At 71.0% G+C, this 56,804-nt stretch carries 52 protein-coding genes and 1 pseudogene (1 of these 53 only partly in view); 36 read left to right on the top strand and 17 right to left on the bottom strand.

Annotated elements, in window-relative coordinates; all coding sequences use genetic code 11:
• The 3 genes in view from ACWD3I_RS36445 to ACWD3I_RS36435 are tightly spaced (each overlapping or abutting the next) and all read right to left on the bottom strand, a layout consistent with a single transcriptional unit that may run on beyond the window.
• Window positions 1-2,352, bottom strand: partial view of a 5-oxoprolinase/urea amidolyase family protein gene (locus tag ACWD3I_RS36445; protein WP_365395644.1) — the 5' portion only. The gene continues 1,152 nt to the left of window position 1, outside the view; only the first 2,352 of its 3,504 coding nucleotides appear in the window; its start codon is at window positions 2,350-2,352; its stop codon lies off the left edge, out of view.
• A complete protein-coding gene (locus ACWD3I_RS36440; protein WP_365395641.1) occupies window positions 2,349-2,948 on the bottom strand; it encodes an urea amidolyase associated protein UAAP2 in 600 nt (199 codons plus the stop codon). Before ACWD3I_RS36440 ends, ACWD3I_RS36445 begins: the two co-directional genes overlap by 4 nt.
• On the bottom strand, window positions 2,945-3,769 hold the full coding sequence (locus ACWD3I_RS36435) for an urea amidolyase associated protein UAAP1 (protein ID WP_365395639.1): 825 nt from the start codon (window positions 3,767-3,769) through the stop codon (window positions 2,945-2,947). The genes ACWD3I_RS36440 and ACWD3I_RS36435 overlap by 4 nt, the downstream gene beginning before the upstream one ends.
• Window positions 3,770-3,935: 166 nt before the next feature.
• On the opposite strand from ACWD3I_RS36435, the gene ACWD3I_RS36430 reads away from it, so the two are divergent.
• The 6 genes from ACWD3I_RS36430 to ACWD3I_RS36405 all read left to right on the top strand — a co-directional run bounded on the left by ACWD3I_RS36430 (window position 3,936) and on the right by ACWD3I_RS36405 (window position 9,362).
• Entirely contained in the window at window positions 3,936-4,562 is a 627-nt protein-coding gene (locus ACWD3I_RS36430; protein WP_267018014.1) for a TetR/AcrR family transcriptional regulator, read from the top strand.
• A 251-nt stretch (window positions 4,563-4,813) separates the two neighbouring features.
• Complete coding sequence (locus ACWD3I_RS36425) at window positions 4,814-6,397, top strand: sensor histidine kinase (RefSeq protein WP_365395635.1); 1,584 nt, start codon at window positions 4,814-4,816, stop codon at window positions 6,395-6,397.
• A complete protein-coding gene (locus tag ACWD3I_RS36420; RefSeq protein WP_046261836.1) occupies window positions 6,394-6,801 on the top strand; it encodes a roadblock/LC7 domain-containing protein in 408 nt (135 codons plus the stop codon). The genes ACWD3I_RS36425 and ACWD3I_RS36420 overlap by 4 nt, the downstream gene beginning before the upstream one ends.
• Complete coding sequence (locus ACWD3I_RS36415) at window positions 6,798-7,205, top strand: DUF742 domain-containing protein (RefSeq protein WP_365395632.1); 408 nt, start codon at window positions 6,798-6,800, stop codon at window positions 7,203-7,205. Before ACWD3I_RS36420 ends, ACWD3I_RS36415 begins: the two co-directional genes overlap by 4 nt.
• Window positions 7,186-7,806 carry a GTP-binding protein gene (locus ACWD3I_RS36410; protein WP_266894751.1) on the top strand — a complete coding sequence of 207 codons (621 nt, stop codon included), beginning with the start codon at window positions 7,186-7,188 and terminating at the stop codon, window positions 7,804-7,806. Before ACWD3I_RS36415 ends, ACWD3I_RS36410 begins: the two co-directional genes overlap by 20 nt.
• 62 nt (window positions 7,807-7,868) lie before the next feature.
• Complete coding sequence (locus ACWD3I_RS36405; RefSeq protein ID WP_365395627.1) at window positions 7,869-9,362, top strand: cytochrome P450; 1,494 nt, start codon at window positions 7,869-7,871, stop codon at window positions 9,360-9,362.
• Here the strand turns inward: ACWD3I_RS36405 and ACWD3I_RS36400 are convergent.
• Window positions 9,356-10,303: an RluA family pseudouridine synthase gene (locus ACWD3I_RS36400; RefSeq protein ID WP_365395624.1), complete on the bottom strand. Its 948-nt coding sequence runs from the start codon at window positions 10,301-10,303 to the stop codon at window positions 9,356-9,358. The two genes, ACWD3I_RS36405 and ACWD3I_RS36400, sit on opposite strands and share 7 nt — an antisense overlap.
• 119 nt (window positions 10,304-10,422) lie before the next feature.
• On the bottom strand, window positions 10,423-11,949 hold the full coding sequence (locus ACWD3I_RS36395) for an amino acid permease (RefSeq protein ID WP_365395621.1): 1,527 nt from the start codon (window positions 11,947-11,949) through the stop codon (window positions 10,423-10,425).
• A 254-nt stretch (window positions 11,950-12,203) separates the two neighbouring features.
• Between ACWD3I_RS36395 and ACWD3I_RS36390 the strand changes: the two genes are divergently transcribed.
• From ACWD3I_RS36390 to ACWD3I_RS36380, 3 genes are all read left to right on the top strand, one after another.
• Complete coding sequence (locus ACWD3I_RS36390) at window positions 12,204-12,794, top strand: PadR family transcriptional regulator (protein WP_365395618.1); 591 nt, start codon at window positions 12,204-12,206, stop codon at window positions 12,792-12,794.
• A 174-nt stretch (window positions 12,795-12,968) separates the two neighbouring features.
• Window positions 12,969-14,006, top strand: a complete 1,038-nt coding sequence (locus ACWD3I_RS36385) for an ATP-binding cassette domain-containing protein (protein WP_365395615.1) — start codon at window positions 12,969-12,971, stop codon at window positions 14,004-14,006.
• Complete coding sequence (locus ACWD3I_RS36380) at window positions 14,003-14,779, top strand: ABC transporter permease (RefSeq protein ID WP_365395612.1); 777 nt, start codon at window positions 14,003-14,005, stop codon at window positions 14,777-14,779. Before ACWD3I_RS36385 ends, ACWD3I_RS36380 begins: the two co-directional genes overlap by 4 nt.
• A 54-nt stretch (window positions 14,780-14,833) precedes the next feature.
• Here the strand turns inward: ACWD3I_RS36380 and ACWD3I_RS36375 are convergent, their stop codons facing one another.
• Entirely contained in the window at window positions 14,834-15,673 is an 840-nt protein-coding gene (locus ACWD3I_RS36375; RefSeq protein WP_365395609.1) for a siderophore-interacting protein, read from the bottom strand.
• A 148-nt stretch (window positions 15,674-15,821) separates the two neighbouring features.
• Complete coding sequence (locus ACWD3I_RS36370; protein WP_365395606.1) at window positions 15,822-16,751, bottom strand: 5'-3' exonuclease; 930 nt, start codon at window positions 16,749-16,751, stop codon at window positions 15,822-15,824.
• Between the two features lie 157 nt (window positions 16,752-16,908).
• Here ACWD3I_RS36370 and ACWD3I_RS36365 point away from each other — a divergent pair, with 157 nt between their 5' ends.
• The 4 genes from ACWD3I_RS36365 to ACWD3I_RS36350 all read left to right on the top strand — a co-directional run bounded on the left by ACWD3I_RS36365 (window position 16,909) and on the right by ACWD3I_RS36350 (window position 22,255).
• Entirely contained in the window at window positions 16,909-17,997 is a 1,089-nt protein-coding gene (locus tag ACWD3I_RS36365; RefSeq protein WP_365395603.1) for a quaternary amine ABC transporter ATP-binding protein, read from the top strand.
• Window positions 17,990-20,596, top strand: a complete 2,607-nt coding sequence (locus ACWD3I_RS36360) for an ABC transporter permease/substrate binding protein (RefSeq protein WP_365395600.1) — start codon at window positions 17,990-17,992, stop codon at window positions 20,594-20,596. The genes ACWD3I_RS36365 and ACWD3I_RS36360 overlap by 8 nt, the downstream gene beginning before the upstream one ends.
• A 373-nt stretch (window positions 20,597-20,969) precedes the next feature.
• Complete coding sequence (locus ACWD3I_RS36355; protein WP_365395597.1) at window positions 20,970-21,539, top strand: helix-turn-helix domain-containing protein; 570 nt, start codon at window positions 20,970-20,972, stop codon at window positions 21,537-21,539.
• On the top strand, window positions 21,536-22,255 hold the full coding sequence (locus tag ACWD3I_RS36350; protein WP_365395594.1) for a helical backbone metal receptor: 720 nt from the start codon (window positions 21,536-21,538) through the stop codon (window positions 22,253-22,255). Before ACWD3I_RS36355 ends, ACWD3I_RS36350 begins: the two co-directional genes overlap by 4 nt.
• Here ACWD3I_RS36350 and ACWD3I_RS36345 read toward each other — a convergent pair.
• Window positions 22,203-23,342: a TDT family transporter gene (locus ACWD3I_RS36345; protein WP_365395591.1), complete on the bottom strand. Its 1,140-nt coding sequence runs from the start codon at window positions 23,340-23,342 to the stop codon at window positions 22,203-22,205. The two genes, ACWD3I_RS36350 and ACWD3I_RS36345, sit on opposite strands and share 53 nt — an antisense overlap.
• Window positions 23,343-23,412: 70 nt before the next feature.
• Between ACWD3I_RS36345 and ACWD3I_RS36340 the strand changes: the two genes are divergently transcribed.
• Entirely contained in the window at window positions 23,413-24,342 is a 930-nt protein-coding gene (locus ACWD3I_RS36340; protein WP_365395588.1) for a LysR family transcriptional regulator, read from the top strand.
• 60 nt (window positions 24,343-24,402) lie between these two features.
• Window positions 24,403-25,350 carry a phosphotransferase gene (locus ACWD3I_RS36335; protein WP_365395585.1) on the top strand — a complete coding sequence of 316 codons (948 nt, stop codon included), beginning with the start codon at window positions 24,403-24,405 and terminating at the stop codon, window positions 25,348-25,350.
• A gap of 8 nt (window positions 25,351-25,358) precedes the next feature.
• Here the strand turns inward: ACWD3I_RS36335 and ACWD3I_RS36330 are convergent, their stop codons facing one another.
• A complete protein-coding gene (locus ACWD3I_RS36330; RefSeq protein ID WP_365395582.1) occupies window positions 25,359-26,045 on the bottom strand; it encodes a gamma-glutamyl-gamma-aminobutyrate hydrolase family protein in 687 nt (228 codons plus the stop codon).
• A 91-nt stretch (window positions 26,046-26,136) separates the two neighbouring features.
• Entirely contained in the window at window positions 26,137-26,871 is a 735-nt protein-coding gene (locus tag ACWD3I_RS36325) for a FadR/GntR family transcriptional regulator (protein ID WP_046261854.1), read from the bottom strand.
• Window positions 26,872-26,966: 95 nt separating this feature from the next.
• On the opposite strand from ACWD3I_RS36325, the gene ACWD3I_RS36320 reads away from it, so the two are divergent.
• Genes ACWD3I_RS36320 through ACWD3I_RS36305 form a run of 4 tightly spaced genes read left to right on the top strand, consistent with a single transcriptional unit; the run spans window position 26,967 to window position 31,469 of the window.
• Entirely contained in the window at window positions 26,967-28,325 is a 1,359-nt protein-coding gene (locus tag ACWD3I_RS36320; protein WP_365395578.1) for a glutamine synthetase family protein, read from the top strand.
• Between the two features lie 8 nt (window positions 28,326-28,333).
• Window positions 28,334-29,707, top strand: a complete 1,374-nt coding sequence (locus ACWD3I_RS36315; protein ID WP_365395575.1) for an aldehyde dehydrogenase family protein — start codon at window positions 28,334-28,336, stop codon at window positions 29,705-29,707.
• On the top strand, window positions 29,704-30,495 hold the full coding sequence (locus ACWD3I_RS36310; protein WP_365395572.1) for a 3-oxoacyl-ACP reductase: 792 nt from the start codon (window positions 29,704-29,706) through the stop codon (window positions 30,493-30,495). The genes ACWD3I_RS36315 and ACWD3I_RS36310 overlap by 4 nt, the downstream gene beginning before the upstream one ends.
• A 44-nt stretch (window positions 30,496-30,539) precedes the next feature.
• Window positions 30,540-31,469, top strand: coding sequence for a DUF2510 domain-containing protein (locus ACWD3I_RS36305; protein WP_365395699.1), 930 nt, complete (start codon window positions 30,540-30,542; stop codon window positions 31,467-31,469).
• Between the two features lies 1 nt (window position 31,470).
• Here ACWD3I_RS36305 and ACWD3I_RS36300 read toward each other — a convergent pair whose 3' ends face one another.
• Complete coding sequence (locus tag ACWD3I_RS36300; protein ID WP_365395569.1) at window positions 31,471-32,673, bottom strand: amino acid deaminase/aldolase; 1,203 nt, start codon at window positions 32,671-32,673, stop codon at window positions 31,471-31,473.
• Between the two features lie 1,331 nt (window positions 32,674-34,004).
• Between ACWD3I_RS36300 and ACWD3I_RS36295 the strand changes: the two genes are divergently transcribed.
• Together ACWD3I_RS36295 and mycP are read left to right on the top strand one after the other, a co-directional pair.
• On the top strand, window positions 34,005-34,817 hold the full coding sequence (locus ACWD3I_RS36295; RefSeq protein ID WP_365395566.1) for a hypothetical protein: 813 nt from the start codon (window positions 34,005-34,007) through the stop codon (window positions 34,815-34,817).
• Between the two features lie 5 nt (window positions 34,818-34,822).
• Window positions 34,823-35,989, top strand: coding sequence for a type VII secretion-associated serine protease mycosin (mycP, locus tag ACWD3I_RS36290; RefSeq protein WP_365395696.1), 1,167 nt, complete (start codon window positions 34,823-34,825; stop codon window positions 35,987-35,989).
• Between the two features lie 117 nt (window positions 35,990-36,106).
• Here the strand turns inward: mycP and ACWD3I_RS36285 are convergent, their stop codons facing one another.
• Window positions 36,107-37,054, bottom strand: coding sequence for a serine hydrolase (locus ACWD3I_RS36285; RefSeq protein WP_365395563.1), 948 nt, complete (start codon window positions 37,052-37,054; stop codon window positions 36,107-36,109).
• 150 nt (window positions 37,055-37,204) lie between these two features.
• Between ACWD3I_RS36285 and ACWD3I_RS36280 the strand changes: the two genes are divergently transcribed.
• A complete protein-coding gene (locus tag ACWD3I_RS36280) occupies window positions 37,205-37,933 on the top strand; it encodes an SseB family protein (protein WP_365395560.1) in 729 nt (242 codons plus the stop codon).
• Between the two features lie 4 nt (window positions 37,934-37,937).
• Here ACWD3I_RS36280 and ACWD3I_RS36275 read toward each other — a convergent pair whose 3' ends face one another.
• Entirely contained in the window at window positions 37,938-38,297 is a 360-nt protein-coding gene (locus ACWD3I_RS36275) for a DUF1844 domain-containing protein (protein ID WP_171142661.1), read from the bottom strand.
• 346 nt (window positions 38,298-38,643) lie between these two features.
• On the opposite strand from ACWD3I_RS36275, the pseudogene infC reads away from it, so the two are divergent.
• The 10 genes and pseudogenes from infC (at window position 38,644) to ACWD3I_RS36225 (ending at window position 49,546) form a co-directional block, all read left to right on the top strand.
• Window positions 38,644-39,370, top strand: a pseudogene (gene infC, locus ACWD3I_RS36270) (translation initiation factor IF-3).
• A 112-nt stretch (window positions 39,371-39,482) separates the two neighbouring features.
• Window positions 39,483-39,677 (top strand): 50S ribosomal protein L35, encoded by a 195-nt coding sequence (gene rpmI, locus ACWD3I_RS36265; protein WP_003977225.1) that lies wholly within the window; start codon window positions 39,483-39,485, stop codon window positions 39,675-39,677.
• Between the two features lie 100 nt (window positions 39,678-39,777).
• Complete coding sequence (gene rplT, locus ACWD3I_RS36260) at window positions 39,778-40,161, top strand: 50S ribosomal protein L20 (protein ID WP_171142660.1); 384 nt, start codon at window positions 39,778-39,780, stop codon at window positions 40,159-40,161.
• Between the two features lie 91 nt (window positions 40,162-40,252).
• Window positions 40,253-41,095 carry a TrmH family RNA methyltransferase gene (locus tag ACWD3I_RS36255; protein WP_365395555.1) on the top strand — a complete coding sequence of 281 codons (843 nt, stop codon included), beginning with the start codon at window positions 40,253-40,255 and terminating at the stop codon, window positions 41,093-41,095.
• A gap of 50 nt (window positions 41,096-41,145) precedes the next feature.
• Window positions 41,146-42,282 (top strand): sensor histidine kinase, encoded by a 1,137-nt coding sequence (locus ACWD3I_RS36250; protein ID WP_365395552.1) that lies wholly within the window; start codon window positions 41,146-41,148, stop codon window positions 42,280-42,282.
• Window positions 42,283-42,421: 139 nt separating this feature from the next.
• On the top strand, window positions 42,422-43,543 hold the full coding sequence (gene pheS / locus ACWD3I_RS36245) for a phenylalanine--tRNA ligase subunit alpha (protein ID WP_171142657.1): 1,122 nt from the start codon (window positions 42,422-42,424) through the stop codon (window positions 43,541-43,543).
• The gene (gene pheT / locus ACWD3I_RS36240) at window positions 43,543-46,056 is read left to right on the top strand and encodes a phenylalanine--tRNA ligase subunit beta (RefSeq protein WP_365395547.1); all 2,514 of its coding nucleotides are present in this window, start codon (window positions 43,543-43,545) and stop codon (window positions 46,054-46,056) included. Before pheS ends, pheT begins: the two co-directional genes overlap by 1 nt.
• Before the next feature lie 189 nt (window positions 46,057-46,245).
• Window positions 46,246-47,277: a PP2C family protein-serine/threonine phosphatase gene (locus tag ACWD3I_RS36235; RefSeq protein ID WP_365395544.1), complete on the top strand. Its 1,032-nt coding sequence runs from the start codon at window positions 46,246-46,248 to the stop codon at window positions 47,275-47,277.
• A gap of 275 nt (window positions 47,278-47,552) precedes the next feature.
• Window positions 47,553-48,893: a hypothetical protein gene (locus tag ACWD3I_RS36230; RefSeq protein ID WP_046261484.1), complete on the top strand. Its 1,341-nt coding sequence runs from the start codon at window positions 47,553-47,555 to the stop codon at window positions 48,891-48,893.
• A gap of 107 nt (window positions 48,894-49,000) precedes the next feature.
• Complete coding sequence (locus ACWD3I_RS36225) at window positions 49,001-49,546, top strand: NUDIX hydrolase (RefSeq protein ID WP_365395539.1); 546 nt, start codon at window positions 49,001-49,003, stop codon at window positions 49,544-49,546.
• Window positions 49,547-49,569: 23 nt separating this feature from the next.
• On the opposite strand, the gene ACWD3I_RS36220 is transcribed toward ACWD3I_RS36225, so the two are convergent.
• Window positions 49,570-49,827 (bottom strand): hypothetical protein, encoded by a 258-nt coding sequence (locus tag ACWD3I_RS36220; protein ID WP_266894800.1) that lies wholly within the window; start codon window positions 49,825-49,827, stop codon window positions 49,570-49,572.
• 237 nt (window positions 49,828-50,064) lie between these two features.
• Window positions 50,065-50,925 carry a 3-hydroxybutyryl-CoA dehydrogenase gene (locus ACWD3I_RS36215; RefSeq protein ID WP_365395536.1) on the bottom strand — a complete coding sequence of 287 codons (861 nt, stop codon included), beginning with the start codon at window positions 50,923-50,925 and terminating at the stop codon, window positions 50,065-50,067.
• A 168-nt stretch (window positions 50,926-51,093) separates the two neighbouring features.
• Between ACWD3I_RS36215 and ACWD3I_RS36210 the strand changes: the two genes are divergently transcribed.
• A complete protein-coding gene (locus tag ACWD3I_RS36210) occupies window positions 51,094-52,323 on the top strand; it encodes a glycoside hydrolase family 10 protein (RefSeq protein ID WP_365395533.1) in 1,230 nt (409 codons plus the stop codon).
• Between the two features lies 1 nt (window position 52,324).
• Here the strand turns inward: ACWD3I_RS36210 and ACWD3I_RS36205 are convergent, their stop codons facing one another.
• On the bottom strand, window positions 52,325-52,519 hold the full coding sequence (locus ACWD3I_RS36205) for a DUF1918 domain-containing protein (RefSeq protein ID WP_365395531.1): 195 nt from the start codon (window positions 52,517-52,519) through the stop codon (window positions 52,325-52,327).
• A gap of 94 nt (window positions 52,520-52,613) precedes the next feature.
• Window positions 52,614-53,528: a DMT family transporter gene (locus ACWD3I_RS36200; RefSeq protein WP_365395528.1), complete on the bottom strand. Its 915-nt coding sequence runs from the start codon at window positions 53,526-53,528 to the stop codon at window positions 52,614-52,616.
• Between ACWD3I_RS36200 and ACWD3I_RS36195 the strand changes: the two genes are divergently transcribed.
• The 3 genes from ACWD3I_RS36195 to ACWD3I_RS36185 all read left to right on the top strand — a co-directional run bounded on the left by ACWD3I_RS36195 (window position 53,527) and on the right by ACWD3I_RS36185 (window position 56,298).
• Window positions 53,527-54,990 carry an aminotransferase-like domain-containing protein gene (locus tag ACWD3I_RS36195; protein ID WP_365395525.1) on the top strand — a complete coding sequence of 488 codons (1,464 nt, stop codon included), beginning with the start codon at window positions 53,527-53,529 and terminating at the stop codon, window positions 54,988-54,990. The two genes, ACWD3I_RS36200 and ACWD3I_RS36195, sit on opposite strands and share 2 nt — an antisense overlap.
• 166 nt (window positions 54,991-55,156) lie before the next feature.
• Window positions 55,157-55,582 carry a GNAT family N-acetyltransferase gene (locus ACWD3I_RS36190; protein WP_365395521.1) on the top strand — a complete coding sequence of 142 codons (426 nt, stop codon included), beginning with the start codon at window positions 55,157-55,159 and terminating at the stop codon, window positions 55,580-55,582.
• 122 nt (window positions 55,583-55,704) lie between these two features.
• Window positions 55,705-56,298, top strand: coding sequence for a histidine phosphatase family protein (locus tag ACWD3I_RS36185; RefSeq protein ID WP_365395518.1), 594 nt, complete (start codon window positions 55,705-55,707; stop codon window positions 56,296-56,298).
• Window positions 56,299-56,804 lie beyond the last annotated feature (506 nt).

Below are 56,804 nucleotides of genomic sequence, written 5' to 3'. Positions count from 1 at the left end.
CAGGTCGAGCTGCATCGGGCCGAACTCGACGAGCAGGTTGTCGTCGCCGCTGCGGCGGTAGGTCACATCGCCGTCGCGGGCGAGGACGCCGCCGTCGACGATGGCCGGCCGGGGCTCTCCGTCGACGCCCACCGGGAGGAACCGCACGGTGTCGCCGGGCCGCAGCTGGCCCAGCTTCCAGCGCTCGCCGCTGAGCACGGTCGCCGGGCACACGAAACCACCGAGTGAAGGGCCGTCCGGGCCCAGCAGCACCGGCATGTCGCCGGTGTAGTCGACGGCGCCGACGGAGTAGGGGGTGTCGTGGATGTTGGACGGATGCAGGCCCGCCTCACCGCCGTCGGTGCGCGCCCAGCGCGGCTTCGGACCGATGAGGCGGACTCCGGTGCGGGCCGAGTTGAAGTGGACCTTCCAGTCGGCGGCGTAGAAGTCGTGGATGTCGTCCTCGGTGAAGAACTCCGGTGCCGCATGAGGGCCTTCGGCGGTGCCGATGTGCCAGGTCCGGGTGAACAGGGGCGGGTCGTCGACCGGCCTGCCCTCGACGCGGCCTCCCCCGTGCAGGACGTCCCCCGTCCGCAGGGCGCGCCCGCCGTGCCCGCCGAAGCGGCCCAGCGTGAAGGTGCTCGCGCTGCCCAGGAACGCGGGTACGTCGAGCCCTCGGGCGAACAGCACATAGGTCCGCAGGCCGTGTTCCAGAGGCGCCCCGACCTCCAGCACGGCCCCCGCGGGCACGGTCACCGGCTCCCACTGGGCGACCGCGGAGCCGTCCACGGTCACCGGGGCGGGTGCTCCCGTCACACACACGGTGGTGGCGTGGCTGAACCTCAACGACGGGCCCTGGAGGGTGCATTCGAGCCCCGCCGCGCCCTCGTGGTTGCCGAGCGCCTGGTTGCCGAGCCGGAAGGACAGGTCGTCCATCGGGCCGCACGGGGGCACCCCGACCTGCCAGTAGCCGGTACGGCCCGGCCAGTCCTGCACGGTGGTGAGGGTGCCGGCGGAGACGACCTCGATCCGGGGAGTACGGTCGCGCACCCCGGCCAGGGTCGCCGTCGAGTGGGTCGCCCCGGCGAAACGGGAGTCCGCGAGCGCCGCCCTGAGCAGGCCCAGGTTCGTCTCGATGCCGTCGACGCGGGTGCGGGTCAGCGCCTCGTCGAGCCTCTGGAGCGCATGGGCCCGGTCCGAGCCGTACGCGATCACCTTCGCGAGCATCGGGTCGTACGACGTCGTCACCTCGGTACCGGTCTCCACCCAGCCGTCGACGCGCACGCCCGGCGGGAACTCGACCCGCGTCAACAGGCCCGCGCTGGGCCGGTGTTCGCGGGACGGGTCCTCGGCGTAGATCCGGGCCTCGACGGCGTGACCGCGCGGGCCGTCCGGGTCGCGCACGACGTCCCGCTCGCCGCGGGCCAGTCGCAGCATCCAGGCGACCAGGTCGACGCCGTAGATCTCCTCGGTGACCGGGTGTTCCACCTGGAGGCGGGTGTTGACCTCCAGGAAGTACGCCTCCTCGCGGGCGGCGTCGTAGACGAACTCGACGGTTCCGGCGGAGCGGTAGCCGACCGAGGCGCACAGGTCGCGCGCTGAACGGGCGAGCCGCTCGCGCGAGTGTTCCGGCAGTCCCGGCGCCGGGGCCTCCTCCAGCACCTTCTGGTTGCGGCGCTGGAGAGAGCAGTCGCGGTCGCCGAACGTGACGACTCGGCCCTCTCCGTCGCCGAAGACCTGCACCTCGACATGGCGGGCGTGTTCGACCAGGCGTTCCAGGAAGACACCCGCGGAGGAGAAGGAGGCGGCGGCGACACGCTGCACCCGCTCCCAGGCGTCCGCGAGCTCATCGCTGGAGCGGCATGCCGACATGCCGATACCGCCGCCACCGCCGGTCGCCTTGAGCATGACGGGATAGCCGATGACCTCGGCCTGCGCGAGGGCCTCAGCGAGCGAGGCCAGCAGTCCTGTCCCCGGCGCCAGCGGTACCCCCGCCGTCTCGGCCGCCGCCCGTGCCGTGTGCTTGGCTCCGAAGAGCTCCAGCTGCTCCGGCGTCGGGCCCACGAACACGATCCCGGCCTCTTCGCAGCGCCGTGCGAAGGCGGCGTCCTCGGACAGGAAGCCGTATCCGGGGTGGATGGCTCCCGCCCCGGTGTCCTTGGCCGCCTTCAGCACCAGATCCGCGTCGAGGTACGACTCCTTGGCGGGTGCGGGTCCCAGTCGGACGGCCTCGTCCGCGAGCCGGACATGAGGGGCCGAGCGGTCCGGGTCGGAGTACACGGCGACCGTGCGCAGGCCGAGTTCGCGGGCGGTGCGGATGATCCGTACGGCGATCTCGCCCCGGTTGGCGACGAGGAGGGTGTCGAAGGTCATCCGGTGGCCCCGATCGTCATCTCCACCGCGGTCGGCTCGAAGCCGTTGCAAGGGTTGTTGATCTGCGGGCAGTTGGAGACGAGCACCAGGACGTCGCACTCGGCGCGCAGGGTCAGCTTCAGGCCGGGTGCCGAGATTCCGTCGACGATGCCGAGGGTGCCGTCCTTGTCGACCGGCACGTTCATGTACCAGTTGATGTTGGAGACCAGGTCGCGCTTGCCCAGGCCATGACGGGCGCCCTCCGCGAGGAAGTTGTCCACGCACGCGTGCTGCGACCAGGTGTGGTGGCCGTACCGGAGGGTGTTGGACTCCTTGGAGCAGGCGCCGCCGACCGTGTCGTGGCGGCCCACCTCGTCGTCGACCACGGTCATCAGCGGGGTGTGCTCGTTCGACATCAGCACGGTGCCCGTGGTCAGGAAGACGTTGCCCTGGGCGTGGATCGTGTCGGGCGCGCTGTAGCGGACGGAGGTGTCGTGGGCGTCGTAGACGAGGAAGTCGACGGCCTGGTTGCCGTGCAGATCGGTGACGGTGAGGGTCTCCCCGGTGCGGACGACGGAGGACCAGGCGGCACGGGCGGGAACGACGGTCGTGGTCATGCGAGCCCCCTCGCGGCAAGGAATTCGGCGGTGTTGAGGAAGGCGCGGCGGCCCTCGGGGGTGGCGTCCCACAGCGGGGCGCCGGGCTCGGTCGCGGCGGCCCGCCAGGCGAGCACCTCCAGCGGGGTGCTGACGTAGTCGGGGCGCGGGTCGGCGGGGTGCGGCACGTTGGCGAGGAGCACGGTGACGTCCTGCTCGGCTCGCAGCGTCACGCTCGCGCCCGGACCCGCCGATCCGGTGAAGTCGAGGGCGCCGTCCTCGCGGACCTCCACGCCCTGGAAGAAGGAGAGCGACGGCGGCAGATCGCGCGGGGCGAGTCCGTTCTTCGCGGCCGCCAGCTTGAACAGCTCCCGTCCGGCGGGGGAGCCTGACTGCGGGGTGCCGTCGCCGTACCGCTCGGCGTTCCGTACGAGGGTGGAGGTGCCGCACAGGGCGTCGTGGTGGCCGGAGGTGTCGGTCACCAGCGAGGCGAGGACCCGGCCCTGGTCGGACAGGAGCAGTACGCCCTCACCCAGATAGGCGTTCCACTGCACCTTCACCGTGTCGGCCACGTTCAGCCGCTCCCAGGGCCGGTCCGCCGCGTACAGCAGCAGATGCGCGCAGGCGTCGCCGTGCAGGTCGGTCAGGCGCAGCTCGGTGCCGCGGGCGAGTACGCGGTGTGTGTAGTTGCCGCCCGCCACCGTCTCGGCCCAGACCAGGGGTCCGGCCTCACGGGGCGGTCGCGGCCAGTCCGCCGCCGGTACGACGGGCATGGCCTCGGCGTGGGCGCCCTCCTGGGCGCGGGCGTGATCGCGGGCTCCGTAAGTGGTCGATGTCGCCATCGCGGGACCTCCGGCTCCGGTGCTATTTCTGTCGTGCGACAGAAATTAGGAGCGGGGTGGGTCGCGGGCGTTGCCCGGGAGTTGCGGAGTGGTTACCGAGCCCTCACCCGTGCCGGCCGGGCGCTGCCGAAGATCACCGGATGGTGCCCTGTGCGAGGATCGGCGTATGGGAACGACGGGTGGACGGCGGGTCGGCAGGCCGCGTGCCGCGCAGCGGCCGGACAGCGGGCTCGAGCCGCGTGACGAACTGCTCGCCGCCGCCGCCGAGTTGTTCACCACCCGGGGCTACGCGGCCACCACCACCCGGGCCGTCGCCGAACGCGCGGGCATGCGCCAGGCGTCCATGTACCACTACGTCTCCGGCAAGGAGGAGCTGCTCGCCCGGCTCCTGGAGTCCACGGTCACCCCGTCGCTCGGGTACGCCCGCGAGCTCCTCGCCGACGACGCGACCGCGGCCGAGGACCGGCTGTGGGAGCTGTGCCGTGCGGACGTGGAGCTCCTGTGCGGCGGCCCGTACAACCTGGGCGGCCTCTATCTGCTGCCCGAGGTGCGCGCCGAGCGGTTCGCCGGCTTCCATGCCGTGCGCGCCGAACTCAAGGACGCCTACCGGCAGTTGCTCGCCGCGACCGGTGCCGGTGGCGCGCTCGCCAAGAGCGAGCTCGATCTCCGTACGGATCTGTTGTTCGGGCTGATCGAGGGGGTCATCCTCGTCCACCGCTCGGACCCCGACCGCCCGGTGGCGGTGTTTGCGGAAGCCACCGCGGACGCGGCGCTGAGGATCGCCGGCACCTGACCTTCACCCGTCACGGTGAGTGGTTTTCGTATGCCCGTACGCCGTGACACACCGTGTGCGAACGGAACCTCTACGTGTAAATGGAGCCGAGGGTACTCCTTGTTCGCGCCCCATTTCAGGTGCTTGCTGAATATGACACGGCGATGATCCGGTCGGACTAAGCTCGCCCGCGGCGCACCGAGTTGAGATGTATTCGTGCGCTTGTTCCCTATGTATGCGCATCCAAGCCGATTCGTTTTCGAGGGCCTTACATGGTGAGTGTTCAATCCCCACCCGTACGCCGTGAACTTCCCTACGCGCGCGTGCTGTTGTTCCCCGCGATACTGATGGCCGCGGCCACCGGAGCCGCAGCCGCCGTGGTCCAGGAGCCGGCCCGCACGGCCGTCGCCTGGTGCGGTGCCGTCGCCACGCTCCTGGTGCTCGCGGCGGCTTCCGAAGTGGTGCGTCGCGGCCGGGCCCTGCGTGACCTGCGTGCCGAGTACGCCCGTAACAGTGCGTATCTGGAACGACGGGTCGGCTCGCACGAGGAGGACATGCTCCGCCTCGCGAAGGAGATCACCCCCGCCGCCATCTACCGGTTGCGATCCGGAAATTCCCCCGGGGAGGTGATTCGCCAACTCGGTGACATCGACCCCACCTACCGCGAACTGCCCGAGTCGCAGATCATGTTGATCCACTCGGTGCTCGACATCATCGACCGCGAGGAAGCCCTCCGCGACTCCACACAGCGCTCCTTCGTCTCCATCGCCCGCCGTGTCCAGGCGATCGTGCACCAGCAGAACAAGGAACTCCGCGAGATGGAGGAGGACCACGGCCGCAACCCCGAGGTCTTCGACGACCTTCTGCGCATCGACCACGGCACCGCGCTGATCGGCCGGCTCGCCGACTCCATCTCCGTGCTCGGCGGCGGCCGCCCCGGCCGTCAGTGGCCCGATCCCGTCCCGCTGTACAGCGTGCTGCGCGGCGGCATGTCCCGCATCCTGGAGTACCGCCGCATCAAGCTGGACTCCATCGCCCAGGTCAACATCCGCGGCATCTCCGTCGAGCCGGTCATCCACGCCGTCGCGGAGCTCCTGGACAACGCCACGCGCTACTCGCCGCCGCAGACCAAGGTGCACGTCACCGCCAGCGAGGTGCAGACCGGCGTCGCCGTCGAGATCGAGGACGCCGGCGTCAGCTTCAGCGAGGAGGCCCGGGCCAAGGCCGAGGGCATGCTGGAGAGCGCCAAGGCCGGTGTCGACCTCCAGGACCTGGGTGACTCCCCGCGCCTGGGCCTGGCCGTCGTCGGCCGGCTGTGCACGCAGTTCAACATGCAGGTCTCGCTGCGCTCCTCGGCGTACGGCGGTGTCCGCGCCGTCCTGATCGTGCCGCGCGAGATGATGACCAGCGATCCGGCCCCCGGACTCGCCCACGGCATCGGCGCCGGCGCCGTGCCGAAGACCGAAGGTGCGCTCGAAGGTCCCAAGCGCGCACCGAAGAGGCGGCGTCCCACCAGCCCGCGCATCCCCGTCGGCGTGTCCATGGAGGACGACGTCCCCGAGGTCACCGAGTGGACCGCCGGCGGGCTGCCGCAGCGCCGCAGCCGGGTCAAGACGCCGCTGCACCAGCGGTTCGCCGAGCAGGCGGCCATCGAGAAGGCCGAGCGGGAGGGCAAGCCGACCATCTGGTCGACGCCCGCCCCCGCCCCCGAGCCGGAGAAGAAGGAACCCGAGCCCGGACTGTGGGTCGAGGCCTTCTGGAACGGACTCAAGGGCGACCCCGACCCGAGCGCACCCACCCAGCAGACCACCGAGCCGGCCCGGACCGAGGCCGACGACGAGAGGGACCACACGTGATCCAGCAGCGCGCCAACTTCGACTGGATGCTCAAGGATCTCGCCGACGGGGTACCAGGCATCGAGATGATCGTGGTGCTCTCCGCCGACGGCCTGCGCATCGCGCGCTACGGCGGCGACCCGGACGCCGCCGACCGTGTCGCCGCGGCCTGTGCGGGGCTCCAGAGCCTCGCACACGCCGTCGCCCACGAGATCCCGGACAGCGACGGCCGGATGAAGATGGTCATCATCGAGATCAACGGCGGCTACTTCTATCTGATGGCCGCGGGCGCCAACGCCTATCTCGCGGTGCTGTCCGACGTGGTCGCCGAACCCGGCCTGATGAGCAACCGCATGCGCGACCTCGTCGTCAGAATCGGCGCCCATCTGACCAGTCCGCCCCGGCGGAACGGGCAGACCGTATGACTCCTCCGCAACGCCGGCGGCGATACCCCAGTCAGGCACCGGAGGAACCGCCCCCGAAACCGGTGGGCGAGGGCCCCGGAAAGCGCCCCCCGGAACGGCTCTACGTGGTCGCAGGGCCGGACGGGGAGCGGGCCGACCTCGACCTGGTCGCGTTAATCGTGGCGCGCGCCGACCCGCCGCCCTCCGCCACTCCTGAGCAGACGGCGATCCTCCGGCTCAGCACGGCCCCGATCTCGGTCGCCGAGCTCTCGGCCTATCTGAGCCTGCCGTTCAGTGTGATGACCGTCCTGCTCACGGAGATGCTGACGGCCGAACTGGTGACGGCGCGCGCCCCGATCGTCCGTCAGGCGCTCCCCGACCGTTCCCTTCTCGAAGCGGTGATGCATGGACTTCAAAGGCTCTGACACCATCCCCGGACCACGCTCAGAGGATCAACTGCCGCACACGGCCCAGGCCGCGGTGAAGATCGTGATCGTGGGCGGCTTCGGAGTCGGCAAGACGACGATGGTCGGGTCGGTCAGCGAGATCAGGCCGCTGACCACCGAGGAGACCATGACCCAGGCCGGGATCGGGGTCGACGACAACTACGGCTCCGAGACCAAGACCGCCACCACCGTGGCCATGGACTTCGGACGCATCAGCATCACCGACCAACTCGTGCTGTATCTCTTCGGCACCCCCGGCCAGCAACGCTTCTGGTTCCTGTGGAACGGCCTGTTCGAGGGCGCGCTCGGCGCGGTGGTGCTGGTCGACACCCGACGTCTGGAGGTCAGCTTCGACGTCATAGGACGGCTCGAGGAGCGCGGTGTGCCCTTCATCGTGGCCGTCAACTCCTTCCCGGACGGGCCCCGTTACCCCATCGCGGACCTGCGCGGCGCGCTCGACCTGGACGAGGGCATCCCCATCGTGGAGTGCGACGCACGCCGCCGGGCCTCCAGCCGCGACACCCTGATGACCCTGATGCGCTTCCTGCACTCGCTCGCGCTGACGGGCCAGCTCACCTGACCGCCCGGTGAGCTCACCCGACTCAACTCCCCAGCAACCGGATCCATTTCGGAGCGATCACCGTGACGCCTGAACCCCAATCCCTGACCGGGGCCGACCCCACGGCCGGCCCGCCCCCCGGCTGCCCCGCCCACGGCCGTGGCCCTGGCGGGCTGCACCGGCTGTACGGCCCCGAGGCGGAGGACCTCGAAGGCCTCTACGAACAACTCCGCGAGGAACACGGCCCGGTGGCGCCCGTGCTGCTCCACGACGACGTGCCGATGTGGATCGTCCTCGGTCACGCCGAGAACCTCCACATGGTGGGCACGCCCTCGCACTTCTGCCGGGACAGCCGCATCTGGACCCCGCAGATCGAGGGCATGGTCAAGCCCGACCACCCGATGATGCCGCACATCGCCTGGGCGCCCATCTGTTCCTACGCCGAGGGCGACGAGCACCTGCGTCTGCGCGGAGCCGTCACCGGCGCCATGTCGACCATCAACTACCGGGCCATCCGGCGCCACATCAACCGCTACACCCAGCGCCTGGTCAACGAGTTCTGCGAGCAGGGCGACGCCGACCTCATCGCCCAGTTCGCCGAGCACCTGCCGATGGCCATCATGTGCGAGATCTTCGGCATGCCGGAGGAGTACAACGACCGGCTCGTGCAGGCCACCCGCGATCTCCTCAAGGGCACCGAGACCGCCAACACCAGCCAGGCGTACGTCATGGGCGTCCTCCAGGGGCTCGCCGCCCGCCGTCGTGAGCAGCCCGGCGACGACTTCGCCAGCCACCTCGTGCTGCACCCGGCGAAGCTCACCGACGACGAGGTCACCACCCACCTGTGGCTCGTCCTCCTCGCGGCCTACGAGGCGACGGTGAACCTCATCGGCAACGTCCTGCGCGCCGTGCTCACCAACCCGGGCTTCCGCGCCCAGCTCAACGGCGGTCAGATGACGGTGCCGCAGGCGGTCGAGCAGTCGCTGTGGGACGAGCCGCCGTTCAGCACGGTCTTCGCCTACTACGCCAAGCAGGACACGGAGTTGGGCGGGCAGCGCATCCGCAAGGGCGACGGTCTGCTGTTCGGCATCGCGCCGGGCAACGTCGACCCGCGGGTCCGGCCCGACCTGGAAGCCAACATGCAGGGCAACCGCTCGCACCTCGCCTTCGGCGGTGGCCCGCACGAGTGCCCCGGTCAGGACATCGCCCGTGGCATCGCCGACACCGGTGTCGACGCGCTGCTGATGCGGCTGCCGGACGTCCAGCTCGACTGCGACGAGGACGAGCTGGAGTGGCGGCAGTCGATCTCCTCGCGCCACCTCGTGGAACTGCCCGTCCGGTTCGCGCCCAAGCCGCAGCAGGACATCATGCAGAAGCCGGGCCACGCCCCGGTTCCGCAGCAGCGGCCCAGCTGGCAGGTCGGCACGGAGCGGCCGCAACCCGCGGCCGTCGAACCCCAGCCCCAGGCCCGGCCTCAGCCCGAGCCCGCCGCCCCGCCGCAGCCCGCGCCGACGCCCGAACCGGCCCGCCCGATGGGCGCCTGGCGTCGCTTCCTGCGGTGGTGGCGGGGTTACTGACCGGCCCGGTCGCCTTGGTCAGCCCAGGCCTCCAGCACCCGAGTGCTTCGGAACCGGTGCTCCGCCCCCGTGAGCGGATCGGTGAAGTCCAGCGCCCGCGCCAGTAGTTGGAGCGGATGCCGGAACTCACCGGCCGGCACGGGGGCGGCGACCTCGGGATACAACGGGTCACCGAGGATGGGTACGCCGAGGGCGTTCATGTGGACGCGCAGCTGATGTGTCTGGCCGGTGGTGGGCGTGAGCCGGTACCGGCCCAACCCGTCACGTCGGTCGAGGAGTTCGACATGGCTGACGGCATTCGGCTCGCCCTCGACCTCATAGGCGGCCAGCACCCCGCGCTCCTTCACGATCCGGCTCCGCACGGTCCTGGGCAGGGCGAGCGCGGCATCGTAGGGCGCGACGGCCTCGTACTCCTTGCGGACCTGCCTGTCCCGGAACAGCGCCTGGTAGGCGCCCCGCTCCTCGGGCCGCACCGTGAACAGCACCAGCCCGGCGGTGAGCCGGTCGAGTCGGTGCGCCGCCCCGAGTTCCGGGATGCCGAGCTCCCGGCGCAGTCGCGCGAGCGCGGTCTGGGTGACATGGCTGCCGCGCGGGGTGGTGGCGAGGAAGTGCGGTTTGTCGACGACGACGATGTGTTCGTCGCGGTGCGCGATCTCCATCTCGAACGGCACGGGTACCTCGTACGGCAGCTCGCGGTGGAACCACACATACATGCCGGGCACGTACGCGGCATCGGGTGCCACGGGAGTGCCGTCCGCCCCGACAACGAGCCCCTGGGCGAACATCCCCTCGACGACTCCGGCGCCCGCACCCCTGAGCCGCTCCACCAGGTGCTCCCGCACGGTGGCCCAGTCGCCCTCGCCCGGCAGCCGCACCCGCACCGGGTCCACCCCGTCGCGCTGGGGCAGTGGGGAGGGTGGGGGAGGGGTGCGGCGTCTCATCGGGATCAAGGGTACGGGGGCCTCCGGCGGTCGGCAGGGTGGGCGACTGAGGGGGTACCGCCGTGCGTTGTCGGTCGGGCGCTGCGCCGTCGTGGTTTGTCGCGCAGTTCCCCGCGCCCCTAAGGGGTTGCGGTGGCCCCGCGCCTGGAACAGAGCCTCCAGGCCGCGCCCAGCACCACCGTCGCCCCCAGGAACAGCACCGTGAACCACTGGAAGTACCAGTGGCCGCCCGCCGGGTCGTACACCTCCGCCCGTGGCCAGGCCAGGTTGATGGTCATGAACAGGCCGTAGAGCAGGGCGAGGGCGTTGACCGGGACTCCCCAGCGGCCCAGGGAGAAGAGCTTGCCGCCCCGCTCGTCCGTGCCCTCCGAGGTGAAGCGGCCACGGAGACGGGCGACCAGGAGGGGGCCGGTGACCATCGCGTACGCCAGGTACAGCATCACGATGCAGGTCGTCCCGATGGCGAGGAACGCCTCCGGGGAGGCGAAGTTGAGGAGCAGCAGGGCCGCGGCGAGGAGACCGACCACCAGGGCGGGTGCGTTGGGCATGCCGGTGCGGGGGTGGACGCGAGCGAGGCGTGCCGCGAAGGGGAGCTGACCGTCGCGGGCCATGGAGAACAGCATCCGGCAGGCCGCCGTCTGGATCGCGAGGGTCGCCACCGCGATCGCCACCACCACGTCCGCCAGCAGCAGCTTGCCGACCCCGTCGCCCAGGCTGCTCGTGAGGACGTAGCTCAGCCCGTCGACCGCCAGGCGTCCGTCGGTCAGGCTCGGGGCCGCCAGCAGGCCGCCCAGCACGATCAGACCCCCCAGGAGGCCTGCCGCGCCGAGTGCCGTGAGGATCGTGCGGGGTGCGGTGCGCCGTGGATCGCGCGTCTCCTCGCTCATCTCACCCGCGCTGTCGAAGCCGATCATCACGTACGCCGCCGTGAACGAACCCACCAACAGGGCCCCGAACAGGCCGGACTGGGCCGCGCCCTCGGTGTGGAAGGTGATGCCGGGCGTGCGCTCGGAGTGGGTGAGCAGCAGGACGACGATCAGTACGGCGCCGATGATCTCGGCCGTCACCCCGACCCGGTTGATCACGGACATCACCCGGTTGTCGAGCACGTTCACGAGCGTCGTCAGCACGAGCAGGAACACACCCAGGAGCGCCGCGTTGGCCGCGCCGTCCGCCGACGTCGGCGCCGGATCGGTGCCGATCAGCTGGAAGCCCGACCAGATCGCCGGCAGCACCATCTGCAGTGCAAGCGCGGCCGCCGAGACCACCACGATCTGCCCGATCACCATGATCCAGCCCGCGAACCAGCCGAAGGTGAGGTTCGACAGCCGCGACGACCACTGATAGATCGCGCCCGAGATCGGATAGCGCGCCGCCAGTTCCGCGAAGCAGGCGGCCACCAGCAACTGCCCGACCAGCACCGCCGGCCAGGCCCAGAAGAAGACGGGGCCGCCGAACGCGTACCCGAAGGCGAAGAACTGGAAGACCGTCGTCAGGACGGAGATGAAGGAGAACCCGGCCGCGAACGACGCGTACCGGCCCAGGCTGCGGTGGAGTTCCTGGCGGTAGCCGAACTCGGCGAGCGAGCGGTCGTCGGGGGAGCGCGGTGGATCGGGGCGGACTTCGGAGGGGCTGGTTGTCGTCACGGCGGCACCTGCCTTCGGCGGCGGAAGAGCGGGACAGCGGTGCGGGCGCTGAATTCCTGTCGGGCGACAGAAATTAGGGAGCGGCTGTTTCGCCCGCATGACGCGGCCATGTCGAAGGTGGGCCCAAGTCCTCACCTCTCTTGCGCCTGCCGCCCGAACGCGATACATCGTGTCTATTGACGAGCTGTCGTAGATCGCGATATGTTCGGCCACGGATATTCGGCTCGAAGTAGAGATGCGAGGTGAATCGGCCCATGAGGCGTCGCAAGCTCCGCAACCCCTTGGCGCTCGCCGTGCTGGCGACTCTGTGGCAGAAGCCGATGCATCCCTACGAGATCGCCCAGACCCTGCGCCGCCAGGGCAAGGACTCCAGCACGAAGATCAACTACGGCTCGCTCTACACGGTCGTGCAGAACCTCGAGAAGCACGGCTTCGTCGAGGTCACGGACGTGGAGCGGCAGGGCAACCGGCCCGAGCGGACGGTCTACGGCATCACCGAGGCCGGCCGTCAGGAGACCACCGAGTGGATGTCGGACCTGGTCGCCTTCCCGGCCAAGGAGTACCCGATCTTCGAGACCGCGCTCTCGCTGCTCGGCGTGCTGCACCCCGACGACGTGGTCTCACTGCTGGAGGAACGACTCGAGGCCCTGGAGGTCCGGATCGCCTCCGGGCGAGGCGCACTGGAGAAGCTGTACGAGACGCTGCCCCGGCTCTTCCTCGTGGAGAACGAGTACCAGCTCCACATGATCGAGGCGGAAGCGGCATGGGTCCGCGGCTTCCTCGACGAGATCAGGAAGGGCGAGCTGCCCGGCATCGAGGAGTGGAAGGCGTTCCACGAACCGTGACCTGACGAAGAACAGGCCCCGGCATGGCTGTTGGAGCAGCCCGCCGGGGCCTCGAACCCCGAGCTGAATCCGCCGTGAGGCACATCCAGGCGATCGAGGTGCGGCACACCCAGGATAGCCCGGTGCTCCTCACGCGGATCAGCTGTCATCCGCTCACCCAGGAGAGCACCTGTCATGAACACCCGTGCGCCCGCAGTCGAGGCGCGTCAGCTGATCAAGACCTACCCGGGTGATGTCACCGCCCTCAACGGCATGGACATCACCGTCGAACCGGGCACCGTCCTCGGCCTTCTCGGCCCCAACGGAGCCGGCAAGTCCACCACCGTCAAGATCCTCACCACCCTGGCCCGCCCCGACTCCGGCACGGCCACCGTCGCCGGCCACGACGTGCTGCGCCACCCGGACCGGGTGCGCCGCGCGATCGGCGTGGTCGCGCAGAACTCCGGAGCCGACCCCGGGGCGACCGGCCGCGAGAACCTCCGACTGCAGGGCAGGCTCTACGGGTTGAGGGGAGCCGGCCTCGACGGGCGCGTCGCCGAACTCCTGGACCGCTTCACCCTCACCGACGCCGCGGACCGTCGGGTCAAGGGTTACTCCGGTGGTATGCGGCGCCGCCTCGACGTCGCCCTCGGCCTGGTGCACCGCCCCGAGGTGCTCTTCCTCGACGAGCCCACCACCGGTCTCGACCCCCAGGCCCGCAGCGCGATGTGGGACGAGATCGGCCGGCTCTCCGGTGAGGAGGGGCTGACCATCCTGCTCACCACGCACTATCTCGAAGAGGCCGACCGGCTCGCCGAGCGCGTCGCCATCGTCGACCGCGGCCGGGTCGTGGTCGAGGGCACCCCACACGCCCTCAAGGGTGAACTCCGCGGCGACGCCGTCCACCTGGAGCTCCGCTCCGGCGTCGGCGAAGCGGGCCGTACGCTGCTCAGGAGCGCCCTCGGCGGACTGTCGGGCGTGCACGAGGTCCTGGTCGACGGGCGCCGGGTCAGCGTCCGCGCCGACGACGGAGCGGCGGCGGTGCCCGCCCTCCTGGGCGCACTCGAGCGCGCCGGAGTCGGCGTCGCCGCCGCGACCGTGGCCCGCCCCTCGCTCGACGACGTGTACCTGCGTCACACCGGCCGCCGCTATGCCGAGGCGGCCGAGGAGACGGGGGAGGCCGGGGAAACCGGCCGGCCCGACGACCTCGCCCTCGCGGGAGGTACCCGATGAGCACCGCTGTCTCCCAGACCTGGTACATGACGCAGCGTCAACTCATGGTGTTCGTACGGCAGCCGGCGTACGCGGTCATCACCCTGATCCAGCCGGTGATCTGGCTGTTCCTGTTCGGCAGTCTGTTCCGCGAGGTCGTCGAGCTCGGCGGTTTCGGCACCACCTCGTATCTCGACTACCTCGTTCCCGGGGTGGTCGTGATGAGCGCGCTGAGCTCCAACATGTGGGCCGGGATGACCACGCTCGACGAGATCCAGCGCGGCACCCTGGACCGCTTTCTGACCACCCCGGTCAGCCGGGCCGCGCTGATGAACGGCAACGTCGTCAACAACGGCCTGGTCACCGCCGCGCAGTCGGTGATCATCGTGCTGCTCGGGCTGCTGGGCGGTGCGGACTACCCGGGCGGGATCGTCGGGATCGCGGTCCTGGTGCTCGCCTCGGTGCTGCTGGGCACGGTCTTCGGGGCGCTCTCCAACGCGCTGGGCATGCTGGTGCGGGAGCGGGAGTCGATCATCGGGATCAACACGTTCCTGCTGCTGCCGCTGACGTTCCTGTCCTCCGCCTTCATGGCGCCTGCCCAGATGCCGGGGTGGATGCGGCACATCGCGAACGTCAACCCGCTCGACTGGGCGATGGTGGCGGGGCGTTCGGCGCTGTCCGAGAACCCCGACTGGGGTGATGTGCTCATCCGGGGCGGTGCGCTGCTGGCGTTGGCGGTGGCGGCGGTGTGGCTGTCGATCCGGACGTTCCGGTCGTACCAGCGGTCCGTGTAGCGGTGTGGGAGGGCGCCGCTGCGCCCTCCCACCATTCGTGTCCGCCTGGAGAAGTCAGGCGGGCGTGCTCTCCTGCTCCGCCTCGATCCGTGCGTTCCAGTCCCGCTTCGAGGCCTGCCAGCCGTCCTCGTTGTGGCCGAGCCGCCAGTACCCGGAGATCGAAAGGTCCTCGCGCGCGATCTCGCGCTCGACGCGCAGCAGGTGCCGCAGCTGCTTCACGAAGTGCGCCTCGCCGTGGACGAAGGCGTGCACCCGGCCCGCCGGGAACTCCAGCGCCCGCACGGCCTCGGTGAGCGCCTCGCCGACCGGACGGTCCCCGCGGTGCAGCCAGACGACCTCCACATCGGAGTCGATCTTCTGCTCCTCCTCGGGCCCGGAGACCTCGATGAAGGCGTACGCCGTGGTGCCGGCGGGCAGCACCTCCAGGGAGCGGGCGATCGCGGGCAGCGCGCTCTCGTCCCCGGCGAGCAGATGCCAGTCGGCGGCCGGATCGGGGGTGTAGGCGCCGCCCGGGCCGTTGAACCGGACGGTCTCGCCCGGCTGCACGCTCGCGGCCCAGGGTCCGGCGAGGCCCTCGTCGCCGTGGACCACGAAGTCCAGGGTCAGCTCAAGGTGTTCGGCATCCCAGTGGCGCACGGTGTACGTCCGCGTCACCGGCCACTGCTCGCGCGGGAACTCCTCGCGGATGCGCTCCATGTCGAAGGGCTCCGGGTAGGTCGCACCCCCGGCCGGGAACAGCAGCTTCACATAGTGGTCGGAGCAGGTGTCCGCCGAGAAGTCGGCGAGCCCCTCACCTCCGAGCACCACACGCTGCATGTGCGGGGTCAGCCGCTCGGTGCGGACGACCTGAGCGGAATGCGGCTTCCGCGGCTTGCGTCCCGGTCGTTCTGCCATGGCGGCCTCCCTGCCTCTTCGCTTAGGCTTACCTAAGTTAGCATCTCCCCCCTACTTAACACCCCTTGTATGAGGGCAAGATTAAGCCATTGTGGAGAGTGCGAATCCCTCCTGAAGAGAATCTCATTCACTCAACAGAGAACATGATTTACGGTGCCAGGGTCGTCAGCAGTCGCTGAAGCGACCCGCCCAACCCCCAGCGCGCCGCCAGCCGCTCCACCGCCGCCGGATCACGCGGCCCGCGCGGCACCACCGTGTCGACGTCCGGCAGCGGGACGTCGTCCGCCACCCGCACGACCTTGGGCGCCACCGCGACATAGGGCCGCGACTCGTCCAGCCGCTTGCGCTGCGACGGCGTGAGCTTGGCCTTCGGGTCGTCGACCGCCGACATGATCCCGGCGACATCGCCGAACTCGGCCAGCAGCTTGGCGGCCGTCTTCTCCCCGATGCCGGGCACCCCCGGCAGACCGTCGCTCGGGTCGCCGCGCAGCAGCGCCAGATCCGCGTACCCCGGCCCGTCGACCCCATACTTCTCGCGCAGCCACGCCTCGTCCGTGAGCTGGAGGGTGCCCACGCCCTTGAGCGGGTACAGCACCCGCACCCCGCGCCCGTCGTCCACCAGCTGGTACAGATCGCGGTCGCCGGTGACGATGTCGACCGGGCCCTTCGCCCGCGCGGTGAACGTGCCGATCACATCGTCCGCCTCGTACCCCGCGACGCCCACGCGCGCGATGCCGAGCGCGTCGAGGACCTCCTCGATGACCGGAACCTGCGGCGACAGCGTGTCCGGCACCTCCTCCTCGTCCGGCCCCACCTCGCGCTCCTCGGCGACACGGTGCGCCTTGTAGGAGGGGATCAGGTCGACCCGCCACTGAGGACGCCAGTCGGCGTCCATGCAGGCCACCAGCTCATCGGGCCGGTGGTCCCTGACCAGGCGGTCGATGAATTCCAGCAGCCCGCGCACGGCGTTCACCGGCGTGCCGTCCGGGGCCTTCACGGACTCCGGGACGCCGAAGTAGGCGCGGAAGTAGAGGGAGGCGGTGTCGAGGAGCATGAGTCGTCCGGTCACGCCTCGCATCATGCCGTACGGCGCCGACAGTCACCGGTCCTCAGCGATGTGAAGCCTCTTCGGCGATCCCACGGACTGGTTGTGAACTGAACCACTTCGGCGTTTGCCCTGGTCGGTCGAGGGCAGGCGCCGCCACTGACCCCCGCCCCCGAGTCAAGAGGTACGCGTGTCAGCCAGCCTAGAGGCCGAACATCTCTACAAGGTGTTCGGCAGACGACCGAGTGAGGCAGTCGAGAGACTGCGCGATGGAGCCGACCGGGAGGAGCTGCGCGCCGACGGCACCACCGCCGCGGTCGTCGACGCCTCCTTCACCGTGGAACCCGGCCAGATCTTCGTCGTCATGGGCCTGTCCGGATCCGGCAAGTCCACCTTGCTGCGCATGCTCAACGGCCTCCTCGAGCCCACCGCCGGACACGTCCGCTTCGACGGCCAGGACCTGACCGCGCTCGGCGACCGCGAACTGCGCGCGGTCCGGGCGAGGAAGATCAGCATGGTCTTCCAGCACTTCGCGCTCTTCCCGCACCGCAGCGTCCTGGAGAACGCCGCCTACGGCCTCGCCGTACAGGGCGTCCCCCGCGCCGAGCGCGAGAAGCGCGCCACCGAGGCCCTGGCCCTGTGCGGGCTGGCCGGCTGGGAGAAGTCCTGGCCCGACGAGCTGTCCGGCGGTATGCAGCAGCGCGTCGGCCTGGCCCGCGCGCTGGCCACCGACGCCGACCTGCTCCTCATGGACGAGTCCTTCAGCGCCCTCGACCCGCTGATCCGCCGCGACATGCAGGACCAGCTCCTGGAGCTCCAGAAGACCCTGAAGAAGACCATCGTCTTCATCACCCACGACCTCAACGAGGCCATGCGCCTGGGCGACCGCATCGCCGTCATGCGTGACGGCCGTATCGTCCAGATCGGCAGCGCGGAGGACATCCTCGTCCGGCCCGCCGACGACTACGTGGCCTCCTTCACCCAGGACGTCGACCGCTCGCGGGTCCTGACCGCGGGCGCCGTCATGGACCCGGACGTCGTCGGTGACGAGGTCGGCTGTCGCTGCGAGACCGCGACACCGGACACCCCCTTCACCGAACTCTGCGCGATCAGCGCCCGGCTGACGCACCCCGTCGCCGTTGTCGACAAGACCGGGAAACTCGTCGGCCGCGTCCCGAGACAACGCCTCGTCGGGTTCCTCGGTGACGAGCAGTCCGAACCGGTGGCCTGCGACTCGCCCCGGGACAAGGGCGGCGACAAGGCGGTGGCCCGTGCCTAGGATCCCGCTCGGCGACTGGGTCAACGACGCGGTCGACTGGCTGCTCGGCCACATGGCCTGGCTCTTCGACTTCCTCAAGACCGTCTTCACCGGCACCTACGACGGTATCGACGCCGTCCTCCAGGCGCCCCAACCCCTGCTCCTCGCGGGCATCTTCGCCGTCATCGCCTTCTGGCTGCGCGGCACCACGGCCGGCGTCCTCACCTTCGCGGGCTTCGCCTTCATCGACTCCCTCGAACTGTGGGACGACGCGATGGTGACCCTCTCGCTGGTCCTCGTCGCCACGATCATCGCCCTGGTGATCTCCGTGCCCGTCGGCATCTGGGCGGCCCGCTCCGACCGGGTCAGCGGACTGGTCCGGCCGGTCCTGGACTTCATGCAGACGCTGCCCGCGATGATCTACCTCATCCCGGCGATCCTCTTCTTCGGCACCGGCGCCTCCGCGGGCATCGTCGCCACCCTGATCTTCGCGCTCGCCCCCGGCGTGCGCATGACCGAGCTGGGCATCCGCCAGGTCGACAAGGAACTGGTCGAGGCGGCCGAGGCGTTCGGCACGACTCCCAGGGACACCCTCCTGCGGGTCCAGCTCCCGCTCGCCCTGCCCACCGTCATGGCCGGCGTCAACCAGGTCATCATGCTCGGCCTGTCCATGGCCGCGATCGCCGGCATGGTCGGCACCGGCGGCCTCGGCGGTCGCGTCAACGAGGCCATCGGCCAGCTCGACGTGGGCCTCGGCTCCGAGGCGGGCGTCGCCATCGTGATCCTCGCGATCTACCTCGACCGGATGACCGGCGCCCTGGGCACCCAGGTCTCCCCGCTGGGCCGCCGCGCCGCCGCCAAGGCGCGTGCCGCACAGGGTCTGAGGATCTGGTCGTACCGCCCCCGTCCGCAGGTCGCCGTCATCGGCGTGGTGGTCCTCGCCCTCGTCGCGGGCGGCATGGGGATGTTCGGCGGCAAGGACGACAGCGCCACCCCGGTCGGTGAGAACGTCGGCCAGGGCAAGAAGGTCACCATCGGCTACATCCCCTGGGACGAGGGCGTCGCCTCCACCTTCCTCTGGAAGGAACTCCTGGAGGAACGCGGCTTCGAGGTGGACGCCAAGCAGCTCGACGCGGGCCCGCTCTACACCTCCCTGGCCTCCGGCAACGTCGACTTCCAGACCGACGCCTGGCTGCCGACCACCCACGCCGAGTACTGGAAGAAGTACGGCGACCAGCTGGACGACCTGGGCTCCTGGTACGGCCCGACCTCCCTGGAGCTGAGCGTCCCCTCGTACATGAAGGGCATCGACTCCCTGGCGGACCTCAAGGGCAGGTCCGCCGAGTTCGGCGGGAAGATCACCGGCATCGAGTCCAGCGCCGGAATGATGGGCCTGCTCAAGAGCAAGGTCCTCAAGGACTACGGCCTCGACAAGGAGTACAAGGTCGTCGACAGCTCCACGCCGGCGATGCTGGCCGAGCTGAAGCGGGCGTACAGCAAGCAGGAACCGGTCGTCGTCACGCTCTGGTCGCCGCACTGGGCGTACAGCGACTACGAGCTGAAGAAGCTCAAGGACCCGAAGGGCTCCTGGGGCAAGGGCGACGGGGTGCACACGGTGGCCCGCAAGGGCTTCGCCGACGACAACCCGGTCGTCGCGAAGTGGCTGAAGGACTTCAGGATGAGCGAGAAGCAGCTCACAGGTCTGGAAGCCGAGATCAACAAGGCCGGCAAGGGCAAGCAGCAGGACGCCGTACGCGCCTGGCTGAAGGCCAACCCCGGTGTGCTCGACAAGCTCGCACCGGTCGCGGACACCGCCACCCCCGCCGAGGCGAAGCGGCCCGTCGACGTGGCCTGGTTCCCCTGGGACGAGGACATCGCCGTCACCTACCTCTGGAAGAACGTCCTTGAGCGGCGCGGCTACAAGCTGAACCTGAAGCAGATGGACGTCGGCCCGGTCTACACGGGCCTCGCCTCCGGCGACCTCGATCTCAACTTCGACGCCTGGCTGCCGTACGCGCAGGCCAACTACTGGGACAAGAACAAGGACAGACTCGCCGACCTCGGCACCTGGTACGAACCGACCTCGCTGGAGGTCGCGGTCCCGTCGTACGTCAAGGGCGTCAAGTCGTACGAGGACCTCAAGGGCAAGGCCGACCTCTTCGACGGGAGGATCATCGGCATCGAGCCGGGCACCGGCGAGATGAACCTCCTCAAGAAGAAGGTCCTGCCGGGCTACGGTCTGGACAAGGAGTACGACGTCGTCGACGGCTCCACGCCCGCGATGCTGGCCGAGCTCAAGCGCGCCTACGCCAAGAAGCAGCCCGTGGCCGTCGTGCTCTGGTCGCCGCACTGGGCGTACAGCCAGTACGACCTGACCAAGCTGAAGGACGACAAGAAGCTCTTCGGCGAGGGCAACACGATCCGGACCATCGCCAACGAGAAGTTCCCCGAGCAGTACCCGCAGCTCACCAAGTGGATCAAGAACTTCCGGATGAGCGAGGACGAGCTCGGCACCCTGGAGGCCGAGATCAACCAGCGGGGCCAGGGCCACGAGGAAGAGGCCGTCGCCGCCTGGCTGAAGGAGCACCCGGGCGTGGCGGAGCGGATGACACCGCGGTAGCCGCCCTGTCGAAGCCGCCCGAGGGGCGGGCTCCCCACGTGACCTGACGGCGTGTGGCGAGGCCCGCCCCTCGGGCATGTCCGGGGGCGCGCATCCGTACGCGGTCCATGAAAAGGATCCGGACAACCACATAGAGCTATGCCGCCCCCTGAGCCTCATGGGGCGGTCGTGGTCAGCTGGTTCGTCCTGACGGCGCAAACCCCGCACGGGCCGGGTGGAGAGCTGATCTACTGGCCGGAGTTGGCGAAATGGACCGCACGGGGTTTACGGCAATGTGACGGGCGCATGAAACGGTTTGCCGAACATGCGTAGGGTGCAGACAACTCATCAGAGAGTGTGAACGGACCGACGAGCGAAGGAGGGAGCCGGAGCGATGGGCGACCACAAAGAACAACCCTTGCGGGTGGGCGCGGCCGTCAGGCGGCGACGCCGTGCGCTGGAGCTCACCCTTGCCGTCGTGGCCGAACGCAGCGGCCTGTCGGTGCCCTTCCTGAGCCAGATCGAGAACGAGCGGGCGCGGCCCAGCCAGAGCTCCCTGGAGAAGGTGGCCGACGCCCTGCGCACCACCGCCGTGGAACTCCTCGCCGCCGCCGACCCGGCGTGCAGCGTCGACGTCGTCCGCGCCGACGACACCGAGCCGGAGTGCCGGAGCCGGGTGCGTTCCCTGGTGCGTGGTCACCATCAGATGCACGCCCAGGAGTTCACCGGAGACCATGACGCCGGTCGTGAATTCCAGTTCCGCAACGACCAGTTGATGTACGTCGCCGACGGCGCGGTGGAGATCGAGGCGGAGGGCCGGGCCTATCGGCTCGGCCGCGCCGACACGCTCTACCTCACCGGTGGGGTACGCCACCGGTGGCGGGCGACCGTGCCCGAGACCCGGGTCGTGGTCGTCGCGGTGGCCGAGCACATCGAGGCGGTCCGGGACCGGCCGGGCAAGTGAGGGTCGTCTCCCTCGTTCCGTCCCTGACGGAGGCGGTGGCCCGGTCCGTCCCCGGCGCCCTGGTCGGCGCCACGGACTGGTGCACCCACCCGGCGGACCTCGACGTCGCGCGCGTGGGCGGCACCAAGAACCCCAGGACCGACCGCGTCCTCGCCCTCGCCCCCGACCTGGTGATCGCCAACGAGGAGGAGAACCGGGAGCCGGACCTCGCCGCGCTGCGCGAGGCGGGCGTCGCGGTCCTGGTGACCGAGGTGAGGGACGTCCCGCAGGCCTTCCGGGAACTGGCACGGGTCCTGGCGGCGTGCGGTGCGCGGGGACGGCCGCGCTGGCTGGACGAGGCGGAGCGGGCGTGGTCGGTCCTGCCGGAACCGGGGTCCGCCATGACGGCGGTGGTCCCGATCTGGCGCCGCCCCTGGATGGTGCTGGGGCGCGACACCTTCGCCGGCGATGTGCTGGCGCGCCTGGGCGTGGACCATGTGTACGCGACGCACGCCGAGCGCTATCCGCGGATCCCGGTCGAGGACCTGAACGCGGCCGCACCTGACGTCGTCGTCCTCCCGGACGAGCCCTACCGCTTCACCGCGGACGACGGCCCGGAGGCGTTCCCCGGACTGTCCTGCGCCCTCGTCAGCGGCAGACACCTCACCTGGTACGGCCCGTCCCTCAGCGAAGCGCCACGGCTGCTGACGAAGGCCCTGCGAGCAGCGCACCGCTGAGCAGCCCGCGTGCGGTGTGCAGGGCGGCGACGGCCCAGGCGGCCACGAGGACGACGTACAGCACGACCGCGAGCCACTGGAAGGCCGGCAGCCCGGTGTGCCGGGCCAGCCCCTCCGCACCGGTGACACAGGTGCCGACCGGGAAGGTGAAGGCCCACCACGTCATCGCGAACCCCATGCCCTCCCGCCGGGCGCGCAGGACGTGCGCGGTGGCGAGCGCGAACCACAGCAGGGCGAACCCCGTCACGGGCACGCCGTAGAGAACGGCGAGGACGCCGAAGCCGCCGCTGTAGGGCGTGGGTACGACACCGGGCGCGACGTCCGCGAAGTTGTTGACGGCGGTGGTGGACTGTCCGAGCGGGCCCAGCACGAGGAACAGGGTCGGGGTGAGGGCGAGGGGCAGCGGACCGCCGGTGATGAGCCGTCCGAAGACCAGCGGCAGCATGAGCAGGGTCGCGAGCAGGCTGATCCCGAACATGGCCACGCACGCGAGCAGCAGGGTCTCCCGCGCCTGACCGGCCGGGAGATGGGGCACGAGCAGCGGCCCGAGCGCGGCCGACACCATGGGCGCGACGAGCGGCAGCAGCCACACGGGAGTGGCTTGTGACGGCTCGATCCGATGGCGTACGGCCATGAGGTACGGGACGGCGACGGCCGCGGTGAGTCCGATGGCCGTGCCGGCGGTGAACAGCACGGCGTCGAGAGCGACCGCGGCTCGCGTGCCGATCCAGTCGGAGCCGACGGTGAGGGCGCCGCCGCCGACGGCGAGGAGGGCCATGGACAGACAGCCGTAGAAGGGCGCCATGGCCGGGTCGAGGAGGTGGGCGCGGGCCTGGTCGCGATGGTGGGTCCAGTGCAGGGCGCGGGCGCAGAGCAGGACGACGAGAAGGGCGAGGGAGAGCGCCCAGACGCCGGTGAGGGCGGTGCGCAGACCGGGGACGGAGACCGGCAGTCCGGCTCCGGCGGTGGCGACGATGGCGGTGCCCATGACGGTGGCGTACCAGTTGGGTCCGAGGTGACGGACGGCGATGGCACGCGGGGACCGTGCGATGGCACGGGGGAGAAGGGGCTGGGCTGCGGTGACCATGATGCGACGATCGCGCGGTTGTGCGGCTGCCACCAGGGACGACGCCTCTATGAGGACATAAACTGGATTTATGAGCAGTGAGCGGGAGGGCTCTCCCTCGACCCCCGGTGGCATGCTGGCGCACCGCGTCCCCGACCTGGGGGCGCTGGAACTGCTGCTGGCGGTGGCCCGGCTCGGCAGCCTGGGTGCGGCGGCGCGGGAGATCGGCATCACCCAGCCGGCGGCCAGCAGCCGCATTCGCTCGATGGAACGTCAGTTGGGTGTGGCGCTGGTGGACCGCTCACCGCGCGGGTCCCGTCTCACGGACGCGGGCGCGCTGGTGACGGACTGGGCGCGGCGGATCGTGGAGGCCGCGGAGGCGTTCGACGCGGGGGCGCAGGCGTTGCGGGACCGGCGGGACTCGCGGCTGCGGGTCGCGGCGAGCATGACGATCGCGGAGTATCTGCTGCCGGGCTGGCTGTTGGCGTTGCGCGCCCAGCGTCCGGACACGGCGGTGTCGTTGCTGGCCGGCAACTCGGCGGCGGTGGCCTCCCGGCTGCTCTCGGACGAGGCGGACCTGGGGTTCGTGGAGGGCCTGAACGTACCGACGGGCCTCGACTCGGTCGTGATCGCCCACGACCACCTGATCGTGGTGACGGCCCCGGCCCACCCCTGGGCCCGCCGCCGACGGCCGCTGGCGGCGGACGAGTTGGCCGCGACGCCGTTGATCCTGCGGGAGAAGGGTTCGGGGACGCGGCAGGTCCTGGACGCGGCGCTGGGCGGACTGGCGCGGCCGTTGATCGAGTTGTCGTCCACCACCGCGGTGAAGGCGGCGGTCGTGAGCGGCGCGGGGCCGGCGGTACTGAGCGAGCTGGCGGTGGGGGAGGAGCTGGCGATGCGCCGGCTGGTGCGGGTGCCGGTGGAAGGGGTGTCACTGGCACGGGACTTGCGGGCGGTGTGGCCGACGGGGCATCGACCGGTGGGTCCGGCCAGGGAACTGCTGTCGCTGACACGGGGATAGGGGCCGCGCCGGCGAAAAACTCCTGGCCTGCCACCGCAGCCGACCCGCACCATGCCGTACATGCCACCCACCGCCCCGCCCGCCGAAGGCGCCCGCACTCCGTGGGAAGAGCTCCCACCCCAGGTCCGCAACGCCGTGGCCGACATCCTCGGTGAACCCGTCACCCACGCCACCACCCAACCCGGCGGCTTCTCCCCGGGCGCCGCGGCACGCATCCGCACCGCCCGAGGCCGCCGTGCCTTCGTCAAGGCCGTCAGCGCGGACACCAACGCCACGGGCCCCGTGTTCCACCGCCGAGAAGCCCGCTACGCCGCCGCCCTCCCACCCGCCGTCCCCGCGCCCCGCCTCCTCGGCACCTACGACGACGGCACCTGGGTGACTCTGGTCTTCGAGGACGTGTCGGGCCGCCAGCCCCACGTTCCCTGGCGGCAGCCGGAGTTGAGACGCGTCCTCGACGCGGTGACAGACCTCGCCCGGACCCTCACCCCGTCCCCCGTGCGCGACGCGCCCCCTGCCTCCGAGTCCGCCGTCGGCACGTTCAGCGGCTGGCGGCGACTCCTGGAGGAGACCCACCCGGACCTCGACCCCTGGACCGCCGCCCACCTCCCGCACCTCGCCGAGCTGGCCGACCCCTGGCCCGAGGCCGTCTCCGGCGACACCCTCGCCCACGGCGACCTCCGCGCCGACAACATGCTGCTCACCGACGACGGCCGCGTCGTCTTCGTCGACTGGCCGCACGTCGTCCGCGGTGCCGCATGGCTCGACCTGCTGCTCATGCTCCCGTGCGTCAGAGCCCAGGGAGGCCCCGATCCGCAGGGGCTCTTCACCGCGCACCCGCTGGGCCGCGACGCCGACCCGGACGCCGTCACCGCCGCCCTCGCGGGCCTCGCCGGCTACTTCGTCCACCAGTCCCTGCAGCCCCCACCGCCGGGCATCCCGACCGTCCGCGCCTTCCAGCGCGCCCAGGGCGAAGCGGCGTCGAAATGGCTGCGAGACCGGATCGGATAGCCCCCGGCTCAGGCTCCCGCCGCCTCCACCAACCCCCGTACCACCCGCAGATCCTCACCCATCTCCGGATGCCACTGCACCCCCAACACCCAGTCGGAGGAAGGCAGTTCCACGGCTTCGACCGTTCCGTCGGGTGCGTGCGCCGACACCAGGAGGCCGGTGCCCAGCCGGTCCACGGCCTGGTGGTGGTACGTCGGTACGGACGTCTCCTCCGGGACGACACCGGCGTACAGCGTCCCCGGCACCGGCTTCACGGTGTGCCACCCGAAGACACCGACCACCTCCGCGTGCCCCTCGATGTGCTGGACGAGCGTGCCGCCGAGGGCGACGTTCAGCAGCTGCATGCCCCGGCAGATCCCGAGCAGCGGGACGCCCGCGGCGAGGGCGGCGTCGATGAGGGCGAGCTCCCAGGCGTCGCGCTCGCGGGCCGGCGGCCCGGTACGGGGCTCGCGCTCGGCGCCGTAGTGCACCGGCTCGACGTCCGGGCCGCCCGCGATCACCAGCCCGTCGAGGCGCGCCACGGCCCCGGCGGCATGCTCGGGCGCGTCCGGCGGAAGCATCGCGGCCAGCCCGCCCGCCCGCTGCACGAGCCGCGGATACCCGACGGGCAGCAGCGCCGCCGCCAGCTCCCACACACCCCAGCGTGCCCCGGCCTCCAGATACGTACTGATGCCGATCAGCGGCCTGCCCGCCATGCGCCCTCCCGGTCCGGCAAAGGATTGTTTCCATACCTTTGTCGAGAGATGCCCGCGGAGGCAAGACCCCCAGGCCGCACGGCGGACGCCGTCACGCCAGGAACCCCCTGAGCAGCGCCGCCGTCCCCCCGCAGTGCTCGCGCATCATCTCCCGCGCCCCGTCCGCGTCCCCGTCCAGCACCGCCTCCACCAGCGCGGTGTGCTGGCGTTGGGAGTGTTCGAGGTTGCGGACGAGGAGCGGGATGCAGTCCAGCAGGTCGTTCACCGTGGCCCGGACCGCCGCGTACTGCGCGGTCAGCGACGGTGATCCGCACAGCTCGGCCAGCGTCAGGTGCAGCATCGTGTCCAGGCGCCGATAGTCCGCCAGCGGAGCGTCCTGCGTGCGGGCCAGCGCCTCGCGCAGCCGTTCCGCCTGGTCGTCGGCGAGCCCGTGCGCCGCGCACAGACCCGCCGCCCCCACCTCCAGCACCTCGCGGAACCGCAGCACGTCCTCGATGTCGACCGCGGAGATCCGCCGCCGCAGCTCGTCCTCGCCGCCGGCGTCCGACTTCCGCAGCACGAACGTCCCGCCGTACCGCCCGCGCCGCGACTCCACCAGCCCCTGGTCCTGGAGCACCTTCAACACCTCGCGCAGCGTCACCCGGCTGATCCCGAGCCGCTCCGCCAGCTCCCGCTCGGCCGGCAGCCGCTCACCCCCCGGTACCAGACCGAGCCGTACGACCTGCAGGATCTGCTCCAATGCCTCCTCGAAGCCGTTGCCCGCCCGTACCGGCCGCAGCACCGGCGTCAACCGGTCCTCCAGGTCGCCCTCCGGATCCAGCGACATCCCGTCGTACCCCCTTCCCAAGCAATGGTTCTCCGCAATACCTTATGGCTTCCGGCCCGGCCGAAAAAAGCGCAGAAGCCCGAAGGAGCTCTCCCGTGGCAGACCGCACACCCCCGCTGAGCGTCGAGGAGCTGCACGCCCTCGTCGCGAGCGGTGAGATCGACACTGTCGTCCTGGCCTTCCCCGACATGCAAGGGCGGCTCCAGGGCAAGCGGTTCGCCGCCCGCTTCTTCCTCGACGAGGTGCTCCACCACGGCACCGAGGGCTGCAACTACCTCCTCGCCGTCGACACCGAGATGAACACCGTCGAGGGCTACGCCATGTCCTCCTGGGACCGCGGCTACGGCGACTTCGCCATGCACCCGGACCTCTCCACCCTGCGCCGCGTCCCCTGGAACGCCGGCACGGCCATGCTCATCGCCGACCTCGCCTGGGACAACGGCTCGCCCGTGGTCGCCGCCCCGCGCCAGATCCTCCGCCGCCAGCTGGAGCGCCTCGCCGAGCTCGGCTACACCGCCATGGTCGGCACCGAGCTGGAGTTCATCGTCTTCAAGGACACCTACGAGCAGGCCTGGGACGTGGGGTACCAAGGGCTCACCCCGGCGAACCAGTACAACATCGACTACTCGGTGCTCGGTACCGGTCGCATCGAGCCCCTGCTCCGCCGTATCCGCAACGACATGACCGGCGCCGGCCTCGTCGTCGAGTCCGCCAAGGGTGAGTGCAACCCGGGCCAGCACGAGATCGTGTTCAAGTACGACGAGGCCGTGGTCACCTGCGACCAGCACGCGATCTACAAGACCGGCACCAAGGAGATCGCCGCCCAGGAGGGCGTCTCGATCACCTTCATGGCCAAGTACAACGAGCGCGAGGGCAACTCCTGCCACATCCACCTCTCGCTCGCGGACGCGGCCGGCAACAACGCGATGGCCGACAACGGCGGTATGTCCGAGGTCATGCGGCACTTCCTCGCCGGACAGCTCGCGGCCCTCAGGGACTTCTCCCTGCTCTACGCCCCCAACATCAACTCCTACAAGCGGTTCCAGCCCGGCTCCTTCGCCCCGACCGCCGTCGCCTGGGGCCACGACAACCGCACCTGCGCCCTGCGGGTCGTCGGCCACGGCCGCTCGATGCGCTTCGAGAACCGGCTGCCCGGCGGCGACGTCAACCCCCACCTGGCGGTCGCCGGACTGGTGGCGGCGGGTCTGTACGGCATCGAGCAGAAGCTGGAACTGCCCGAGGCCTGCGCCGGCAACGCCTACACCGCCGACTACGCGCACGTCCCCACCACGCTGCGCGAGGCCGCCGAGCTCTGGGAGAACAGCCCCATCGCCAAGGCCGCCTTCGGTGACGAGGTCGTGGCCCACTACCGCAACATGGCACGCGTCGAGCTGGACGCCTTCGACGCCGCGGTGACCGACTGGGAGCTGCGTCGCTCCTTCGAACGCATGTGAGGCATCTCTTGTCGCAACCGTACGAACTGGACGTCCTCAACCCCGCGACGGAGGAGGTCATCGCCACCGTTCCGGGCGCCGTCGAGCAGGACGTCGACGCCGCCGTCCACCGGGCCGACCGGGCCCAGCGCGCCTGGGCGGCCGTCGCACCCGCGGACCGGGCCAGACTGCTGCGCCGCTTCGCCGTCGTCGTCGACGAACACGTGGAGGAACTCGCGCGGTTGGAGGTGCGCGAGGCCGGCCACACCATCGGCAACGCCCGCTGGGAGGCCGGCAACGTCCGTGACCTCCTCGACTACGCCGCCGGCGGAGTGGAGCGGCTCGCGGGCCGGCAGATCCCCGTACCCGGCGGCCTCGACATCACCCTCCTGGAACCGCTGGGCGTCGTCGGAGTGATCGCGCCCTGGAACTTCCCCATGCCGATCGCGGCCTGGGGCACGGCCCCGGCCCTCGCGGCGGGCAACGCCGTGATCCTCAAGCCCGCCGAGACCACCCCGCTGACCGCGCTGCGGCTCGCCGAACTCGCCCTGGAGGCCGGGCTCCCGGAACACCTCCTCCAGGTCCTGCCGGGCCGCGGCGACATCGCGGGCGACGCCCTCGTACGCCATCCTGGCGTCGCGAAGATCGTTTTCACGGGCTCCACGCGGGTCGGCAAGCGCGTCATGGCCCTCTGCGCCGACCAGGTCAAGCCGGTCACCCTCGAACTCGGCGGCAAGAGCCCGAACATCGTCTTCGCCGACGCCGACCTCAGGACCGCCGTCGACCCCTTCTCCTTCCTCGACAACTCCGGCCAGGACTGCTGCGCCCGCACCCGCATCCTGGTCCAGGAGTCCGTGTACGACGAGGTCCGCGAGCTGCTCGCCGACACGCTGGCCGCCGTCGTCGTGGGTGACCCGGCCGACGAGAAGACCCAGATGGGACCGCTGATCTCCCGTCAGCAGCTGGACCGCGTACGGTCGTTCGTGCCGGACGACGCCCCGGCCCTGCGCGGCAGGGCCCCCGAAGGGCCCGGCTTCTGGTTCGCGCCGACCGTCCTCACGGGGGAGCGGCACGACTCCGAGGCGGCCCGGGAGGAGATCTTCGGACCCGTGGCCGTACTCCTGCCCTTCACCGACGAGCAGGACGCGATCCGGCTCGCCAACGACACCCCGTACGGCCTCTCCGGTTCCATCTGGACCCGGGACGTCGGCCGCGCGCTCCGGGTCTCCCAGGCGGTCCGGGCCGGCAACCTGTCCGTCAACTCCCACTCCAGCGTGCGCTACTGGACCCCCTTCGGCGGCTACAAGCAGTCCGGCGTGGGCCGGGAGCTCGGCCCGGACGCCCTGGCCGCCTTCACCGAAACCAAGAACGTCTTCATCAGCACGGAGGGCCCCGCACAGTGACCGCATCGACCGAAGAGATTGTCTGCCGACGCCTGGTCGGCCGTACCGCCGTCATCACCGGGGCCGGCAGCGGCATCGGCCTCGCCACCGCCCGCCGGCTCGCCTCCGAGGGCGCGCACATCGTCTGCGGCGACGTCGACGAGCAGCGCGGCAAGGCGGCCGCCGAGGAGGTCGGCGGGATCTTCGTGAAGGTCGACGTCACCGACCCCGAGCAGGTCGAGGCGCTGTTCAGGACGGCGTACGACACCTACGGCAGCGTCGACATCGCCTTCAACAACGCGGGCATCTCCCCGCCCGACGACGACTCCATCCTGGAGACCGGCCTCGAGGCCTGGAAGCGCGTCCAGGAGGTCAACCTGACCTCCGTCTACCTGTGCTGCAAGGCCGCGATCCCCTACATGCGGCGGCAGGGCAAGGGCTCCATCATCAACACGGCGTCCTTCGTGGCGAGGATGGGCGCGGCCACGTCCCAGATCTCCTACACCGCGTCCAAGGGCGGTGTCCTGGCCATGTCCCGTGAACTGGGCGTGCAGTTCGCGCGGGAGGGCATCCGTGTGAACGCCCTCTGCCCCGGCCCGGTCAACACCCCTCTCCTTCAGGAACTGTTCGCCAAGGACCCCGAGCGCGCCGCGCGCCGCCTCGTCCACATCCCGCTCGGCCGCTTCGCCGAGGCCGAGGAGATCGCCGCCGCCGTCGCTTTCCTGGCCAGCGACGACTCCTCGTTCGTGAACGCCAGCGACTTCCTCGTCGACGGCGGAATCTCGGGGGCCTACGTCACACCCTTGTAGGCCCGCGGCCCCCAGGCCCTGTCGCCTACAGTGCCGGGATGAGCATGACGCCCCCGCCCGGCTGGTACCGCGACCCCGAGCATCCGCACCTGGAACGCTGGTGGGACGGCACTGCCTGGACCGAGCACCGGCGCGAGCCCGCAGTTGTGGGCCCGCCGCCGGTGCCTCCGGTGCCGGGACGGCCGCCGGGCGGTGAGGCCTCGGGGCGCGCGAAGGTCATCGCCCTCACCACGGCCGGGGTGGTCCTGGTCGCGGCGATCGTGACGGGAGCGTTCGTCCTGCGTGACGACGGGGGCGCCGAGGACAGTACGACGGTGACCGAGTCCATCACCCCCACCTTCGCACCGACGAGCCAGACGCCCACGCCCACGCCGTCGGAGTCCACCAGCGAACCCTCCGCCGACGACCCGGCCGTCGTCGAGGACCAGCTCAACGGCATCACCGTGCCGCTGCTCGACGGCTGGGTGCGACCCCAGTACATCGTCGACGACGACGTCCTCATGTCCACCGACGGCACCTACGACTGCCCGGGCGACCCAGGAGTGTGCCGGCACGGTCTCGTCATCTCGCGCACGGTGACCTCGAACGACGAGACATCCCCCGAGTCCCTCGCCAAGGCCGACATCTCCGACGCGGCCGACTACGCCTACGACCGCGACCTCGTCGGCAAGCGGCCCTTCGGCGGCATCGAGTCGCACGAGGTCGTGAAGTCGGGTCCGGTCGCGGTGGCGGGCCGCGCCGGGTATTTCGTCCGCTGGCGCGTCAAGACGGCCAAGGGGCCCGGCGGTTACGTCCAGTCCCTCGCCTTCCAGTCCAGCGTCGGCACCGAGTCCCCGGTCGTCGTGCGCTACGTCTTCGACGCCGGCGAGGACGGGCCGCCGCTCGCCGACATGGACCGGATCACCAAGGGCATCCGGTCCAGCGGCGACGCGAACGGCGGCGGCGTGGGCAGCAGCATCGGCCCGACGGACTGACCTAAAGGAACGTCCGGCCCTCGCCCCGGTAGGTCGGGACGGTCGAGGTGACGGTGTCGCCCTCGATCAGATGCAGCACGTCGAACCGCTCGCACAGCTCCCCGGCCTTCGCGTGCCGGAACCACACCTTGTCCCCGAGGAGGAGGTCGTCGGCGGGCGAGCCGAGCAGCGGCGTCTGCACCTCACCGGGCCCCTCCTGAGGGTCGTACTTCAGCCCCTCCGGCAGATAGGGCACCGGGAGCCGGTCGGGCCCGGGCGCACCGGAGGCCGGATAGCCGCCCCCGAGCACCGTGACGACACCGACGCCGGGCCGCCGCACGACGGGCTGCGCGAAGAGCGCGGCCGGACGCCCGCTGAACGACGTGTAGTTGTCGAAGAGCCGCGGCACATACAGCCCCGACCCCGCACCGATCTCCGTGACGGCATCCTCGGCGGCGGTCGTCTGGACACTGCCGGTACCGCCGCCGTTGACAAACTCCAGTTCGGGAACGACGGCCCGGACGGCACGCACCACTGCCGCCCGCCGCTCGGCGAGCTCCTTGCGGGCGGTGGCCTGCATCAGCCGGACGGCACGGGACCGGAACGGATGTCCGGCGACGGAGTCGCCCACACCGGCGATATGACCCTCGTACGCCATGATCCCGACGACCTTGAACCCGGGCCGCCGGGCGACCGCGCGGGCGAGGTCGGCGACCTGGGCGGGGGAGTGCAGCGGGGAGCGTCGGGCGCCCACGCGCACCCGGCCGCCGAGGAGCTTGAGTGAGGTGTCCAACTCCAGGCAGACGCGGACGACTTCACGTTCACCGTCCCGGGAGCGGTCGATGAGGTCGAGCTGTGCGACGTCGTCGACCATGACGGCCACGGCGGCGGCGAGCTTGGGGTCCGAGGTCAGCTCGGCGTACCCGGTGCTGTCGGCGGAGGGGTAGGCGAGCAGGATGTCGTCGAAGCCGGAGCGTGCCAGCCACAGGGACTCGGCCAGGGTGAAGGACATGAGGCCCGCGAAACCGTCCCTGGCGAGGACGCGTTCGAGCAGCGCTCGGCACCGCACGGACTTGCTGGCCACACGGATCGGCTTGCCGCCGGCCCGGTGGACGAGATCGTCCGCGTTGGAGTCGAAGGCGTCCAGATCCACGATCGCCACAGGAGCGTCGAGGTGAGCGGTGGCCCGGTCGTAACGGGCCCGGTCGGCGGCGCGCGCAGTCATGAACGAAGCCTGCCAGACAGGATTACCGCAGGGTAGGGGGACGTTCCGGGCTAAAGCCCCGGGGTCGTGGACTGGTTCCCGTCGGGCCGGGGACAACCCGTAGAGTGACGCGCACGCATGTGAGGACGGCAGGGGCCCGAGTCAGGGGATGCCGGTCCGTCCGTGCGGGTATGCGTGCCCGGGCGGGCCTGTTCCGCACCGGGGACGACGACGGACCCGGGCACAAGGGAAACGGGGGGCGCATGAGCACGGAAGCGCGGCACGCCTCCATCCCTCCGCGCCCCACGACACCCCCACGCCCCACGGACCCTCCGAAGACGGGCCCCGAGGCCACGGACCGCGAGGACTCCGGGCCCACCCCGGGCACCTCCGAGGAACGGCCACCGGCCCAGGCACCGGGTACGCGACCGGCGGGCGGGGCTTCCACGCCGACGACGACCGTGCCCCCGTTGCCGGGCGCACGACCGGCGCCCGGGACCCCCGCTCGCGACACCTCCCAGGACACGCCTCCTCGCTTCCCCCGCCTGCGCGCCCCGTCCTCCGGCGACCTCGCCCCCCTGACCCCGCCCCCGCCGAAGGCCTCCGCACGCTTCCCGGACACACCGCCGCCCCCCGGTCAGGGCAACCCCGCAACCCCCACGCCGCCGCGCCCCGCGACACCCCCGCGCCCCAACGGCACACCCCCGGAAACGTCCTTCGAGACCACCTTCCGCCTCCGCCCGGTACCGGTCGAGCAGGACTCCCCCCGAGACTCCTCCCCCCTGGGCCGCGCCCCGCGCCCCGACGCCCCACCCCGACCGGGCACCCGCCCGGCCCCTACGCCCGGCTCGACGGCGGCTGCTGGTGCTCCGCCCGGTCCAGGCCCTCGTGCGTCGTTCACGTCCGGCTCGACGGTGCCCGCCGGCGCTCCCTCCGGGTCAGGCACTCGCCCACCTTCCGCACCCGGCCCGAAGGCGCCTTCCGGCGCTCCGACCGGTGTGCCGCCCCGGCCCGGCTCTCGTCCGGCCGCCGCGGCCGCCTCCCGGCCGGCCTCGGCGCCGCCCGGCCCGCCCGCGCCCGGCCCCCGGTCTGCCGCGGTGCCCGCCGACGCCTTCGGCGGAGGGAACCGGCGGTCGACTCCCTTCGGTGACGCGCCCATGCCCGGCTCCCGGCCGGCCTCGACGCCGGCCGGCCCGCCCGCCCCCGGCCCCCGGTCTGCCGCGGTGCCCGCCGACGCCTTCGGTCGTACCGCACCCCCCGGAGGGACCCCGTCCCCCCGGCAGCCCGATCCCTCTCTCTCCTGGAGCGCCCCCCTGGCACCCGGTGACACCCCTGGATCCGGGCGGCCCGTCGTGTCGTTCGGGCAGCCCGAGGGGTACGACGAGCAGGCGCGGCCGCGAGTGCTCCGTGGGCGAGGTCGGCTGCGGGCCGTCGGTGTGGCCGTCTGTCTCGTGCTCGGGCTCGGGCTCATCGGCGGTGCCGCGACCGGGAGTTGGCTCGTCGGGGACTCGGCCGCGGCCGGATCCGGGGACACCTTCGCGGCGGCCGCCGGGATGTGGCACAGCGTTCCCGTCGACCAGCTCTTCCCGCCCACCGTGCAGGGACAGGGCGCAGGCCCCGGCGGCGCCGACCGGACCTGGACGCGGATCGCCGTCGCCCCGGACAGCGGCTGCAAGAACGCCTTCGACCCCCTGCTGCGCAAGGCACTCGCCCCCGTCGGCTGCGAGCGGCTGCTCCGCGCCACCTACACCGACGCCACCCAGAGCTACGTCACCACCGTCGGGCTTCTCTTCACCAAGGCCGACGCCGCCGGCATGACCGCCCTCGACACCCGGTTCGGCAAGGAGAAGTTGGGCGACCGGGCCGACCTCATGCCCCGGACCTACGCCGCCAAGAACACCGTCGCCGCCGGCTTCGGCACGAAGCAGCGGGCCTCCTGGGCCGTTTCCGTCCTCACCGACGCCCCCGTCGTCGCCTACGCCGTCTCCGGCTGGGCCGACGGCCGTACCGTCGACGAGCCGGAGCCCGCCGAGAAGGCCACGGCGTCCGACGCCACCACCGACATCGCCCAGGCCGGTCTCGGCCACGAGGCCCAGGGTCTCGCCGACCGCATCGAACGCGGCTTCCGCAAGACCGTCAGCTCGGCCACGGAGAAGCCGTCGTGAACGCCATGACCCGCCGCACCGGCCTCCTCGGCGTCCTTCTCGCCGCCTCCTTCGCCCTCGTACCGCCCACCGCGGCGCACGCCGACGGCATACGCGCCCAGCAGTGGGCCCTCGAGGCCATGCACACCCAGGAGGCATGGCAGACCACCAAGGGCAAGGGCATCACCGTCGCCGTCCTCGACACCGGCGTCGAGGACGACCACCCCGACCTCGTCGGCAACGTCCTCGACGGCAAGGACATGGTCGGCTTCGGAGCGAGCCGCGGCGATCGCGCCTGGGCCCGCCACGGCACCGCGATGGCCGGCATCATCGCCGGCCACGGACACGGGATCGGCAACGCCGACGGCGTGATGGGCATCGCCCCCGAGGCCAAGATCCTCCCCGTCCGCGTCATCCTGGAGGACGGCGACTCGGCCCGCGGCAAGGCCCGCAACACCCGCGGCAACGCGCTCGCCGAAGGCATCCGCTGGGCCGCCGACCACGGCGCCGACGTCATCAACCTCTCCCTGGGCGACGACTCCAAGTCCGCCCACCCCGAACCCGCCGAGGACGAGGCCGTCCAGTACGCCCTCAAGAAGGGTTCCGTCGTCGTCGCCTCGGCAGGCAACGGCGGCGAGAAGGGCGACCACATCTCCTACCCGGCCGCCTACCCGGGTGTCATCGCCGCGACCGCCGTCGACCGGTACGGCACCCGCGCCGCCTTCTCCACCCGCCGCTGGTACTCCACGGTCAGCGCCCCCGGCGACAAGGTCGTCATCGCCGACCCCGACCACAAGTACTACGAGGGCTGGGGCACCAGTGCCGCCGCGGCCTTCGTCTCCGGAGCCGTCGCCCTGGTCAAGGCGGCCCACCCCGGCCTGACCCCGGCCCAGATCAAGAAGCTCCTGGAGGACACGGCCCGCGACGCCCCCGTCGGCGGCCGCGACGACTCCCGCGGCTACGGCCTGGTCGACCCGGCCGCTGCGATCAAGGCAGCGGCCGAGCTGAAGCCGGAAGGACTGCAGGCGGCGTCCTACGGCGAGAAGTACTTCGGCTCAGGCCCGGACGCGGCCGAGGAGGAGGACGACACGGCAGGCTGGGCGGCCCCCCTGGCCGGCGGCGCGGGCGGCGTCCTGCTGATCGCGGCGGTGGTGCTGTGGCGAGGCAGAAGAGAGCAGTACGAAGAAGTCTGACGCTGCGGATGGCGCCCCTGCGGGGGCGCGGCGCTGTATCGATGTGCGGCCACGGCCGCGTGGGCGCGACCGGCCCCACACGGCGCGGCAGTCCGCCGACGGCCTGTCGCGGCACACTCAACCCGTGAACACGGATACCGCTGCCTCCGCCGCGGACTCCACGAGCGAAATCCCCTTCTCCTTCGTCGCGTTACCGTTCGACAGCGCCACGACCAAGTACTCGTGACCGTCCGACGCGGTGACCTGCCCGACGCTGTTGATGTCCCACAGTCCCGTCGCCGACCGCGGCAGCCACCCGTTCTTCAAGGCCCACGCGGAGCCCTCGGCGGCGGCCGACACCCCCCAGTGTTGATCGGCGGCTATCCGCCCCATCAGCCCCCGCACATACTCCCGGGACGCCGAGTTCAACTCCGAGTCGTCCCCGAACACCTGCCGAAGCAACGTGAGCTGGTCCGCCGCCGTGGTCTGGGTCAGCCCCCACAGCATCCCGTCACCGCCCTCGGTGCCCGTGAGCCCGAGCCGCTCGTTCGCCGCGTCGAGCCCCTCCGCCTGCCCGATGATCCGCCACAGCGCCGACGCGGAGGCGTTGTCGCTGTTCTCGATCATCGCGGTGGCGTACGACTTCTCGGCCGTCGTGAGATGCCGGTCCTCGTCCTGCGCCTGGAGCAGCAGCGCCGCCAGGATGTCGACCTTGACGATGCTCGCCGTGTCGAAGGCGGCGTCCCCGTACGTGGCGCTCGCCCCGGAGTCCAGGTCGAGCACGGCGACCGAGACGTCCGCGTCGCCCGGCACGGTCACCGACGCCATGGCCGTGGCCAGCAGCTTGTCGTGGTCCACCGTCGGCTGCGTCACGGGCTCCACCGATGCCTCCTCGCTCGTCGCCGCCGCGGCCGGCGACGGGGCCGACGATACGGAGGGAGCGCCGGAGTGCGCCTGCGCCTTCACATACACGGTCCCCCCGGCGGTGGCGCCGACGATCGCGACGGAGGCGAGGGCGGTGTACATCAACGGGCGCCGCCGGGACGGGCGCGAGCGACGGCTTCGGCTGGCTCTGGAGGACTCCATGACCGTGATGGTCGGGCCACCGACTGTGTGGGCCGTTAGACGAAAGTTAGATGTGTGTCAGGGAAATCTGAGATTCCGGTGAAGAGGGTCACGGAGAGGTTTCCGGGGCCGCACAAGCCCAGCAGCATCTCCCCTATAGGGTCGGTGACCGTGGCGAACAAGAACATTCCCGACTCCGGCTTCTCCGACGACGACGGCTCCGCCGACCCCGGGCTGCGCGCGGCGCTCGCCGCCTGGACCGAGGACCGCACCGCCGTGGGACCCGTTCTGGAGGCTCTGAAGGGTGCCCGGCTGCTCGTCCCCGTCGTGGCCGTGCTCGGTGAGGTCGAGGAGGACGAGAACGGACTGCGCCGCGAGAAGACCAGCGACATGGCCGTGCCCACCCTGAAGGCCGGCGGCCGCACCGCCCTGCCCGCCTTCACGTCCACCGACTCGCTGGCGCTCTGGGACCCGGCGGCCCGCCCCGTCGCCGTACCCCTGCACCAGGCGCTCCAGGCCGCCGCGCACGAGAAGGCGGACACGGTCGTCCTGGACCTGGCAGGACCGGTGCCGTTCGAGCTGACCGGCCCGACGCTGCTCGCCCTCGCCGAGGGCCGTACGACGACGGACCCGCTCGCCGACCCGGCGGTCGTGGAGGCGGTACGTGCCGCCGTCGCCGCCGTGGGTGCGGTGGAGCGGGCCTACCTCGGCCCCGGCCAGGGGGACGGCACACTCGCCCTGGTGCTCTACCCGGGCATGCCGAACGACGCCGGCGTCCACGGAGTGGCCCGGCGTCTGGCCGCCGACGAAACGCTGAGGGCCCGCCTGGTGCGCGGCCTCGACCTGGCACTGCTGCCGGCCGGGGCGACGCCTCCGGGCGAGCCCTTGTACGTGCGGTAGGGACTCAGCCGTAGACCGGGCCCGTGTACTTCTCGCCCGGGCCCTGGCCCGGCTCGTCCGGGACGAGCGACGCCTCGCGGAACGCCAGCTGGAGGGACTTCAGACCGTCGCGCAGCGGGGCCGCGTGGAAGGAGCTGATCTCGGTCGCGCTGCCGTCCAGCAGACCGGCCAGGGCGTGGATCAGCTTGCGGGCCTCGTCCAGGTCCTTGTACTTGTCGCCCTCCTCGGTCAGACCGAGCTTCACCGCGGCGGCGCTCATCAGGTTCACGGCTACCGTCACGATCACTTCGACGGCGGGGACCTCGGCGATGTCGCGGGTCATCTCGTCGAAGTCGGCGGGGGACTCAGGAGGGGTGTCACTCATGGCCCACACGATAGGCGGTCCGTGCTGCCGTTCCTCCAATTGGTCCTTGTCAAGCGATCCTGCTAATCTGTTTGATGACCGGCTGGACACTCGCGTGCCCGGCCCACAAGTGGAGGCTCCGATCTCCCACCTGACCGTCCCCCGGGACGGCGGGTCACCCCGGTCAGGCGGCCACCATCGTTCCGTACGGACGATGGAGTCGCCCGAATGCGCGCCCCGCGATCATCGCGGCGGTGCTCCGGCAGTGTTTTGGAGCCCCGTCTTGTGATCGTCCGGGGCATTTTTTGTGCTTCGGCGCGGTTAGGTCTGTCGAGAAGAGACAAACGCGGCTGTCCGCCAGACCGCCGTGTGGTGCTAACCGAGGAGGATCCATCAGCGCCGAGCCCCGCATCAACGACCGGATTCGCGTTCCCGAGGTGCGACTTGTCGGTCCCAGTGGCGAGCAGGTGGGCATTGTCCCGCTGGCCAAGGCACTGGAGCTTGCGCAGGAGTACGACCTGGACCTGGTCGAGGTCGCGGCGAACGCCCGTCCGCCCGTGTGCAAGCTCATGGACTACGGGAAGTTCAAGTACGAGTCGGCCATGAAGGCCCGTGAGGCGCGCAAGAACCAGGCGCACACGGTCATCAAGGAGATGAAGCTCCGGCCGAAGATCGACCCGCACGACTATGACACCAAGAAGGGTCACGTCGTCCGGTTCCTCAAGCAGGGCGACAAGGTCAAGATCACGATCATGTTCCGTGGTCGCGAGCAGTCCCGGCCGGAGCTCGGCTACCGACTGCTGCAGCGTCTCGCGTCGGACGTCGAGGACCTCGGTTTCGTTGAGTCGAACCCGAAGCAGGACGGCCGAAACATGATCATGGTTCTCGGTCCGCACAAGAAGAAGACCGAGGCGATGGCCGAGGCGCGCCAGGCGCAGGAAGCCCGCAAGGCTGAAGCGAAGGCCAACCCCGGCAAGTCGCAGAACGCCGCGGACCCCGACGCCGTGAACGCGGACGCCGAGGATGCCGAGATCGCCGATGCTGCTGCCGAGGCTCCCGCCGAGGCCCCTGCCGAGGCTTCCGCCGAGGCGTGATCCCAGGGGACGCGAGTCCCCCAGGACGTAACCGATACAAGAGCGACGCTCCACCGTGTGCCCGGTTTCACGACCGGGCACCGGAGCGCCACCCAGAGGAGAGAACGGCGCTATGCCGAAGAACAAGTCGCACAGCGGTGCCAGCAAGCGCTTCAAGATCACCGGCTCCGGCAAGGTGCTCCGCGAGCGTGCCGGCAAGCGCCACCTGCTCGAGCACAAGTCGTCCCGCGTGACGCGCCGCCTCACCGGCAACGCCGAGATGGCCCCGGGCGACGCCGCGAAGATCAAGAAGCTTCTCGGCAAGTGACGTACGCGGCGCCCTGACTGAGCGCCGTACGTCTGGACCGGGACCCCATCGATTCCGGGCCGTGTGAGTCCCACCACGGCCCCGCTACAAGGAGTAAAAAGTGGCACGCGTCAAGCGGGCAGTCAACGCCCACAAGAAGCGCCGGGCGATCCTCGAGGCGGCCTCCGGCTACCGCGGTCAGCGTTCGCGCCTGTACCGCAAGGCCAAGGAGCAGGTCACCCACTCGCTGGTCTACAACTACAACGACCGCAAGAAGCGCAAGGGCGACTTCCGCCGTCTGTGGATCCAGCGCATCAACGCCGCTGCCCGCCAGAACGGCATGACGTACAACCGCCTCATCCAGGGTCTGAACGCCGCCAACATCGAGGTGGACCGCAAGATCCTGGCCGAGCTGGCCGTCAACGACGCCACCGCGTTCGCCGCGCTGGTCGAGGTCGCGCAGAAGGCCCTGCCCGCCGACGTCAACGCGCCGAAGGCCGCGTGACACAGGCGCTGGCCTAGAGCCGACGTGACATGAGGGACCCGCAGGCTTCCGGGCTTGCGGGTCCTGTTGTGTAGTTCTGAAAGTGAGCCTCATGCACTCCGCAACCCCCGAGCTGATCTCCCCCCGTTCCCCCCGCGTCTCCGCCGCCCGGCGGCTCGCCAAGCGGAACTTCCGGGGCAAGGAGCGGCTGTTCCTGGCCGAGGGGCCGCAGGCCGTGCGGGAGGCCGCCGGGCACGGGCTCGTGGAGTTGTTCGCCACCGTCGAGGCCGCCGAGCGGTACGCCGACATCATCGCGGAGGCCCGCGCCGTCGCAGCGCGTGTGCACCTCGCCTCCGAGGACGTCATCGCCGACATCTCCACCACCGTCACCCCGCAGGGGCTCGTCGGTGTGTGCCGGTTCCTCGACACCCCCTTCGAGGAGATCCTCGCCGCCCGCCCCAAGCTCGTCGCCGTGCTCGCGAACGTCCGCGACCCCGGGAACGCCGGGACCGTCCTGCGGTGCGCGGACGCCGCCGGGGCCGAGGCCGTCGTACTGACCGACGCGTCCGTGGATCTCTACAACCCCAAGGCCGTACGGGCCTCCGTGGGTTCCCTCTTCCATCTGCCCGTCGCCGTCGGCGTCCCCGTGGAGCAGGCGGTCCAGGGCCTCAAGGACGCCGGCGTGCGGATCCTCGCCGCCGACGGCGCCGGGACCGACGACCTCGACGACGAGCTCGACAAGGGGACCATGGGCGGACCGACCGCCTGGATCTTCGGGAACGAGGCGTGGGGGCTCCCGGAGGAGACCCGCGCACTCGCGGATGCCGTCGTGCGCGTCCCGATCCACGGGAAGGCCGAGAGCCTGAACCTGGCGACCGCCGCCGCCGTATGTCTCTACGCGTCGGCCCGTGCACAGCGCGCCTCCGGAGGGTGCCGCTCCGTCACCGAGAGCTAGTAGGGTGACCAGCTCGGGGGCCCTCCGTCGAAGGGGTGGGGTACGGGGATATGAGCGTCGGCACGAGCAGCGCACCGGGAGCACGGGACGTGCGGCACGGGTCCGCGTCCGGCCCCGGTGATCTGGCCGGGCTCGGCATCGACCCCGATCTCCTGCCCGACGGACTGGTCGTCGCCGACGAGCACGGCCGGGTCGTCTGCTTCAACGCCGCGGCAGAGCGCATCACCGCCGTACCGGCCGCAGAGGCCCTCGGGCAGCGGCTCGCCAAGGCGCTGCCATTAGAGGACCTGGAAGGGCGGCGCTGGTGGCAGGTGACGGACCCCTACGGGGGGCTCGCGATTCGGCGTCGTCAGCCCGAGCGGAATCTGCTCCTTCCCGGCGGACGTGAGGTCCTCGTCTCCGCGCAGTACGTGCGCACCGAGCCCACCGGGCCCGTCCACCGCGTCGTCGTGTGCCTGCGCGACACCGAGGCCCGGCGCCGCACCGAGCGCAGTCACGCCGAGCTGATCGCCACCGTCGCCCATGAACTGCGGTCGCCGCTCACCTCCGTCAAGGGCTTCACCGCCACGCTGCTCGCCAAGTGGGAACGGTTCACCGACGACCAGAAGCGGCTGATGCTGGAGACCGTCGACGCCGACGCCGACCGGGTCACCCGGCTCATCGCCGAGCTGCTCGACATCTCGCGCATCGACTCCGGGCGCCTCGAAGTACGCCGCCAGCCCGTCGACATCGGGGCCGCGGTGGGGCGGCACATCCAGGCGTACGTCGCCGCCGGGCAGACCGCCGACCGGTTCCTGCTGCGCATCGAGCAGCCGCTGCCCATGCTGTGGGCCGACCCCGACAAGATCGACCAGGTGCTCAGCAACCTGCTCGAAAATGCCGTGCGCCACGGCGAGGGAACGGTCACGATTGACGTCACGCCCTCGGCGTCACCCCGGGAAGGGGAGGACGCCGGTACGTCGGTCACGGTGAGCGACGAGGGGACCGGCATCCCGGAGGAGTCCATGAACCGCGTCTTCACCCGCTTCTGGCGGGGCAGCAAGCGCGGCGGCACCGGCCTCGGGCTGTACATCGTCAAGGGCATCGTCGAAGCCCACGGCGGCACCATCACCGTCGGCCGCGCCCCCGAGGGCGGCGCGGAGTTCCGATTTACGTTGCCCGTGGCGGCGCCGGCGTATCTCGCCTGACGGCCCACGGGCGCATTCGTACACCCCCACCCCGTTAGACTCGGCCTTTGGCACCTTTGTGTCCCATGGACGGCCCTCTGACCTCTGTGTGAGTCGGTGACGGGGACCTTCAGCCAGCCAATCGGAAGCACGGGAAGAGATGTCGGCACCGAACAAGTCGTACGACCCAGTAGAGGTCGAGGCGTTGAAGCCAGAAGAGATCGAGCGCATGCGGGACGAGGCGCTCGCCGCCTTCGCCGCCGCGGACTCCCTCGACGCGCTCCAGGAGGCCAAGGTCGCCCACACCGGCGGCACCTCGCCGCTGGCCCTCGCCAACCGCGAGATCGGCGCCCTGCCCCCGCAGGCCAAGGCCGCCGCCGGAAAGCTCGTCGGACAGGCCCGCGGCGCCGTGAACAAGGCGCTCGCAGGCCGTCAGACCGAGCTCGAGGCCGAGCGCGACGCGCGCGTCCTGGTCGAGGAGTCGGTGGACGTCACGCTGCCGTACGACCGCGTACCGGCCGGCGCCCGCCACCCGCTCACCACCCTGTCGGAGCGCATCGAGGACGTCTTCGTGGCCATGGGCTACGAGGTCGCCGAGGGCCCGCAGGTCGAGGCCGAGTGGTTCAACTTCGACGCCCTCAACATCGGCCCGGACCACCCGGCCCGCGGCGAGGCCGACACCTTCTTCGTGCAGGGCCCGGAGGGCGGCACCGAGTCCGGCGTCGTGCTGCGCACCCACACCTCGCCCGTGCAGATCCGCTCGCTGCTCGACCGTGAGCTGCCGGTGTACGTGATCTGTCCCGGTGTCGTCTACCGCACCGACGAGCTGGACGCGACGCACACGCCGGTCTTCCGCCAGGTCGAGCTGCTGGCCGTCGACGAGGGCCTCACCATGGCCGACCTCAAGGGCACGATGGACCACATGGTCCAGGCCCTGTTCGGCGAGGGCATGAAGACCCGGCTGCGGCCGAACTTCTTCCCCTTCACCGAGCCGTCCGCCGAGATGGACATGGTCTGCTACGTCTGCCGCGGCGAGTCCGTCGGCAACCCCGACCGCCCCTGCCGCACCTGCTCCAGCGAGGGCTGGATCGAGCTCGGCGGCTGCGGCATGGTCAACCCCAAGGTGCTGACCGCCTGTGGCGTCGACCCGGAGAAGTACAGCGGGTTCGCCTTCGGGTTCGGCATCGAGCGGATGCTGATGTTCCGCCACAACGTCGAAGACATGCGAGACATGGTCGAGGGTGACGTCCGGTTCACTCGGCCGTTCGGGATGGAGATCTGATGCGGGTCCCGCTTTCTTGGCTGCGGGAGTACGTCGACCTGCCGGCGACCGAAACCGGCCGCGACGTCCAGGCCAAGCTCATCTCGGCCGGCCTCGAGGTCGAGTCCGTCGAGCACCTCGGTGCCGACCTCAAGGGTCCCCTCGTCGTCGGCCAGGTGCTGACCATCGAGGAGCTGACCGAGTTCAAGAAGCCCATCCGCTTCTGCACCGTGAACGTCGGCCAGGCCAACGGCACCGGCGAGCCCCAGGAGATCGTCTGCGGCGCCCGCAACTTCGCCGTCGGCGACAAGGTCGTCGTGGTCCTCCCCGGCGCCACCCTGCCGGGCGGCTTCTCGATCTCCGCGCGCAAGACGTACGGCAAGACGTCCCACGGCATGATCTGCTCCGGCGACGAGCTGGGCATGGGCGACGACGGCAGCCACGGCATCATCGTGCTGCCGCCGGAGACCGAGGTCGGCAAGGACGCCATCGAGCTCCTGGAACTGGTCGACGAGGTCCTGGACATCGCCGTCACCGCCAACCGCGGCGACTGTCTGTCCATCCGCGGCGTCGCCCGCGAGACCGCCATCGCCTACGGCCTGCCGCTGCGCGACCCGGCGCTCCTGGACGTCCCGGGCCCCAACGCGTACGGCTACCCGGTGCAGGTCTCCGAGCCGCTCGGCTGCGACCGCTTCACCGCCCGCACCGTGTCCGGACTGAGCCCCGAGGCCCGCTCCCCGCTCTGGCTCCAGCGCCGGCTGCAGAAGGTCGGCATGCGCCCGATCTCGCTCGCCGTCGACATCACCAACTACGTGATGATGGAGCTCGGTCAGCCGCTGCACGCCTACGACCGCAAGCTGGTCCAGGGCACCATCGGCGTCCGCCGGGCCGGTGAGGGCGAGGAGATCGTCACCCTCGACGGTGCCAAGCGGAAGCTGCACGCCGAGGACCTGGTCATCACCGACGAGCGCGGCCCGATCGGCCTCGCGGGTGTCATGGGCGGCGCGAACACCGAGATCGCCGACCACGAGGAAGGCGAAGGCACGACCGACGTGGTCATCGAGGCCGCGCACTTCGACGCGGTCTCCATCGCCCGTACGGCCCGGCGCCACAAGCTCTCCTCCGAGGCGTCCCGGCGCTTCGAGCGCGGTGTCGACCCGGCGGCCGCCGCGGCCGCGGCCCAGCGGACCGTCGACCTCCTCGTGCTGCTCGCGGGCGGCACCGCCGACGCCGGTGTCACCGAGGTCGCCACGCCGTCCGCGCCGCACACCATCGCCGTCCCGGCCGACCACCCGGACAAGGTCGCGGGTGTGGAGTACGGCCGCGAGACCGTCGTACGCCGTCTCCAGCAGGTCGGCTGCGATGTGTACGGGCAGGACGAGCTGATCGTCACCGTGCCGTCCTGGCGTCCCGACCTCACCGAGGTCAACGACCTGGCCGAAGAGGTCATCCGCCTGGAGGGCTACGAGAACCTGCCCTCCACGCTGCCCAAGCCCCCGTCGGGCCGCGGCCTCACCCACCGGCAGCGGCTGCACCGCCGCGTCGGCCGGGCGCTGGCCGGTGCCGGGTTCGTCGAGGCGCCGAACTACCCCTTCATCGGCGAGCAGGTCTTCGACCAGCTCCTGCTGGAGGCCGACGACCCGGCCCGCCGTGTCGTCAAGCTGACGAACCCGCTCAACGACGAGGAGCCCGCGCTCCGTACGTCGCTGCTGCCGGGTCTGCTGGGTGCGCTGCGGCGCAACGACGGGCGGGGCTCGCACGACCTCGCGCTCTTCGAGACGGGGCTGGTGTTCCAGCCGCGCGAGGAGCAGCGGGTCGCGGCGAACCACCTGCCTGTCGACCGGCGTCCCACCGACGACGAACTCGCCTCGCTGAACGCCGCGTTGCCTTCGCAGCCGCGGCATGTGGGTGCTGTTATCGCGGGCGCCCGTGAGCAGGCCGGCTGGTGGGGCAAGGGTCGTCCGGCCGACTGGGCCGACGCGGTCGAGGCGGCGCGGGGCGTCGCCCGTGAGGCCGGGGTCGAACTGGTCGTCCGTGGCGGGCAGTACGGGCCGTGGCACCCGGGGCGGTGCGCCGAGCTCGTGGTCGTCGCCGAGGGCGTCGAGAAGGTCGTCGGGCACGCCGGTGAGCTGCACCCGCGGGTCGTGAAGGCGTTCGGGCTGCCCGCGCGTACCTCCGCGATGGAGCTGGACCTCGATGCGCTGGAGGCCGTCGGCGACGACACGCCTCAGGCGCCGAGCATCTCCACGTTCCCCGTCGCCACGCAGGATGTGGCGCTGGTCGTGGACCAGTTCGTGCCGCACGCCGATGTCGAGGCCGCGTTGCGTGAGGGTGCGGGTTCGCTTCTTGAGGCGATCCGGCTCTTCGACGTGTACGAGAACGCGGAGCAGCTGGGTGATGGCAAGAAGTCGCTCGCGTATGCGCTGCGGTTCCGGGCGGCTGATCGCACTCTGACCGTGGATGAGGCTTCGGCCGCGCGGGATGCGGCTGTTGCTCTTGCGGGTGAGCGCACGGGAGCGGTGCTGCGCGGCTGATGCCGGGTGCGGGTGGGCTGTGGCTGGCCGCGCAGTTGCCCGCGCCCCTGGCGGCATACGGTCACCTCACTCAATAGGGTGACGTTTGCCGGTGATCTGGTCCTTCCGGGTCATGCTGTCGACAGAATCGGACCGGCCTTTCGGGGTCGGTCCTTCTGTGCTGTCTGGGCCTATTGGGGGGCCATCGGCATGATCCGTATCAGGGGTCGGGTTCCCCGCAGGGTGCTCTCGCTGGGGTTGCCCACCGCGTGGGGTGCCGTGGCGGTCACGTACAAGCTGACCTGCCCGCTCGCCCAGCAGACCGGCTTCGAGGCACGCCTCGCGACCAGTGCGGTGTTCTTCGCTGTCGGCACCGGGCTGATACTTCACGTCCGGCATGCGCTGCTGCGCGAACTCCGGCAGATCCGGCAGGTCGCCGGTGCCGCGCAGAGTGCCCTGCTGCGACCGCTCCCGCCGCGCGTCGAGGGACTGGACATCGCCGCCGCCCAGCTCTCCGCGGACCGCGGTGCCTCTGTCGGCGGTGACCTGTACGAGGTGATCGCCACTGAGCACGGCGTACGGGTCGTCATGGGCGATGTCCGCGGGCATGGCCTCGCGGCTCTCGGTACCGTCGCCGCCGTACTCGGCAGCTTCCGCGAGGCCGTCCACGACGAACCCGAACTCGGCGGTGTGCTGCGCCGGTTGGAGCGCGCGCTGGGCAGACACTTGCGCGAGCGGGCCCGGGACGACGACCCGGTCGCCGAGGAGTTCGTCACCGTACTGCTCCTGGAGATCGGCCGGGACGGCGACGTATGCGCACTGAACTGCGGCCACCCGTGGCCGTACCTGCTGAGCGGCGCGCGAGTCGACCCCCTGACCCGAGCGGACCCTCTCCCTCCGCTCGGACCGTTCCCGCTCCCGCCGGAACTGCCGCCCATGCAATGCGGTTTCCTCCTCCCCGGCGAGAGCCTGGTCCTCCACACGGACGGAGCGGAGGACGCCAGAGACGCTCATGGCCGGTTCTTCTCCCTGCCGGGGGCACTGGCGAAGGCCGCGGGCGAGAACCCCCAGGCGGTACTGGGCTCGGTCTTCGCGGGCCTGCTGCGCCACGCGGCGGGAGCCCCGACGGACGACATCGCTCTACTCGTACTGCGAAACGATCGGCAACTGCATCGCACCTCGGGTGCGCGGGGAACTGTGCGACCGGCCACCACGCACCCGCTGCCGACAACGCACCTTTAGCGCAACGGCGTTCAGTCGCTCGGCCCGACCGGCGGAGCCGTCCGCCCCGCCACGGAGTGTCGGGCAGGCAGCTGGGCGGACGGCGCGGATTCGGGCCGCCGCACTGTACGAGGGGGAGCCGGCGGCCCGGCCGGCCTCTTGCGAGGCATTTCAGTCAACCGGCTGGAAACTCTGCGCGACAGTGCGCGCACGCTGCGGATTCGAGCACTCCGTTCACACCCCGTGTGAAGCCACACCCACTACTCTGACGGCACCGAGCCATCCGGGGGGCATATATGCAGCCCAACACTCTGCTCGACGCGATCCTGGACGAAGCGGGAATCTCGCACGCGGGGTTGGCCGCGCACGTGAACCAGGCCGGACGTGCGCGCGGGCTCGCGCTCCGGTACGAACACACCGCCGTAGCACGGTGGTTGAAGGGCCAGCGCCCCCGCGGTCAGGTGCCCGACCTGATCTGCGAGGTGCTCGCCGCCCGGCTGCACCGGACCGTCAACCTCGACGACATCGGCCTCGGTGTCCCCGGTGAACCCTCCGCCCCGCACGGCACCTCGCTGTCCGGGTTCGTGGAACGGGCCACCGCCCTGTGGCGCTCCGACGAGCAGCAGCGGCCACACATACTGGGTGCCCCCGCGGTCACCGGCACACCCGCCGTCATGCCGGTGTGGGAGTGGGAGAACCCGCCCGAGGACGTCGATGTGTCGCGTGGCGGGCGGCACCGGGTCACCGCCGGCGACCTGGAGATGCTGCGCGCCGCCCGTACGCACTACGAGCAGATGTACCGGAAGGCCGGCGGCATCGCGACCCGCACCCGGATCGTGGGCTTCCTCAACGCCGAGGCCGCCCCGCTGCTGCGCGGCAGCTACACCGACGAGACCGGCCGTCAACTGCACCGGGCCACGGGCGGGTTGGTGGCCGTCGCCGGGATCTGCGCCTATGACTCCGACGCGCACGGCCTGGCCCAGCGGTACTTCCATCAGGCGCTGCGTCTGGCGAAGGCCAGCGGGGACAGAGGACTTGGCGCCTATGTGATCGCGCTCCTCGTCAACCAGTCGCTGTTCATGCGGGAGAACCGGCAGGCCGTCGCCTTCGCGGAGGCCGCACTGCGTGCCGCGGGCCGGCACATCACCCCCGCGCTCGCCTCCGACCTGTACGCGATGCAGGCGAAGGCGTACGCGCACCTCGGCGACGGCACGAGCGCACTGTCCTGCATCCGGCGTGCCGAGCAGGCCGCCGAACGCATCCGGCGTGGATACGAACCCGACGAAACCGGCTATGTCCAGCCGGGGTTGGTCAATGTCCAGGTGGCGGAGGCCTTGCTCAGCCTCGGCGAGCTGGTGGCGGCGCGGGAGCATGCCTCCGTGGCCGTCGACAACCCGGCCCACGACCGGGGCCGGGTGCACCGGCTCGCGATGCTGAGCACGATCGAGCTGCGTCAGGGCAACGCCGACAAGGCGGTGGCCACCGCGGTGCAGATGGCCGAACAGGCCCGCGGAATGGAGTCCCAGCGCCTGCGCGACAGACTCCGCGCGGTACGCGAACACCTGGTCCGCAGCGGCTGCGCGGGCACCTCCGAGGCAGCCGAACTCATCGACGGAGCTCTGCGCGTACCGCTGTAAACCCCTGTCGACACACTGCGCCGCAGCTGTGAGAGGTCGTTCTGCGTCTGCTGCCGAACTGCTCCTGCTGCGATATTGCCACTTACTCAGCGGAAGGTGGCAGAACCGTGCAGTGGACGAAACAGAACGAACAAACTGTGTATGAAAACCGCTGGTTCAGCGTCAACCTCGCGGATGTCGAGCTGCCGGACGGTCGGCACCTCGATCACTTTTTGATACGGCTGCGGCCCGTCGCCGTGGCCACGGTGGTGAACGCGGCCAATGAGGTCCTCCTCCTGTGGCGCCACCGCTTCATCACCGACAGTTGGGGGTGGGAACTGGCCGCGGGCGTCGTCGAGGACGGCGAGGACATCGTGTGCGCGGCCGCCAGGGAACTCGAGGAAGAGACCGGCTGGCGACCGGGACCTCTGCACCACCTCATGAGCGTGGAACCGTCCAACGGACTCACCGACGCCCGGCACCACATCTACTGGGCCGAGGAGGGCGAGTACGTCGGACATCCCGTGGACGACTTCGAGTCGGACCGTCGGGAATGGGTCCCCCTCAAGCTCGTCCCCGACATGGTCGCCCGAGGGGAGGTCCCGGCCGCCAACATGGCGGCCGCGCTACTCCTGTTGCACCATCTCAGGCTCGGGCAGGACGCCTTGCCCTGAATCCCCCCACCGCGTCCCGCGCCCTAGTGTCCGATGGCCTGCCAGACCGTCGCGATCAGCGCGCCCACGGCCGTGACGGCCGCGACGGCGGGCAGCGGCCAACGGGCGTGCTCCAGTACGACGAGGCGTGCGCTGAGGTCGTCCAGTTCCTTGTCCGTCTCCTCCGTGCGATGGCTGAGCAGAGCGAGCCCTCCCTCGACGCGCGCGTACGCGACATCGAGTCGGCGGCGTAACTCTGCGAGTTCTCCATGGACCACGGGATGCTCCGGGTCGGCGGTCACGAGTCCGCTCCTTTCCGTAGTCGTCACATCCCTTGCATGCGCATGAAGAGTCAACTCGCCTGGTGGACGCGTGGGGAGCGTGTGCGACGGGCATATGCGGGCCCGGCGCGCACACGGTGTGTGAATACCGCGGGCCCGGCGCTCCGAAGAGTGCCGGGCCCGTGTTCGTCGCACTGTGTAATCGGCACCCTGTAACGGGCACTGTGCACGCTGCCGGGAGATGTCAGGCGAGCGCTGTCAGCCGTAGGTATAGAAGCCGGAACCGGACTTGCGGCCCAGGCGGCCGGCGTCGACCATGCGCTGGAGCAGCGGGGGAGCGGCGTAGAGCGGTTCCTTGTACTCGTCGTACATCGAATTGGCGATGGAGACGATCGTGTCCAGACCGATCAGGTCGGACAGCTTCAGCGGGCCCATCGGGTGGGCGCAGCCCATCTCCATGCCGTTGTCGATGTCCTCGCGGCCCGCGATGCCCGACTCGAACATCCGGATGGCGGAGAGCAGATACGGCACGAGCAGCGCGTTGACCACGAACCCGGAGCGATCCTGGGCGCGGATCGCGTGCTTGCCGAGCAGCTTCTCGGCGAAGCCCTGGGCGCGGCTGATCGTGCCCTCGGACGTGGTGAGCGCCGGGATCAGCTCGACGAGCTTCTGCACCGGGGCCGGGTTGAAGAAGTGGATGCCGATGACGTGGTCGGGGCGCGAGGTGGCGACCGCAAGCTTCACCAGGGGGATGGAGGAGGTGTTGGAGGCGAGGATCGCGTCCGGGCGCGTCATGACCTGGTCGAGCACCTGGAAGATCTCGGTCTTCACCTGCTCGTTCTCGACGACGGCCTCGATCACCAGATCGCGGTCGGAGAACTCGCCCAGGTCGGTGGTGAACGACAGACGCGCCAGGGTGGCGTCGCGCTCGTCCTCGCTGATCTTGCCGCGTTCGGCGGCCTTCGTCAGCGAGTTGAACAGCCGGGTCCGGCCGATCTCCAGGGCTTCACCGGTGGTCTCGGCGACCTTCACGTCCAGTCCGGAACGGGCGCAGACCTCGGCGATGCCGGCCCCCATCTGGCCGCAGCCCACTACTCCGACGCGCTCGATGTCGGTCACATCGTCCCTTTCGCTGGTCTACGGACTCGGCAGGGGCCTCTTTGTGGAGATGCCCTGCTCCGTTCGTGCACGTTACTGGAAAGTATCGATGATCGATCGGCGGGGTCGGGCATCCTGGGCGCGAACGGTCCGCGGTCGGGCGGATCCGCCGTGTTTCGGGGTGTAAAGATGGGGCGTTTGTCACGCCGGGCGTTCGGGCTGGCCTTGCTTTCCACGGCCACGACAGCGTCGGGCAGTGCCTCGGCCGCACCGGCCCGTCGGCCGCGCGAGGTCCGCGAGATGCGGGGCGTGTGGATCGCCAGTGTGGCCAACCGCGACTGGCCCTCCAGGACCGGGCTGACCGCCGCCCAGCAGCGCGCCGAGCTGATCACGCACCTCGACAAGGCGGTGGCGGACCGTCTCAACACGGTGATCCTCCAGGTGCGGCCCACCGCGGACGCGCTCTGGCCCTCGCCGTACGAACCCTGGTCGCAGTACCTCACCGGCACCCAGGGCAAGTCCCCCGGCTGGGACCCGCTCGGCACAGCCGTGCGGGAGGCGCACGAGCGGGGCCTGGAGCTGCACGCCTGGTTCAACCCGTACCGCATCTCCCTCCAGGCGGACCCGACGAAACTGGTCGCCTCCCACCCCGCCCGCCGGAACCCGGAGTGGGTGGTGACCTACGGCGGGAAGCTCTACTACAACCCCGGGCTGCCCGAGGTCCGCTCCTTCGTGCAGGACGCGATCCTGGACGCGGTGGAGAAGTACCCGGTGGACGCGGTCCACTTCGACGACTACTTCTATCCGTACCCGGTGGCGGGCCAGACCTTCGACGACGACGCGGCCTACGACGAGTACGGCGGCGGCTTCGCCACCCGGGCCGACTGGCGGCGGGACAACATCGACCGGCTGGTGCTGGAGACCGCGGCCCGCATCCGGGAGACCCGGCCCACCACCCGGTTCGGTATCAGCCCCTTCGGGGTGTGGCGCAACGCCGCCACCGATCCGCTCGGCTCCAGCACACAGGCGGGCGTGCAGTCGTACGACGACAACTACGCGGACACCCGCAAATGGGTCCGGCAGGGCTGGATCGACTACCTCGTGCCACAGCTCTACTGGAACATCGGCTTCGCCGCCGCGGACTACGCGAAACTGGCGCCCTGGTGGGCCGATGTGGCGCGGGGGAGCAGGACGAAGCTGTACCTGGGCGAGGCCCTCTACAAAGCCGGGGATCCGGCCCAGCCGGCCGCCTGGCAGGACCCCGCCGAACTGTCCCGGCACCTCACCCTCGCCAAGGACCACCCGGAGCTGTGCGGGCATGTCTTCTTCGCGGCCAAAGAGGTCTCGGCGGATCCCGTCGGCGCGATGGCGCGCGTGGTCGCCGACCACTACCAGCAGCCGGCGAGGCCTTCACGCTGACCTAGTTCGCGGTGTCCTTGTGCCGGATCTCGGTGTCGGGGCCGGGTGAGCACACGCCCACGTGCCCGTCCTCGAAGCGGACGCGGTACGGGGGGCTTCCCCCTTGCCCCATCACTTCGACGATCTCGCCGATCTTGTCGTGCTGTCCGACCACCCTGCCGTGCTGCACAAGCTGGTCGCCCACGGTTGCACGCATCTGTCGGTCCTCCTCACGAAGGTGCGGGAGCAGCGGTCCGTGGCCTTGAGTTTACGGCGCGGGGGCCCGGTTGGGACCGGCCCGTGCGCGCCGCTCAGCCTCGCGCCCGCTGGGTGACGGCGATGCAGACGAGCACCGCCGCGGCCGTCAGCGGGGCGGCCACCGTCAGGTGCTCACCCAGCAGCAGCACCGACCACACCAGTGTGAGCAGGGGCTGGGCCAACTGCAACTGGCTGGCCTTGGGGATGCCGATCATCGCCATGCCCCGGTACCAGACCACCAGGCCGAGGAACTGCGAGCCCGCCGCGACCCACAGCAGTCCGGTCACGCTGTGCGCGGTGAGGTGCACGGGTTCGTACGACAGGGCCACCACGGTCGCGGGCACGGAGAACGGCAGGCACAGCACCAGTGCCCAGCCGACGACCTGCCAGCCCGGTATGACCTTGGCCAGCCGGCCGCCCTCGGTGTAGCCGGCCGCGCACACCAGGAGGGCGCCGAAGAGGTACAGGTCGGCGGAGGTGAGGGTGCCGCCGCTCTGCTGCACGGTGAAGGCGAGGACCGCGGCCGCGCCCGCGAGGGCGGCCGTCCAGAAGGTACGGGACGGGCGGGTGCCCATGCGCAGGGCGGAGAACAGCGCGGTGGTGAGCGGGAGCAGACCGACCACCACGGCGGCGTGGGAGGTGGTCGAGGTCCGCAGCGCGAGAGTGGTGAGCATGGGGAAGCCGACGACGACACCGCCGGCGACCACCGCGAGTCCCGCCCGGTGGTGCCGGGCGGGAACGGGAACGCGCAGCGCCAGCAGACAGGATCCGGCGATCAGCGCGGCGAGCACGCTCCGCACCCCGACCAGTGACCAGGGCCCGAAGCCCTCCAGACCCCATGCCGTCGCGGGGAAGGTGAGGGAGAAGGCGACGACGCCGAGGGCGGCCACCAGGGTGCCGGCGGTGGTGTTCGGCTTGGTGCCGACCGCTATCGTGATCGGGTCAGTAGCGCTACTCTGTACTCTCATGCAAGAGCGTAGCAGCGTCGATGAGCTGGTGGAACGGCTGAGAAGTGAACTGAACCGCTACTCACCGGGTGGAAAGCTCCCGTCCAGTCGGGCCCTGGTCGAGCAGTACCGGGTGAGCCCGGTGACGGTCTCCCGGGCGCTGGCGCAGCTGGCCGCCGAGGGGCTCGTCGTCACCCGGCCCGGCGCCGGGGTGTTCCGGGCGGTGCCACGGACGACGGTCGCGCCGGTGGGGGACACCTCCTGGCAGGAGGTGGCGCTGAGCGCGGACGCCGCCACCGACCTCGTGCCGCGCTCGGTGGACGCGAGCGGTGTCCTGGTCTCCCTCACCGAGCCGCCGCCCGAGGTGATCGAGTTCACCGGCGGCTATCTGCACCCCTCGCTCCAGCCCGAGCAGGCACTCGCCGCCGCGCTCTCCCGCGCCGCCCGCCGTCCCGGAGCCTGGGGCCGGCCGCCCATGGAAGGGCTGACGGAGCTGCGCTCGTGGTTCGCGCGGAGCATCGGCGGCTCCGTCACGGCGGCGGAGGTGCTGATCGCCGCCGGCGGGCAGTCGGCGCTGACCATCGCGCTGCGTGCGCTGGCCTCGCCCGGGGCCCCGGTGCTCGTCGAGTCGCCCACCTATCCCGGCATGCTGGCGATCGCCCGAGCGGCCGGGCTGCGGCCCGTGCCGGTCCCGGTCGACCCGGACGGGGTCAAGCCGGAGCTGCTGGCCGACGCCTTCCGGGCCACCGGCGCCCGGGTGTTCGTCTGCCAGCCGCTGTTCCAGAACCCGACCGGTTCCGTGCTCGCCCCCGAACGCCGGGGCGAGGTGCTGCGCATCGCGCGCGAGGCCGGCGCGTTCGTCGTCGAGGACGATTTCGTGCGACGGCTCGTGCACGCGGACGCGGGCGAACTGCCGCGTCCGCTGGCCGCCGAGGACGCCGACGGGGTCGTCGTCCATGTGTGCTCGCTGACCAAGGCGACCTCGCCCAGCTTCCGGGTGTGCGCGCTCGTCGCGCGGGGCCCGGTGCTGGAACGGCTGCGCGCGATCCAGGTCGTCGACACCTTCTTCGTGCCCCGCCCCTTGCAGGAGGCGGCGCTGGAACTCGTGGGGTCGGCCGCCTGGCCCCGCCATCTGCGGGCGATCTCCGCCGACTTGAAGACCCGCCGGGACGCCATGACCACGGCGCTCGGCCTCCACCTCCCCGAACTCGCCCTCCCGCACGTCCCGTCGGGCGGTTACCACCTCTGGCTGCGCCTGCCGGACGGTTCCGGGGGCACCTCCCAGGCCTTCGGCTCCGGGAGAGAGGCCGCCCTGACGGCGGCCGCCCTGCGCGCGGGGGTCGCGATCACTCCGGGCCGCCCGTACTTCAGCGCGGAGCCGCCGGCGGGCCATGTGCGGTTGAGCTTCGCGGCGGTGGCGGGGGTCGGGGAAATCGCGGAGGGGGTACGGCGGTTGCGGGCGGCGGCGGACGAGGTGCTCTAGCCGGATCGGGGCGATGCCGCACGGGAACTCGGCGGGAGCGAACAGCCTGGGTGTCAGGTGTCAGGTGTCAGGTGTCAGGGGGCAAGGCGAGACCGCCCAGCGCTCGCGCGACGCCCCCCCCCGGAAACCGTTCGACCCCGCCTTCCGGTCCTGCGAAGATCCCGGCATGACCGACCTCGCCACTGGCTACGAGATCTCCACCGACGCCGACCGTATCGACGCCGCCCGGGTCCACCACTGGCTCTCCACCGACGCGTACTGGGCGATCGGCCGCCCCCGGGAGAAGCAGGACCGGGCGATCGAGGGTTCGCTCAACTTCGGGGCCTATGAGACGGCTTCGGGGGAGCAGGTGGCGTATGCCCGGATCATCACCGACCGGGCCACTTTCGCGTGGCTGTGCGATGTGTACGTCGATCCGTCCGTGCGGGGCAAGGGGATCGGGAGCGCGCTCGTCGAGGCCGTACGTGAGGAGCTGCGGCCGTTCGGGCTGCGCCGCATTCTGCTCGCCACGCATGACGCGCACGGGGTGTACGAGAAGGCCGGCTTCACGCCGCTCGCGAACCCGGACCAGTGGATGGCGCACCTCTACTAGAGCCCCTCGTTTCGGGTGAGTTGTCCGGCAGGTCCTGACCTTGCAGTAAGGTTTTGCCAACCCTGCGTAACTCCCGGGTAACGCCTCTTGACCTGCGCACTTTCTCCACTCACCATCGCCGCATGTCACTTCGGGTCACATTCGTCGCCGCCGCCCGCAGCTCCCCGCTGCTCGCGGAGCGCTTCGAGGACGACCGGCCGCTCGACCAGGCCGGCTGGGACGAGGTGCAGCGCGCCGCGGGGGAGTTGCTGCCGCTGGCCGCGGCGGAACTGCGCTACTGCTCACCGACTCCGCGCAGCCGCGCGACCGGGGACGCGCTCGGCTATTCCCCGCTCGTGCAACTCGCCCTGCGGGACTGCGACATGGGCCGCTGGCGCGGGCTGACGCTGGGCGAGGCGATGGCGCGCGAACCGGAGGCGGTGGACGCCTGGCTATCCGACCCACGCGGCATCCCGCACGGCGGTGAGTCACTGCTGGCCTTCATCTCCCGGGTCGGCGGCTGGCTCGACACCCGACCCGTGGGCGACGGCGGCCGTATCGTCGCCGTAGCCGAGCCCTCGGTGGTCCGCGCCGCGCTGGTGTACGCCCTCAAGGCACCGCCGTCGACGTACTGGAACATCGACGTCCGCCCCCTGTCCACGACCACCGTCACCGGCCACTCGGGCCGCTGGAACCTACGCTTCGACGGGACCCCCGCCCAGCCGTCACGGGCGTGAACCCGCACCGTGTGGCCCCGGCCCACGTGGCCGTGGCGCGAGCCCTCGCGGGTGCGGCTTCGGTCCTCGCGGGTGCGGCTTCGGTCCTCGCGGGTGCAACCCCGGTCGTCGCCCGACGGCTTGTCCGCTCAGGCTGTGCGGGTGGGGCACGGGTTTCCGTTCGGTGTGGCACCGGTTTGGGTCTCGCGGGGGTAGTCCTGGCGTCCGCCGGACGGCTTGTCCGCTCGGGTCTCGCGTGCGTGAACTCAGGCTGTGCGGGTGTGGTTCGGGTCGTCGCGGGTGTGGTTCGGGTCCCCGGTGTGGCACCGGTTTGGGTCTCGCGGGGGTAGTCCTGGCGTTCGCTGGACGGCTTGTCCGCTCGGGTCTCGCGTGCGTGAACTCAGGCTGTGCGGGCGTGGTTCCGGTCCTCGTGGGTGGGGTCCGGTCCCTGTTCGGTGCGGCGCCGGTCCGGCTCTCGCGGGTGTGGACCCGGGCCTCGTGAGTGTGGCCTCGGCCTACGGGGGCCC

It is taken from the genome of Streptomyces sp. NPDC002817, from assembly GCF_053592055.1.
This window is presented reverse-complemented; position numbering and strand designations above follow the sequence as displayed.

Coding starts and splice junctions, on each gene's coding strand:
- ACWD3I_RS36440 (WP_365395641.1), bottom strand. CDS start 2,948: ATGACCACGACCGTCGTTCCCGCCCGTGCCGCCTGGTCCTCCGTCGTC.
- ACWD3I_RS36435 (WP_365395639.1), bottom strand. CDS start 3,769: ATGGCGACATCGACCACTTACGGAGCCCGCGATCACGCCCGCGCCCAG.
- ACWD3I_RS36430 (WP_267018014.1), top strand. CDS start 3,936: ATGGGAACGACGGGTGGACGGCGGGTCGGCAGGCCGCGTGCCGCGCAG.
- ACWD3I_RS36425 (WP_365395635.1), top strand. CDS start 4,814: ATGGTGAGTGTTCAATCCCCACCCGTACGCCGTGAACTTCCCTACGCG.
- ACWD3I_RS36415 (WP_365395632.1), top strand. CDS start 6,798: ATGACTCCTCCGCAACGCCGGCGGCGATACCCCAGTCAGGCACCGGAG.
- ACWD3I_RS36410 (WP_266894751.1), top strand. CDS start 7,186: ATGGACTTCAAAGGCTCTGACACCATCCCCGGACCACGCTCAGAGGAT.
- ACWD3I_RS36400 (WP_365395624.1), bottom strand. CDS start 10,303: ATGAGACGCCGCACCCCTCCCCCACCCTCCCCACTGCCCCAGCGCGAC.
- ACWD3I_RS36390 (WP_365395618.1), top strand. CDS start 12,204: ATGAGGCGTCGCAAGCTCCGCAACCCCTTGGCGCTCGCCGTGCTGGCG.
- ACWD3I_RS36385 (WP_365395615.1), top strand. CDS start 12,969: ATGAACACCCGTGCGCCCGCAGTCGAGGCGCGTCAGCTGATCAAGACC.
- ACWD3I_RS36380 (WP_365395612.1), top strand. CDS start 14,003: ATGAGCACCGCTGTCTCCCAGACCTGGTACATGACGCAGCGTCAACTC.
- ACWD3I_RS36375 (WP_365395609.1), bottom strand. CDS start 15,673: ATGGCAGAACGACCGGGACGCAAGCCGCGGAAGCCGCATTCCGCTCAG.
- ACWD3I_RS36370 (WP_365395606.1), bottom strand. CDS start 16,751: ATGCGAGGCGTGACCGGACGACTCATGCTCCTCGACACCGCCTCCCTC.
- ACWD3I_RS36355 (WP_365395597.1), top strand. CDS start 20,970: ATGGGCGACCACAAAGAACAACCCTTGCGGGTGGGCGCGGCCGTCAGG.
- ACWD3I_RS36345 (WP_365395591.1), bottom strand. CDS start 23,342: ATGGTCACCGCAGCCCAGCCCCTTCTCCCCCGTGCCATCGCACGGTCC.
- ACWD3I_RS36340 (WP_365395588.1), top strand. CDS start 23,413: ATGAGCAGTGAGCGGGAGGGCTCTCCCTCGACCCCCGGTGGCATGCTG.
- ACWD3I_RS36335 (WP_365395585.1), top strand. CDS start 24,403: ATGCCACCCACCGCCCCGCCCGCCGAAGGCGCCCGCACTCCGTGGGAA.
- ACWD3I_RS36330 (WP_365395582.1), bottom strand. CDS start 26,045: ATGGCGGGCAGGCCGCTGATCGGCATCAGTACGTATCTGGAGGCCGGG.
- ACWD3I_RS36325 (WP_046261854.1), bottom strand. CDS start 26,871: ATGTCGCTGGATCCGGAGGGCGACCTGGAGGACCGGTTGACGCCGGTG.
- ACWD3I_RS36305 (WP_365395699.1), top strand. CDS start 30,540: ATGACGCCCCCGCCCGGCTGGTACCGCGACCCCGAGCATCCGCACCTG.
- ACWD3I_RS36300 (WP_365395569.1), bottom strand. CDS start 32,673: ATGACTGCGCGCGCCGCCGACCGGGCCCGTTACGACCGGGCCACCGCT.
- mycP (WP_365395696.1), top strand. CDS start 34,823: ATGACCCGCCGCACCGGCCTCCTCGGCGTCCTTCTCGCCGCCTCCTTC.
- ACWD3I_RS36285 (WP_365395563.1), bottom strand. CDS start 37,054: ATGGAGTCCTCCAGAGCCAGCCGAAGCCGTCGCTCGCGCCCGTCCCGG.
- ACWD3I_RS36275 (WP_171142661.1), bottom strand. CDS start 38,297: ATGAGTGACACCCCTCCTGAGTCCCCCGCCGACTTCGACGAGATGACC.
- rpmI (WP_003977225.1), top strand. CDS start 39,483: ATGCCGAAGAACAAGTCGCACAGCGGTGCCAGCAAGCGCTTCAAGATC.
- ACWD3I_RS36255 (WP_365395555.1), top strand. CDS start 40,253: ATGCACTCCGCAACCCCCGAGCTGATCTCCCCCCGTTCCCCCCGCGTC.
- ACWD3I_RS36250 (WP_365395552.1), top strand. CDS start 41,146: ATGAGCGTCGGCACGAGCAGCGCACCGGGAGCACGGGACGTGCGGCAC.
- pheS (WP_171142657.1), top strand. CDS start 42,422: ATGTCGGCACCGAACAAGTCGTACGACCCAGTAGAGGTCGAGGCGTTG.
- pheT (WP_365395547.1), top strand. CDS start 43,543: ATGCGGGTCCCGCTTTCTTGGCTGCGGGAGTACGTCGACCTGCCGGCG.
- ACWD3I_RS36235 (WP_365395544.1), top strand. CDS start 46,246: ATGATCCGTATCAGGGGTCGGGTTCCCCGCAGGGTGCTCTCGCTGGGG.
- ACWD3I_RS36230 (WP_046261484.1), top strand. CDS start 47,553: ATGCAGCCCAACACTCTGCTCGACGCGATCCTGGACGAAGCGGGAATC.
- ACWD3I_RS36210 (WP_365395533.1), top strand. CDS start 51,094: ATGGGGCGTTTGTCACGCCGGGCGTTCGGGCTGGCCTTGCTTTCCACG.
- ACWD3I_RS36205 (WP_365395531.1), bottom strand. CDS start 52,519: ATGCGTGCAACCGTGGGCGACCAGCTTGTGCAGCACGGCAGGGTGGTC.
- ACWD3I_RS36195 (WP_365395525.1), top strand. CDS start 53,527: ATGCAAGAGCGTAGCAGCGTCGATGAGCTGGTGGAACGGCTGAGAAGT.
- ACWD3I_RS36200 (WP_365395528.1), bottom strand. CDS start 53,528: ATGAGAGTACAGAGTAGCGCTACTGACCCGATCACGATAGCGGTCGGC.
- ACWD3I_RS36190 (WP_365395521.1), top strand. CDS start 55,157: ATGACCGACCTCGCCACTGGCTACGAGATCTCCACCGACGCCGACCGT.
- ACWD3I_RS36185 (WP_365395518.1), top strand. CDS start 55,705: ATGTCACTTCGGGTCACATTCGTCGCCGCCGCCCGCAGCTCCCCGCTG.